Consider the following 55,865-nt stretch of genomic DNA (forward strand, 5'->3'; position numbering starts at 1 on the left):
CGACTTCCTGCGAGGGCCCCTGCAGGCGCCGTTCGAGGAGGTGGAGCCCGCCTATGAGGCGCTGATGACGCTGCAGCGCATGCTGCATGAGCCCGCGTTCACCATCCGCTTCACCTATCGCCCCGGCGACCTGGTGATCTTCGACAACCGCCGCCTGCTGCATGCCCGCGATGCCTTCGAGGGCGCAAGCGGCCACCGCTGGCTGCAGGGCTGCTACATGGAGCGCGACGAGATCCGCTCGCGCTACCGTATGGTGCTGCGCGCACGGCGCCAGCGGCAGGTTACCGCCGAGGCCTGAGCGCCTCATCATGTAGCCCCCTTCGCAGCATTTGACTACCTGCAGGGACCCGAGGACTTGATTACCCCGGGACCTTGCAGATTGGTGGCCCTGAATGACTGATCAGCCGGGTACCTACAATTTCCCGCCTCGGTTGTGATGTTCCTTCAGAAAAGGCACTAGCGCTTCAAGCGGCATGGGCCGTGCAAAGTAGAAGCCCTGGAAAGTATTGCAATGCTGCTGGCACAGATAAGTGTACTGAGACTCGGTCTCGACCCCTTCAACCACCAAATCCAGCCTAAGTTTTCCGGCCATGGTGACCACACCCTCGATAATGGCGGCATCGCGGTGGTCACTGACTACCTCCCGCACGAACGAGCGATCGATCTTGATCTTGTGAATCGGAAGATGTTTGAGATAGCTGAGGCTGGAAAACCCGGTGCCAAAGTCATCTATGGCAATCCTTACACCACTCTCGCGCAACGCCTGAAGGGCCTCAATGACCCGCTCTGTGCTGTCCATCAACACACCCTCAGTAAGTTCTAGCTCGAGCAGGGATGGAGTAAGCCCGCTTTCTTCAAGCGTACCCATGACACCAGAGATGAAACCTGGGCGCTGGAAGTGCATGGGAGAGACATTAACTGCCATGTGCAAGCTGCCCAAGCCCATGTCGTTGAGTCTGGCAGCATCCCGGCAAGCAGTGGCCAGAACCCAGTCACTGATCGGGATGATCTGACCGGTATCCTCGGCTAGGCCGATGAAAGCTCCCGGAGAAATGTACCCCCGCTCGGGGTGATGCCACCGCACAAGCGCTTCCACACCAATCACATGGCCGCTAGGGGCATGAAACTGTGGCTGGTAATGGAGTTCGAACTGCTGCTTCTCAACGGCTAGCTGCAAGTCGTTACGCAGGGTGACCCGTTCACTTACCTTCTTATTGAGATCTAAGGTGTACCACTGCGAGGTGTTGCGACCTTGCCGTTTGGCCTTGTACATGGCCAGGTCGGCCTGTTGGATCAACTGCATGGGTTGTTCGATCTCACCATCACACAGGGTGATACCGATACTCGCAGTAATGCGTAGTTCGTTATTATCAATATGGTAAGGTGCCGAGACTCGATCGAGCAGGCGCTGAACGACCGGCATCACATCGTTCTCACAGGCCAGATCAGGAAGCACGATCACGAATTCGTCGCCGCCGAAGCGAGCCACGGTATCGCCGGGGCGCAGCAACTCTTCAAGGCGGCTTGCGACATCCTTCAGGATGCGGTCACCGGTGTCATGGCCCAAGGTGTCGTTGATAGGCTTGAAGCCATCCAGGTCCAGGAACAGTACCGCCAGGTAGCGCTTATAGCGGTAGGCAATCTGACACCCTTGGGCCAGTCGATCTTCCAGCAGTGCTCGATTGGGTAATCCAGTCAGAGCATCATGGCTGGCGTTATAGGCTAGCCGAGACTGGTACTCCCTCTGAGTGGAGATATCGTTCTGCACACCGATGAAATGCGTCACCTTTCCCCTGTCGTCACGAACCGGTGAGATATAAAGGTCATTCCAGAAGGTTGTCCCATCCTGACGGTAGTTACGGATGACGATATGGACATTTCGCTCAAGGGCGATACCCTCGCGCAGTCTCAGTATGGCGCGCGACTCGGTATTTTCACCCTGGAGGAAGCGACAGTTCCTGCCCATAGCCTGCTCCCTTGAGTAGCCCGTGATCCGTTCGAAAGCGGGATTGACATAGACAATGGGGAGGTCAGGCTGCAGGGCATCACATATCACGACGCCGTTGACGCTTGAAGCGACACTGCTCTCGAGGATACGCAGCTGGCGTTCGGTCGCTTTGCGTTGGTTAATGTCGCGGAAGTAGACCGCCAAGCCCTCTTCAGATGGATAAGCATTGACCTCCACCCACAGGTCCAGCAACGGATTACATTCCTCGAAGTGGGCAGAACGGCCGGATACCATTGCCTGGAGGTACTCGGTCTCAAATCGCGTTCCCACCGCTTCCGGGAAGGCCTCCCATACATTGCGGCCAAGCAGTGTGCCAGGATCGCGTTGAAGCAGGCGCTCGGCTTCCCGATTGACGTAGCTGAAGCACCAGTCGCCATCAAGGGTGAAGAAGCCGTCCGTGATGCTTTCCAGAGTAGTGGTGAGGCGATCGGCCAACCGAGAGACCTCAGCCCCGAGCCGGTGCTGTTCGGTGATATCCTGAGTCGACCCCTGGGCCTGAACGATTCGGCCTTCGTCATCGTAGACGGCTTGGCCAATCACCCGCACTCTAATATGTCGCGGCTGGGCGGTGATGACCTCAAATTCCTCATCGAAGGGAGTCCCTTCATGGCAACAGGCCTCGAACACGGTACGGATGCGCCGACGGTCCTCGGGTGCATAGTAGGCAATAGCCTGATCCAAGGTAGGCTGGAAGCCGGCAGGCTCGTCATGGATGGCACAGACTTCATCGGACCAGATCGGCAGACCAACCGACAGATCGACGTACCAACCCCCTATCAGTGCTGTTTTCCCGACGATATTGAAGAAGTGCTCATGTCGCCGAAGAGCCAACTCGTTTTCCCGACGGGCGGTGATATCTCGGGCAACCACATAGATCACCTGCTCCTGGCCGAGCGCGGCATTGATCTCGACCCAGCGGCGCCGTTCATCACTGTCCCGAATCCGTGCCACCAGTTCCCTGACAGTAAAACCGGCGGCCAACCGCTGAATGGCTTCTGCGATGCGTGGGTGGTCCTCTTCCCATACCAGACAGGTGTAGGGCTGGCCGATGAGGTCCGCCGGAGTAAACCCCAGCTGGTGCTGGAAGGCAGGATTGACCTGAAGGAAACACCCCTCCAGGTCGACGCGGCAGAACAGGTCAGCCGACAGCGTGAAGAACTGGTCACGTTGCTGGAGCGCAGCCTGAGTTGCCTCCTTGGTGGACGCCAGGCGGCTGCGACGCTGTTCCGCTATGCGATACAATTCCTGGCTCACCATCAGGACCAGGGTCAGCACTAGACCAGCCAGCAACAGAAGGGTTGGGAGCAGGTTAAGGTCGCGCAGGTAGCCCGTATCGAGTAATCCGGAGATTCGCCACTCGCCACCACTGGCGAGCGACATCGTGCGGGAGGCGAATACCACTCGTTCTCCGAGATTTCCTACAAGACAAGGGCCATAGAGCAGACCGTCAGCCTCATGCAACTGAACAATGAAATGATCAGAATCCTGGCTTATCTGGTCTTCCAGCATGGTGGCAATGTTCAGTGTAACAACCAGCCACTGGCTGGAAGAGTCGACTATCGATAGCGGCATGGCCAACAACATCAATGGCCTGCCATCAGTTGCGTACATCACTGGACCAGCATGTTCACCAGTGTAGTGGTCTGCATTGTTGATCCATCGGAGGTGTTCAGCTTTGGAGAGGTAGCGCCCAAGCCATTCACGAGCACTCGTGCGTTTCACTGCAAGACGCCTCGGGGTTTGATCACTGTCGAGCACCGCGATCAGCTCGAAAGCGGAAATATCCCGGAGGTAGCTCGTGGACTCCTGTTGCCAAAAAGCATCGGCCAGCTCCGGCAGATTTTCCCAGCGCTCTCCCTGACGCTGCAAATATAACTCGTGGCGCCTCAGTGCGGCTTGTGTGCCACTCTCGGCTCTGGCGAGGGCATGCTCACTCTGGCTGACCAGCGTTTCGAGATTCTGCTGGCTGAGAAGGTACCAGCCACCTGTGGTCAGCAGGCCTCCCGCCAGGGCTGCGGCCAGCGTTGCTGTCGAAATGGGCATGGCCGCTACCGAATGACGGGGACGTTCCTGAGTCAGCAGGACAATGCCAAGACCAAACAACAGCAAGCTCCCCCCTGGCGCCGCAATATGATGCCCAGGCCAGGTTATGGAGATCTGGTTGGTAGTCGGTAGCCAACCAAAGAGGAACGCTATGCCGCCCATGGCCATCAGCGTCATGCCCGCCACCCGCGACAGCGAACGCCAGGTGCCTCCAAATGTACTCACCAGCAACCCGCAAGCCGCTAACCCGAATAGCAGGGTTCCCCAAGGCCCAGTGCGTGGATAGTCTGCGAACTGCCAGCTGCCGCCTGGCAGCAGTCGATAAACCACGAGGCCAAGGAGGATCAGGGAGGCAACACGGCTAGCGACCTGCATGCCTCGTAACCGACATAGCAGAGCCAGGCCGATCAACCCGACAGCGAGAGTACTATCCGGGAGAATCAAAGCACTCAAGGCTTTACTTTTCTCTTCCACGAGAGCGTCAAGCAGGCCAAAGATCGCAGTGCTCAAGCAAGCCAGAGCCATTAACAGTTGGAAGCAAAGTCGTGCGAACAGGGGGCGTATCATGATCTTCTCATCAGGGAAATTTTTGTTTGAATAGACCAAGCATCAGGGTGGTAATAGGATAAGAAAATCCAGGGAATTCTGTGTAACCTCCCTATCCAAAAATCGCAATTTTAACTCGATTAGACATCGGATTCCCGGAGCATGAGCCGCCGGGTCACTGAGCCTCAACACGGGAGGTGCCTCGGCGAAAAATCCTCATGAGAAGCTCGCCATTCTCTGGCTCATGAAATTCAACGTGTATCAACGCGGTTAAGCCTATGCTGCTTGCTGTGTAGCAATACAGCACTAGCTGTCTTATCGACTCCAAGGGCATTTTCTTGAATGTAAGGCGTCCTGGCGATTGATCTACCAGCGGAAGGGGCGTTTGACAACTTGCAAAAGATATTGGCACAGAACTCATTAAGGATCAAACAGGCCCGTCGGAAACACTTCAGGCTGAATTTGTCAAGACGCACCTAGCATTATTCAGACTTCATCAACCGTGGGACGTCTGGCCAATAAGTGATATCTTCAATAGTCTGCTGAAGCATGAAAATGCAGTGATGTACCTAGCAAAACATGCAGGCCTCTACCTTGTGGAGCCATGACGTAAAGAGTGATGTGTTAGCCACCTGCTCAACTTAATTTACCATGCCTCGGTGGTTTTATCCTGTTTCGCCCCACATTCTATCGGCATGGACTATAGCGATTTCCTACGAAGGTACCGGAAGAAGATAGCGCCAAGTTAAAGAAGCTCCTTTACCTTTAAGAGTTGAAATTTTCCATAAATAAATCAACCCAAGACCCCATCCGGGAAAGCTCAGAACCCTACCCCAATCTAATGTGACATGAGCGGCTCAATTAAATCGTATCTCCAGGAACATTGGCACGCTCAGACAGCCAATCCTTGAGTTTCACGGAAGATAATGGAGCGCTAAAATAATTTCCCTGGCCATGACTAATGCCTAACGAACGCACCGCTTCAGCTATCTTGAGGCTTTCAATACCGACTACGATGCTGTTGACCTCTAGAGACGACATGAAGCTATGAAGGGATCTCATAAGCTTTCGACTGCTCACACGACTATCGACGCTGGATACCAGCTCACCATTTATCTTCGCCTTGGAGACCGGAAGCATCGCGAAGATACCCACGTCAACGGCCTCATTCCCGATGCCGTCGACGGCTATGGAAAGCCCCAACTGGGAGAGCCTTCTGAGAAGGTGCGAGTGCTCACGCACCTGCCCCTGAAGGCCATAATTGGCTATTTCAAGGGTCAACCAATTGAGCACCGGTGCCGCATCTCGCAGAAAGCGATCCAGTGGAAGGGCCGACATGACGCCTTGATCAAGCGACTGTTGATCCACATTCACGGAGACCTGAAGCTTGTCCAGGCCAGCTCCCAACGACTGCCAATTCTTCCATTGATTGATTACCTGCATCAGCACCCAGCGATCCAAGCGAGGCAACAACCCCATTTTCTGCGCCTGGGGGAGAAAGCCTCCTGGCGGCAGGATCTCACCACCAGGGTGACGCCAGCGGATCAATGCCTCCACCCCAATACACTTTCCAGTATTAAGTTCAACTTGCGGTTGGTATACCACACTAAAATGCCTATCTGGCTCAAGTATGGCATTCTGAAGTTCAAACTCTAGCTTCTGTTGCTCCCTCATTTTCCTTGAGAGCAGCTTGTCATGATATGCCAACTGCCCAGCACCACGCCGCCTGGCAGACTTTACAGCGGAATAGGAACTTGCCAACAGTTGATCTGGTGTATCACCATCTCGAGGAGAGATTGAAATCCCCAGGCTTGCTGTCAGCAGAGTACGCCCTTGGGACAGTTGAAACGGAGGGTCAAAGCTTTCCTGAACACGTGATGCGACAACCTGCGCCTTATCCGGAATGGCATCATTATCTAGAACAACAACAAACCGACCACTCTCCACCCTGGCCAACGTATCTTCCGCTCTTAGTGCCTGACTGATTCTGTCGTAAACTTGACACTGCAACTCATCGCACCCAGCGCCACCAAGAACCTGTGATAGCTCGTCGAACCTATCAATCTCTATGCAGAGCAACGTCACGGCACTTTCATTCCGACTTGCACGAAGCAGAGCATGCTGAACTCTATCCAGAAGAATGCGTTTCTTAAGATCAAATTCTGTCTCAGCGCCGAGACTTCCCTCATCGCCTGATGACACTATTACAAGCCAAAGCTCCTCTCTTGCTCCATTACTATGGATCTTGTGAGACTTAAATGTAACAGCAACCTTATGGTGATCAGCGTGTCGAAAAAAGCCTTCGCCTTCCAGAGGCATTGAAGGCAACGTTTCAGAGATCTCATTGTCCAGCAAGGCAGTCAAGTCGCTCCCCTCCAATGCTCCGGGAGCATAGCCAAGGAGTCGGTGCAGCGAGGGGTTAGCGCTTTTCACCCGCCCATCCGACCCGACCACCATGATGCCCAGCGGCAGGTGATCCACTATCAAGCTAGCCAAGGAGGCAGGATGAAGGCTAAGGTTGGCACTCCGCGTGCCAGGCTCGAAGTCGGAGCTGTTCATGGTGGGCACTCTGCCTGGGCGGCTACACAGTCATGACAGCCTACGCTACTTTGGCCAGGATTGTGAACCGATTAAGGTCTAACAAGCGACGTTTTTTAATGATTTAGGTCAGCCATGTGTGCTGTATAAGATTCAACAGCGCATATCTTTCTTTCTGAAGCAAGGAGGGCTGCATGAACGAAAAGGAAACTGACCGGGTGGAGCCGGAGAGGGGAGACTCTCACCTTCAAGAGTCCCGTGATGCCATGGTCGAAGCCCTCCATCAGTTGAACCTGATACGCCTTCCTTCCTCGAGCCGCTCAAGCCCACAGGTAGTCGACGTGGTGAAGACCGTGCTGGAGCACCTGCCCGTGGATGTGAGCGCCAAGGACGTCACCGACGCATCCAGGCTCTTTGCACTGGGCCGCACTGTATGGTCGGATACCCTGTTGCAACAGCCAGCTGATCTGCTCTACCGGGAGGATAGGAAGTTATACCAACAATATCCAAAGACGGGTTATGAGATTGTTACCAAGCTCCCAGGGCTGGGGGGCGTGGCTGAACTTGTCCTCCACCATCAGGAGCGATGGAATGGCAGTGGCTTCCCTAACCGAGTAAAGGGGGAAGAAATACCTGTCGGGGCCAGAATAATCAAACTTTCCGTGGACTTCATCGAATACCAGAGAGGAATGATACTGAAGCGGCAAGTTGGCAGGCAGGACGTCTTCAAACTGATCAATAAATTTTCTGGAAGGTTCTACGACCCGGGTCTTGTCGGTCCATTCATTGATATCTGCAAGGAATACTCACCCGACCTCGGGATTGCAGACAAGGATGTCCAGGTCCTTGATACAAAGCGGGTAGAACCAGGCATGAAGCTCGCAAGAGATCTTTTCTCCAGCAGTGGGATCCTGCTGCTGAACGAAGGGAAGGTCTTTGACAGAGGCCTTATCGAGAAACTGAAGCGGTTCGAGAGCATGGAGCCAGACCCTTACACGCTCCTGGTACGCCCCGCATCTGAAGAGAGTGACGAGGCGTAAGCGATAAAAGCAACCAGCGTCACTTATTCTATGCCTTCAAGTTGAGACGGCTCTCACCACGCCCCGCCTCACCGCGGCGATTATAGAGTGCCCTACCCCTGGCTTCGGAAATCATGTTCAACAATCGCTGGTTTTGTTCCATGCGAAGCTGGATCATCCGGCCATTGCCATGATTATGGTTTGAGACTTGCTCTGCCACCTTGAGCAGCTCTTGCCATTCGGCCTCGCAGCCGTCCACTCGTACCACCTCAAGGGCGCGCTCAGGTGACGAAACGGCCTCACCCCCCATCAGCTCACGGCGTTCGGATGACAAGGCCCCGAGGCGTTCAAGCTGCTGTTGCTTGGATTCAGCCAGATGGACCAGCGCATCACCATCCACCTCCGCTTTGGCCAGTTGGTTTGCCTCCTCGTCGAGGAGTTCCATCAGCCGCCGCATTGCGGCCAGCTCGTCCACCAAGCAGTGGGCCAGGGTCATTGGCTAGTCCTTCCTCGAAAGGATGTCCTGAACACTCGCCAGCAGCCCTTCTGCGATCCGGTCTGCGCGAACCTCCAGCTTGCCTTCGCTGATTGCCTGGCGAATTTCATCCACTCGCGCCTGATCCACATCTTGGCCCGCTGAAGCGCCGGAGGCAGCGCCCAGATGAGCTACCGCGGATGGGGTGGAGGAGCCGGTTGGCTGAGGCTGCTGGGCCGACGGCTTGGCAGGCTTGGCGCCCTCGACCGGGCGCTGCGGCGGCTGCGTGTTATCGATTTTCACCAGGAAGACCTCATGAATGCGTGCATGCCAGCGTTATCGGCACAGGCACAAAGAACTTTAGCGCTGCGCCGCTACCATTGCGAACCCGCATCATGGCAGTACCTCCAGGCGAGACGCACCCACCACCCGGGCCTCGATCACCTCGCCGCCCCCCATTCGCACACGTAGCCAATCACCTAGCCCACCGGCATCAAGGGCTACCCCTTCCCGCTCAATCCGGAAGGCCGTACCCGTAGCACTGATGGTAACGGCCTGACGCCGTTCTACCAGCGGCTCTTTCTCAAGGAAAGCGGACCTCAGCTGAGTACCCGGCCTAAGGCTCCGCCTGGCCCGCATGGACTCGAGCTCTGCGGGGTCCCGAAGGACGCCATTAGGCAAGGATGCTAGATCCCCGCGCTCCCACCTCAACTGATCCAAGGTCACCCGCTCGCCTGTCGCAATCGGCTCAGCAACCACCAGGTAGTCGACGGGTAGCGCAACGTCAGCTCTCAGGTAGTGAGTCTCTCCTTGCTCAAGGCAGCGAACTCCCACGACAATTCGACCCCGCCGCATGTCAGCGCTGGGGGGCAGGAATAGCTCTCGTACAGCGCAACTCGCAGCATCCAGGCCTCTGGCAGAAACGCTCACCTCCGCCTGGTAACCGAGCTCGCGGGCTTCTTGCTTCAAGAAGTCGGCGATCTCGGCCTCGAGCGTGGCATCTCCAACAGCACTGAACGGCGCGAGAAGTAGCCACAGCCCGGAAAAACATGCCTTTACAACTTGCCAGCCACAGCGCCTGGCCTGCCTGGCGTATCGGCTATCGGCAGCCACAGACTCTCCCCCCATTGATCGCTCATCTAGATTCTATGCCGGTAAGGCCAGGAGCAAGACAGGAAATGGCACGCAAAAGACCGTCTGTTTCCTGCTTTGTCCTGACGGCGGCCTGTCTATTCTGCAGGCTGTTCGTTTTCCCGGTGGACCACCCGCCGATGGTCACGAGGGTCAATCATGATCGACAAGCTGGAAGGCGCGTTCAGTTTCCATCAAGCAGCGTTGGGGTTACGCCACCAGCGCCATGAGGTGTTGGCCAACAACATCGCCAATGCCGACACACCCAACTTCAAGGCCAGGGACTTCGACTTTGCGGCCGAGCTGGCCAGGGCCGTCAAGACCAGCCCCAAGGGCAACTCGGGCTCCACTCTGACGCTCACATCCTCACGCCATATACCCGGGAGCGCGCTGCAGACACCTCTCCCTGATCTGCTGTACCACACACCTGACCAACCAAGCATGGATGGCAACACGGTGGAAATGGAGCGGGAGAGAGTGAAGTTCGCCGACAACGCCGTGCGCTATCAGGCCAGCCTGACATTCCTCGAGAGCCGGATCCGCGGCCTCAAGAACGCCATGCAGCCAGAGTCTTGACCCTCCTGAACCTCGAGCGAGGAAGTGCCCATGACAATGTTCTCCGCTTTTGACATTGCCGGCTCGGCCATGAGCGCCCAGTCCCAACGCATGAACGTGACCGCCAGCAACCTGGCCAATGCCGACAGCGTGGCTGGCCCCGATGGAGCAGCCTATCGCGCCAAGCAAGTGCTCTTCCAGGCGCGTCAGCAACAGGGCACCGCTGGAGGAGTAGAAGTCCGCGGTGTGATCGAGGATCCCTCCCCCATGCGCCTGGAGTATCGACCCGAGCATCCGCTGGCGAATGAAGAAGGCTATGTGACGATGCCCAACGTCGACCCCGTGAATGAGATGGTCAACATGATTTCTGCCTCACGGTCCTATCAAGCCAACGTGGAGGTCATGAACACCAGCAAGCAGTTGCTGATGAAGACACTGACCCTGATCGAGAGCTAACCATGTCCACGACGATCGACAGTGCCACGCTGGCAAGGGTCAGCAGCACCCCGACGGCCCAGGCCAAACAATCAGCTGAGTTGCGCAACAACTTCATGGAGTTGCTGATCACCCAGCTGAAGAACCAGGACCCTCTCAACCCCCTCGAGAATCACGAGATGACCTCTCAGCTCGCCCAGATCAATACCGTCAATGGTATCGAAGAGCTGAACGAGACTCTGAACGGGATCACGGGGCAGATCGAGGCCAACCGCACGCTTCAGGCTGCCAGCCTGATCGGCCAGGGGGTTCTCGTTCCAGGAGACAGGGTGCTTGTCGAACAGGATGGTGAGGGGCAGAGCCATACAACGCCATTCGGCGTCATGCTGGACCAGCCTGCCAGCAACCTGCGCATCACCATCTCAGCCTCGGACGGCACCACCATCAACCAGTACGACTTGGGCCCGGCCCAGGCCGGGGTGCAATCCTTCAGCTGGGATGGGCGTACCCAGCAAGGCGAGCAGGCGGCTAGCGGTGCTTATCGCGTCCGAATCGAGTCCCTTAAGGGTCAAGAAGCCACCTCAGTACCCACCCTGAACTATGCCCAGGTGGGTGGTGTAACCCCCACCCAGGACGGCAACGTCAAGCTCGATCTGGGCGCCATCTATGGCCAGGTCGATATCCAGGACATCAAGCAGATTCTTTGAGGATATGATCCATGAGCTTTTCTCAAGCACTCAGTGGGCTCAATGCCGCCTCCTCCAGCCTCGGTGTGCTGGGTAACAACATCGCCAACGCCCAGACCGTCGGCTTCAAGGGCAGCAACGCCCAGTTTGCCGACGTATTTGCCAATGCGCAAGTCGGCCTCGGCACACGCGTCTCCGACGTGGTTCAGGACTTCAGCGACGGAAACCTGGAAAGCACCGGCAGGACGCTAGACCTCGCCGTCAGTGGCCAGGGCTTCTTTCGCTTCATGCAGGACAACCAGGTCGTCTACTCACGCAACGGCCAGCTGGGCCTGACGCCGGATGGCTACCTCACCAACAGCAGCGGCGCCCGCGTGATGGGCTACGGGCTGGATGACCCGACCGCGGTTTCCCCCAAGGTTCAACGCGGGGCACAGCCGGAGGTTCTGCAGGTTACTGCGGATGAGATGCCTGCCCAGGCCACCTCTCAGATCGACATGACGCTGAACCTGGACGCCCGCAACGATGCGGCCAATCCCCCCAACCAGGTGACGCTCGCCACTGGAACAGCGCTCGACTACCACTATTCGAACAACATGACGGTCTACGACTCTCTCGGCAACCCGAGGAGCATCACCGTGTATTACCAGAAGGTTGCGGATAACACCTGGACAGGCACTCCGGTCCTCGAAGGCGAGGCAGCCCTCGCGTTCAATCTGGCATTCGACACCAACGGCACCATGACCACGCCAGCTGCGGGGGCCATGCCGCCGGTTACCTTCGCGGGCGGTGGCGACGTCGATGATCTTCAGATCACCTTCAACCTGGCCGGCACCACCCAGTACGGTAACGAGTCCACAACCAGCGCCCTCACTCAGAACGGCTTCACATCCGGTGCCCTCGTCGGGATCTCCATCGAGGAAGACGGCACCATCCTGCGCAACTATACCAACGAGCAGTCCCGGCCTGCCGGCCAGATTGCCCTGGCCAGTTTCCGCAATGAGGAGGGACTCCGCCCCTATGGGGACAACGCCTGGCTGGCCTCGACCGAGTCGGGCGGTGAGCTCCTCGGCTCCCCCACCAGCGGATCACTGGGAAGCATCGCATCCGGCGTGGTGGAGACCTCGAACGTGGACATGGCCAAGCAACTGGTGGAGATGATCGTCGCCCAGCGCGCCTACCAGGCGAACTCGCAGACCATCAAGACCCAGGACGAGCTTCTGCAAACCGCCATCAACCTGCGCTAAGCATCATGGACAAGATCCTCTATACCGCCATGAGTGGCGCTCGTCAGAGCATGGAGCAGCAGGCCGTGGTCAACCACAACCTGGCCAACGCCACCACGTCAGGCTTTAGGGCTCAGCTGCATGCCATGCGAGCGGTGCCAGTCCAGGGAGAGGCGCGTCTGGACACGCGTGCCTCTGTAGTCGCCTCCACACCGGGCAGTGACCTGAGCGCCGGCCCGATCACCGCCACCGGACGCCCCCTTGATGTCGCCCTCGAGGGGGCTGCCTGGATGGCAGTACAGGACGCCCAGGGCAACGAAGCCTATACCCGCCGTGGCGATATCCAGATCGACGGCGACGGCATGCTCCACGTCGCAGGAAGGCCTGTGCTGGGTGCTGACGGCCCTGTTCTCGTTCCGCTGGAATCACAGGTCTCGATTGGTGCCGATGGCACCATCAGCGCGATCGCGCCTGGTCAGACGCCAGACACCATCGCCGAGGTGGGTCGGATCAAGCTCGTCACCACCGATGCACAGACTCTCGAGCGGGGTGATGACGGCCTTTTTCGCTCACGGGCCGGCGATGGCGGCATGGCGGCACTGCCGCGCAGTGAGACGGCCAAGCTTGCCACCGGCTCGCTGGAGGGCAGCAACGTCAGCGCCGTCGAGTCGATGGTATCGATGATCGATATTGCACGCCGTTATGAGATGCAGATGAAGGTCATTAGCTCGGCCGATGAAAACGCTCAGCGGGCCAACAGCCTGCTTTCTCTGCAAGGCTAGACCGCCAGCCCCCAACAGCAGGAAGTGACTCATGATCAAATCGTTGTGGACCGCCAAGACCGGTCTGGAGGCACAGCAGCTCCAGATGGATGTCATCTCCAACAACCTGGCCAACGTTGGCACCAACGGCTTCAAGCGATCGCGCGCGGTCTTCGAGGATCTGCTCTATCAGAACCTTCGCCAGCCCGGGGCGCAGAACGATATCCAGAACCGCCTGCCATCGGGGCTTCAGGTCGGCACCGGGGTAAGGCCTGTCGCCACCGAGCGACTTCATACGCAAGGCAACCTCGAGAACACCGAGAACTCACGTGACCTGGCCATCAACGGCCAGGGGTTCTTCCAGGTCATCCTGCCCGATGGCGAGATTGCCTATACCCGCGATGGCAGCTTCCAGCTGGACGCCAACGGCCAGATGGTGACAGCCAGCGGCTATCCACTCGAGCCCGCCATCTTCATTCCCGACAACGCGCTGAGCATCTCGATAGGAGAGGATGGCATCGTCTCCGTGACGCAACCGGGCGTCGCACAGGCCCTGGAAGTGGGACAGATCACGCTGGCAAAGTTCGTCAACCCTACCGGGCTGGAAAGCATCGGTGGCAACCTCTATCGCGAGACAGGCTCCAGTGGGCCAATGAACGAAGCCATCCCTGGCTCAATCGGCTCCGGAAGGCTCTTCCAAGGCTACGTCGAGACGTCGAACGTCAATGTCGTGGAAGAGATGGTCAGCATGATCCAGACCCAGCGCGCCTACGAGATCAACAGCCGTGCCGTGCAGACCAGCGACGAAATGCTGTCACGCCTCACTCAGCTGTAACCTGAACATGCCAAGGCACGCCATGCATCCGCTGTGGAACCTCGCACTCCCTCTACTGGCAGCCGTCGTACTGGGCGTCGCCATGACGGGCTGCGCCCAGATACCGCGCGCCTCCGTCGTGGGTGAGCAGGAGCAGATCAGCATCCCCGATCGTCCGGCGCCGATAGCCAATGGTTCCATCTATCAGGTACAGCGAGGCTATCAGCCCCTGTTCGAGGATCGCCGGCCGCGAACGGTCGGCGACATCCTGACCATCGTGCTCGATGAGGAGGTGAGTGCCAGCAAGAACTCGCGCTCCAATGCCAACCGCAGTGGTAACGCAGTCCTCGACACCTCTCAGGCGCCGGACGTGCTCGACATGCTGGCGGAGTACGGCTTCGACCTGTCGGGAGAAACGGGCTTCGATGGTGGCGGTGGCTCCCAGGCCAACAACTCCTTCACCGGCACGATCACGGTTTCCGTCGTCGAGGTCATGAACAATGGGAACCTTCGCGTCCGCGGTGAGAAGCAGATCGCCATCAATCAAGGCGTCGAGTTCATTCGGTTTTCAGGCGTCGTCAACCCGAGGGCGATCACCGGTCAGAATACCGTGCCCTCCACCACGGTTGCCGACGCACGCATCGAGTACGTCGGAGACGGCTACATCAACGAGGCACAGCACATGGGCTGGCTGCAGCGTTTCTTCCTGAACGTCTCCCCGTTCTAGTCCTGCCGGAGTATCAAAGCCCATGCCAACCTTGCCACCACCACTCGCAAGAACCTGCCTCCTATGTTGTCTGCTGATGGCGTCGTGGCTGATCGCGCTCCCTGCTCAGGCTGAACGCTTAAAGGAGCTGGCGAGCTTTGCCGGCGTGCGTGACAACCAGCTGGTTGGTTACGGCCTCGTGGTGGGGCTCGACGGTACCGGTGATCAAACCATGCAGGCGCCCTTCACCGGGCAAAGCCTGACCAACATGCTGTCTCAGCTCGGAGTCACCATCCCTCCCGGCACCAATATGCAGCTGCGCAACGTCGCCGCGGTGATGGTCACCGCCGACCTGCCACCTTTTTCCCGCCCCGGTCAGCGGCTCGATATCAATGTCTCCTCGGTCGGCAACGCAGAAAGCCTGAGAGGTGGCACCCTGCTGATGACGCCCCTGAAGGGCGCCGATGGCGACACCTATGCGCTCGCTCAAGGCAATGTCCTGGTCGCGGGAGTCTCTGCCCAGGCTGGCGGGAGCAGCGTACAGGTCAATCAGCAGGCTGGAGGACGCATCGCCGGAGGAGCCCTGGTGGAACGCGAGGTGCCGCTCGACCTGGGAGCCCGCGGAGGCCTGCTGGAGCTGGAGCTTCATGACGCCGACTTTGGTACCGCACAGCGTGTCGTCAGTGCCATCAACAACGATTTCGGGCGCCCCGTTGCCGCCGCACAGAACTCCCGGGTGGTCCGACTCGATGGCCCGACGGATCCCAACAGTCGCGTCAACTTCATGGCACGCATCGAGAACCTCCATGTCACCCCGACTGCCGCCCCGGCCAGGGTCGTGCTCAACTCCAGGACCGGCTCCGTGGTGATGAACGGGGCCGTCACGCTGGGTCGTGCCGCTGTTGCCCATGGCAACCTCTCCATCGTCATCGATACCCAGTATCAGGTCAGCCAGCCCCGGGCATTTGGCGAGGGAAGAACGGTCGTGGTGCCCGACAGCGAGATCGCCATCCAGCAGCAGGATGCCTACCTGCGTGTTGTGGAAGGGGCCGACCTCAGCGAGGTGGTGAATGCCCTCAACGCACTGGGTGCTTCCCCCCAGGACCTGATGGCCATACTCGAGGCTCTCAAGGCCGCTGGTTCCCTGCGTGCCGAGTTGGAGATCATCTGATGAGTCTGCCGGACATCAGCAACCAGTTCGCCCTCGATATGCAGGGAATCCAGCGTCTCAAGCACAGCGCGGGGCGCAACCCCGATGCCGGACTTCCCGAAGCCGCGCGACAGTTCGAAGCTCTGCTGGTGAACAGGATGCTGAAAAGCATGCGCGACGCCATCCCAGAATCGGACCTGACGAACAGTTCCCAGACCCGCTTCTACACCGAGCTGTTCGACCAGCAGCTGGCCCAGCACCTTTCCGGTCGCGGCATCGGCATGGCCGACCAGCTGGTGCAGCAGCTCGGCCGTGGTGACAGCATGCCGCCAGCGAATACCGATGAACTGATCGCCGGCATCCCCCGTGGCAACCCTCTCCCGCTCACACAGGCTACCTTCCACGCGCCCGAGAACTTCCTCGAAGCCTTGGCCACCCAGGTTAATGCTGGTGCCTCTCCTGACAGAGACTCTCCGGCACTCGCCAAGGCATCACCGGCGGACAGCAAGGCCCGCGAGACAGAACTGCCACAGCATAAGCAGGGCTTCATCGATACGCTTGCCGCCCCCGCCCGGCACGCGAGCCGTGCCACCGGCATTCCGGCCGAACTGATTCTGGCCCAGGCGGCGCTGGAAACCGGCTGGGGACGTCACGGCATCCCGCGGCAGGATGGCGGGAACAGCCATAACCTCTTCGGCATCAAGGCAGGCCGACATTGGCAAGGTACCACCACGGATATCGTGACACACGAGTTCATCGATGGCCGCAGGACCCGCCTGGTCGATACCTTCCGCGTGTATGAGAGCTACGAGGATGCCTTCACGGACTATGCCCGGCTGATCAGCGATAACCCTCGCTACGCCAGCGTCCTGGCAGCCGACAGCCCGCCACAGGCCGCGCGAGCCCTCCAGCGAAGTGGCTATGCCACCGACCCGGCCTATGCCGACAAGCTGATCAGCGTGATGGCCTCACTGGGCCCCATCGAGGACACGCCATCGCGACTGGCGATGGCAGAACGCCTGTTCGGTTCAAGCCCTGCTAGCCCTAAAGATCCTGCCGTTGCGGCCGATAAGGGAAGCATTACGCGCGAGGATATAGACGCATGAGCCTCTTTAGCACCGGTATCAGCGGGCTGACCGTCGCCCGCCAGGCGCTGGATACCACTGGCAACAATATCAGCAACGCCTACACCCCCGGCTTTCATCGTGAAACAGCCAAGCTGGCCGAGGGCCAGGGTGACGGTGGCGTGCGCCTGCAGGAGGTGGAGCGCCAGTTCAACCGCTACGTATCGGCTCAGCACAATGCCTCGGTAAGTGCACTGAGCGGGTTGGAGGCATATCAGAGCCAGATCACCCAGCTGGACAACCTGCTGGGCGACCTGGAGAGCGGCCTGTCGCCGCTGATGCAGAATTTCTGCTCCGCCCTCGAGGATCTCAGCGGTGCCCCCTCCGATCCCGCAGCGCGTCAGGGGGTCATCGGCAACGCCACCACCCTGAGCGGGCAGTTCCAGGCCTTCGGCAACTATCTGGAAGAGATGCAGTCAGGCATCGAAGGCATGATTCGCGACGAGGTCAATCAGATCAACACGACAGCCGACAAGCTGGCTACGCTGAATCGCGAGATCTCCCTGGCACGAGCCAGTGCCGGCTCGGCCCCTAACAGTCTGCTCAACCAGCGTGATCAGGCCGTCGCCGAGCTCAGCGAGCACCTGAACGTCACGCTGCAGATCCAGGACGGCAAGAGCTACAACGTTTACCTGCCCACCGGCCAGGCATTGGTGGCGGGCACCCAGGTCTACAAGCTGGACGTGATGAACTCGGGCAGCGACCCCCAGCGCCTCGTCGTGGGGTACCAGGAGTCCCGCGACAACCTCGCGGAGGTCAATGAGCAACGACTGTCAGACGGCAGCCTGGGTGGGCTGCTCGCCTTCCGCCGCGACAGGCTCGATCGGGCACAGAACCAGATCGGCCAGATGGCCGTCGCTTTGGGGGAGAGCTTCAATGCACAGCATCGTAGTGGCATCGACCTGAACGGGAACCAGGGCGGTGACATGTTCACACTCGGGAGCCCCCTCGCCTACGCCCACGAGCGCAATGTCGGTTCTGCCGCACCTAGCGTGACGCTGGGCGAGTTTCACCTGGATCAGGAAGACAAGCCACTCGATGACCTCAGCCGGCTGACAACCTCCGATTACGAAATCCGCGTCGTTGATGGCGAGCCGTCGATCCAGCGTCTGGATAGCGGCACCTCGCTCGCGGGTGAGGAATACCTTTACGACCAGGCCGCCGGCACCCTGACCTTCGACGGCATGACCGTCAGCTTCAACGGCACCCTGGCAGAAGGTGACCGCTTCCTGGTGCAACCCACCAAGCAGGCCGCCCTGGGAATGACCAACCAGATACAGGATACCCGGCAGATTGCCACCGCCCAGGAGGGTGGGCTGAGTGGCGACAACCGTAACGCCCTGGCGCTCCAGCAGCTCCAGTTCGAGCCGCTGGTGGGCAATGAAGCCACCATCAGCCAGAGCTACGCCGCCATGGTGAGCGATGTCGGCAATCAGTCCCATGTGATCGAGGTCAACGCCAAGTCCCAGCAAGCCATGACCCAGCAGCTGCGCGCCATGCAGCAGGCCGAGTCGGGCGTCAACCTGGATGAGGAAGCCGCCAACCTGATCCGTTATCAGCAGTTCTACCAGGCCAACGCCAAGGTGATCGAGACCGGGACCACCATCTTCGACACCCTGCTCAGCCTGCGCACCTGATCACGAATAGAGAGACCATCATGATGCGTGTCAGCAGCGTGGCCATGTTCGAGCAGAACGTCGCCAACCTGAATCGCCAACAAAGCGAATTCCTCAAGGTGGGGGATCAGTTCGCCACCGGGCGTCGCGTCGTCCGGCCCTCGGATGATCCTCAGGCGGCGTCGCGCGCCGTGGGTGTGTCGCAGTCCATGGCCGTGAACGAGCAGTTCAGCGATGCCCGGATCAGTGTCCGCAACAGCCTGGGGCAGACCGAGGGGGCGCTGGAAAGCATGACCAACGCTGTGGTCCGTGCTCGTACCCTGGCCGTTCAGGCGGCAAGCGACACCCTCAGTCCCGCGGATCGCGCCTCGCTGACGAGTGAGCTGAAGGGCATCCTGGAAACCATGCTGGGTCAGGCCAACGCAACAGACGGCAACGGCAGCTACCTGTTTGGTGGCTACCGTGACGACTCGCCCCCCTTTACCCGCGATGCCACCGGCGCCATCGCCTACCAGGGAGATGAGCTCGTGAGGGAGCAGCGCGTCGACAGCTCGCGCCACATGCAGGTGGGCGAATCGGGCGAGGCGCTGTTCGGCCAGATGTTCGACACCATGCAAGGTTTCGTCACTGCCATGGAGGCTCCGCGGGATACCCCTGCTGAGCGCGACGCTGCACGCGGCGCCATCGATGCCACGTTACGCGATCTCGACACCAGCCTGGATACGTTGCTGACCCGCAGGGCGTCGGTAGGCGCGCGCCTCAATGAGCTCGACTCTCTGGATACCATCGGCGGCAACCGTACCTTGAACTACGAGCGGACGCTGTCGGACCTGATCGACCTCGATTACGTCGAGGCTGCCGCCGAGTACAGCCTCCGTCAGGTAGGGCTGCAGGCCGCCCAGCGCTCCTTTGTCGATGTTCAGAAGATGTCGCTCTTCAACTACATGTGACTTTCATCGTTCCGGTCCCTCCCTGTGACCGCTTTGGGCGCCCTGGTGGCGCCCTTTTTTTTGCTGGCATTGCCTGGCTCAACCGGCCAGCGCCATCAGCAGCTGCTCCAGCGTGGCGATGCCTTGACTGAAGACCCGCTGCAGGAAGGCGCCTAGATCGGTCATCAGCACGGTCAGCAGCAGCAGGCCCACCGTCAGAGAGGTGGGAAAGCCAATATTGAAGACGGTCAGTTGAGGGGCGGAGCGGTTCAGCACCCCCAGAGAGAGGCTGATGATGAGCAGGGCACCCACAACCGGTAACGCGAGCAGCATGCCGGCCACGAAGATCGTCCCGCCATAGCGCACCAGAAGCTCGAAGCCATCGGGGTTCAGCCCATGAGCGCCGACCGGCAGCACCTGAAAGCTCTTGGCCAGGACCTCAAGAACCATCAAATGGCCATTGAACGCCAGGAACATGAGCAGCGTCAGCATGTACAGGAAGCGTGACAGCACCATGGTATTGGTGCCCGTGTCCGGCGAGAAGAATGTCGCGAACGCCAGCCCCATCGAGAGTCCGATGAACTCCCCCGCGGCCTGCACCACCACCAGTGTCACTCGCATCACCAGCCCCATGGCTACGCCGATCAGCAGCTGCTCGATCATGATCCCCAGGCCCGCCCAGGAGACGATGGGCACTTCTGGCATGGGAGGAAGGCCGGGCGCGATGACCACGGCAAGCAGGAGGGCAAACAGCACCTTCACCTGGTTCGGCACGCTGGAGTGCCCCCATAGCGGACCAGCCAGCAGCAGGCCGGTGACGCGTACCATTGGCCACAGCAAGGCCACCAGCCAGCCATGCAGCTGGGCGAAGCTTACCTCCACCATGGCACGCTCACATGATCATCGCCGGAAATCCGGTGAAGATCTCTCGGGTGAAGTCCAGGATCCGCTTCAAGAGCCACGGCCCCGTCAGGACCAGCACGGCGAAGACGGCCAGGATCTTGGGAATGAAGGAGAGCGTCATCTCGTTGATCTGGGTGGCCGCCTGAAACAGGCTGACCAGCAACCCCGAGCCGAGGGCGACCAGCAGCAGAGGGCCCGCCAGCCACAGGGATACCTGCATCCCCTGATACGCCAACCCCATCACCATTTCCGGCGTCATGGCCACCTCCTGCTAGACGTAGAAACTCTCGGCCATCGAGCCGATGATCAGCTGCCAGCCATCTACCAGAACGAACAGCATCAGCTTGAACGGCAGGGAAATCGTGGCCGGGGGCACCATCATCATGCCCAGCGCCATCAGCACGCTTGCCACCACCAGGTCGATGATCAGGAACGGGATGAAGAGCATGAAGCCAATCTGGAATGCCGTCTTGAGTTCACTGGTCACGAAGGCCGGCAACAACACACGGAAGGGCACGTCCTCGGGGCCCTGGAAGGGGCCCACGTCGGCAAGACCGGCAAACATGGCAAGATCCGGTTCACGCGTCTGTGCCAGCATGAACTCGCGAAACGGCTGGCTGGCGAGCGGCAGAAACTCGCTGAAGTCGAGCTCGTCGGCACTAAGGGGTACCCAGGCCGTTTCGTAGACCTCCCCCAGGACCGGCGCCATGATGAAGAAGGTCAGGAACAGCGCCAGCCCCAGGAGTACCTGGTTGGGCGGGGTCGACTGAGTTCCGATGGCCGTTCTCAGCAGGCTCAGCACGATGATGATGCGGGTGAAGCTGGTCATCATCAGCACGGCCGCCGGCAGGAAGGCCAATGAGCTCAGGAAGAGCAGCGTCTGCAAGGAGAGCGACCACTGCTGGCCACCGTCCTCCAGCGGTCGCGAGACCAGCCCCGGAATCTCCTGGGCCAGTGCTGGAGACACCATCAGCACGGCAAGACAGAGCCCCAGGAGCAGTCGACTGGATGCCCTCACTGTCGCCCCCCGGGGGCCTGCCGGCCCAAGGCACTCGCCAGGCGCTGCGCAAATCCCGACGGCTCGGACGTTGAGACCGCCGAGCCATCGGCCAGCGGCGGCGAAGGGAGCGACTCGAGGTGGGACACCCGGCCGTTGCCGACGCCCAGCACCAACCAGCGGTCCTGCACCTCCACCACCACCACTCGCTCACGACTCCCCACCGGGGTCGCGGCCACCACCTTGACCGCCCCCTGGGCATTGCGACCGGCGCCAAGCCGTAACAGCACCAGGCGGCAAAGAAAGATGATGCCCACGATCACCGCCAACGCCATGGCAACCTTGCCCAGCGCCGCCATGCCCATCAGCGCATCGCCGCCAGCGAGGGCGGCGTTGGATGCGGGCTCCTCCACAGACGTCATGGCCGTCACCGGTTCAACTTCTGCACGCGTTCCGAGGGCGTGATGATCTCGGTGATACGAATGCCGTACCGGTCATCCACCACCACGACCTCGCCCTGAGCGATCAGGTAGTCGTTGATCAGGATATCCATCGGCTCGCCTGCCAGGCCGTCGAGCTCGATCACGGACCCCTGTGCCAGTTCCAGCAGCTGTTTGATGGTGACCCGGGTCCGACCCAGCTCCACCGTCAGCCTGACCGGAATGTCCATGATCATGTCCAGATCACGGACCGCTCCCTTGGCGGCATCACGCTGCAAGGGACGGAACACCTGCCCTCCCCCAATGCGCGCGCTGGCCGCGTCCTCCTCGGCTACCGCGTCTTCCCAGGGATCGGGCTCCGATGCCCCGGTGGCCTGATCGTCATCGGGCAACGGTTGGGACTCCTGCTCATCCGCTGACTGCTCAGCATCGCGTCGATCTGTCATCAAGATTCCTCGCTCTTGCCATCGGCATCATGATCCAGCAGCCGCAGGACCCTGAGCGCACGTTGTTCATCGAGACTGCCGTAGTCGCACTCCATCACCGGCACTTCATCCACACGCGCCATCACGGTGTCGGGCAACTCCAGCGGCAGTACATCGCCCACCTTGAGTGACAGCACCTCGTCCAGGCGCAGCGGCAGCGAGGCGAAATCCGCAGCCAGCTCGACCTCGGGGCGGTGCAGCTCTCTCGCGAGCCGTTGCGACCAGCTCTTGTCGCTTTCGCCCCGCGAGTCGGCCATGGGGTTGGTCAGGAGGTCATGCAGCGGTTCCAGCATCGAGTAGGGCATCACGATCTGGAAGTTGCTCGACAGACTCCCCACTTCCATATGGAAGGTATTGGCCACCACCACTTCGGTGGGCGAGGTGGTGATGCTGGCAAACTTGACCTGCACCTCCGAGCGCAGATAACCCACCTGGATGGGGTACACGGCTTGCCAGGCCTCCTGATAGGCCTCCATCGCCAGCTTCAGCAGCCGTTGGATGATTCGCTGCTCGGTCGTGGTGAACTCACGCCCATCGGTTCGCGACAGGAAACGACCGTCCCCGCCGAACATGTTCTCGACCACCATGTACACCAGCTCGGGGGGAAACATCACGAGCCCGGTACCGCGCAGCGGCTGCATGGAGATCAGGTTGATATTGGTGGGCACCTGGACCTGGCTGGAAAACTCGCCGTAGCTCAGGTAGCGCGCCGAATCCACCACCCCGATATCGGCAGTCCGCCGAATCAGGTTGAACAAGCTCATCCGGAAGTTGCGCGCAAATCGCTCATTGATGATGTCCAGCGCGTGGAGGCGCTCGCGGATGACACGGTGCTGCGTTGCCGGGTCATAGGGACGTATGCGACTCCGCGGCCGAGGCGGCGGTGCCGGCGAGCTGACGCGCTGCTCCACCACATCGCGCAGCAGAGCATCGATTTCTTCCTGCGACAGCAGATCGTCTTCGGCCATGATTACCCTACTGGCTGCACCATCACTGGATGACAAACTCGGTGAACAGGACTTCTTTCACCTGGGTGGCGGCCAGGCGCTCATTGAAAGGCTCGTCGAACAGTGCCAGGACCTTCTCCGCCAGCGCCTGGCGCCCGCCGCTGGCCAGCAGCGCCTCGTCCTCTTGCTCACCCAGCAGCATCAGCAGGCGACTCCTCAGCAGCGGCCGGTAGTCCTCGATCTGCTGCCTGCTCTGTTCGCCTGCGACCCCCAGGGTGATCACGACATAAAGGAGCCGATCGTCGTACTGCGAGCTCTGGAGGTTCACGGTGAAGGGCTCCAGGGCCACATAGTGCGGCGGTGCCGGTACCTGCTCGGTTGCCGGCCCTTCCTCAGGCTCCGAAGCCTGGGTCTTGCCCGACTGGCTCCACAGCACATAGAGGTTGGCGCCCCCGGCGCCCAGCGCCAGCACCAGCAGCAGGACCACCAGCATCAGCCCCTTGCGGGAGCTTCCCTTGTTCTTTGCCATTCGCTCGTCGACTCGACTCAACAGTGAAGATCAGATGGCTGCCAGTATGTGGTGTGGCGCCCTGGCAGCAAGGCGTGAACAGCGCCGTGTATTGAGGCTTTCTTGCTCCTTTGTCCCGGACCGGGCCCTTCGGCACTGGTCAGGGGCCTGACACAGGATGCGCCCGTCCCGACCCAGCAGATTGGCACTTCCTCCTGCTGGCTATGCGTAGAGGTCAACCTTGCCGTCAAGGCGAACCACTGTGGTGGGCTGGGCTAGCGGCTCCATACCGGACTCAGCGGAGCCGCCTGCCGACCCCGCACTGGCGATACCTGCCCGGCCAGGATGGTGCTCCTGCTGCCCGGCAAACGCCTGGCCCTGCTCACCGACGCTTGCCTCCCCGAGCTGGATGCCCTGCTCGGCCAGGGCCTCTCGCAGCTGGGGCAGCGCCATCTCAAGCGCCTGGCGCACCTGGGCATTGGCCGCCAGGAAATGTGCCTGAGCCCCCTGCTCCGCCACTTTCAAGCTGACGGTGAGAGGGCCGAGCTCGGCCGGATGCAGAGAGAGCTCCATGCTCTGCTGGCCATGCCGCGTCATCTGTACCACCTGCTGTCCCAGCTGCTGCTCCCATTCGGGGCTAGCCACCGTGGCGGACAACCACCCGCCGGCAGGCTGGGGAGCTCCCGCGGCGGGAGACGATGAATGGAGTGCGCTGGACTGGGCACCCATAAGGGGTGAAGCCGATGTCGTCGCCCCTTCCGTCCCGACCCCAGCCGATGACTGTGCCGATACGATCGCTTCGAATGAACGCAGCGGCGATGCCTCAGGCGATACGCCGCTGGCGAGCGACGCCACCGATGATGGTACGGCATCGACACGCTCCCCCCTCGGGACCGACATCCCTTCCGCCATTTGGCGATGCTCGAGCAGCTGGTTCAGCAGCGGAGCGGCATCGGAGCCGGGCGCTTGCAAGCTATTGGGAAGACCACCAGCAGCCGAGGTCTTCTGAGTGTCATGCAGCGCCTTGGTCGCTGAGGCACCACCGAGCTCACCAGCCAGTCCTGAGGCCACAGCTACCTGGAACCCCGCCTGAGCAGCCTCGGTGCCCGCGTTCTGCTCGGCCAGATTCTTCATCGACGCCAGGTGGCGGATATCCTCGGTGACACCGGTCGGCCCCCCCTGTTCGGGAGCCGGGAGCGGCATCAGCGACTCGGGAGCCCAATCGGTTTCCAGGGCCGGCTCATCCAGCGAATCAGCCACTGAACCGGGGTCGAGCATCGGATGTCCCGTCGGGGTCGCCGACATGTCGACGGCGGAAGTGGTCGGCAAGGCGGCGAGCCGCCCCGCGAGTCTCTGCAACGGCGGCTCGGCTGCCTGTTCACCGGCCGCCCCGCCCAGGGGACGCAGCTGCTGGAACACCTCGGCGAAGCTACCCGAGGCCTCGCCTCGGGCGGGCTGGCCCGCCACCTTTCCCGGGTTAGCAGAGAGCATCTGTGCCAGGGGAGTAAGCTTGATCACGGCATTAACCCTCGGAGTGTGCCCCGCGGGCACGCAGCACGGTTTGCATCGCGATCTCGTCGTGCTGACGACGCTCGCGACGCTCCTGTTGGATGGAGAGTTCATTGGCGCGACGTTGCGCCAGGGTGTCGTAGCTGGACAGCTGCCGCTGCTGCTGTTGCCACTGCTCACGACTTGCCTGCACCCGGCCACGCTGTTCGTCCAGCACCCGCTGGGCGCGGCACCAGGCATCGTCCAGCGAGATCATGAACTGCTGATAGTTGTAGAGGCGCGTGGTGGTCATGCCATCGCGCATCGCCTCCTGGAGGCGCCGCGCGTATTCATCTCGGTACTGCGCCAAGGCCTCGACCTGCGCCGCCACCTGCTGTTCGCTGCGCTGGTCGCGCCCCAGCTCGATGGCCGCCTTGTCACGCGCCTCACGGGCGAGCTCGGTCAAGGTATCCAGCGGCGTCTTGGCGGTATGACTCATGCATTCCCCCCGAACAGCTCTGCCAACTGACGACGGGCCCCATCAAGGTCCGACACATCGTTCATGCCCTGCTGAAGGAAGGCCTCGAGGCGCGGATATGCCTGAACGGCCTGATCGAGCAGGGCATCATGTCCCGGGCTGTACGCCCCCACGCTGATCAGGTCCCGATTACGCTGATAGCGCGCGAACAGCTGCTTGAAACGCTGCGCCATCTGCTGCTGACGGTCATCCACCACCGCGTTCATGGCTCGGCTGATCGACGCCTCGATATCGATGGCGGGATAGTGGCCAGACTCGGCCAGCGAGCGGGACAGCACCACATGCCCATCGAGGATCGCGCGCGCCGAGTCGGCGATAGGGTCCTGCTGGTCGTCGCCCTCGGTCAGCACGGTGTAGAACGCCGTGATCGAGCCGCTGCCGTACTCCCCGTTGCCGGCCCGCTCCACCAGGGCCGGCAGCTTGGCGAAGACCGAAGGCGGATACCCCTTGGTGGCCGGCGGCTCGCCGATGGCCAGGGCGATCTCGCGCTGGGCCATGGCGTAACGGGTCAGGGAATCCATGATCAGCAGCACGTTGCGGCCAGCGTCACGGAAGTGCTCGGCCAGCCGTGTGGCATAGGCGGCACCCTGCAGGCGCTGCAGCGGCGAGGTATCCGCGGGGGCCGCCACCACCACGGCACGTCGGCGCCCCTCCTCACCCAGGATATTGTCGATGAAGTCCTGGACCTCTCGCCCACGCTCGCCGATCAACCCCACCACGATGACATCCGCGCGGGTGAAGCGTGCCATCATGCCCAGCAATACCGATTTACCCACGCCGGAACCGGCGAATAGCCCCATGCGCTGCCCGCGACCGACGCTCAGCAGCGCATTGATGGCCCGGATCCCCACATCGATCGGCGCGGCGATCGGCGCCCGCCGCAGCGGATTGACCGGCGGAGAAGCGAGCGGCGCGTGCTGGCCCTCGTCGAGCTCACCAAGCCCATCCAGGGGGCGGCCGTTGCCGTCCACCACGCGCCCAAGCAGCGCCTCGCCCACCGGAAAGCGACGGGCGCTGGCCCGCCCCTCGCCGAGTGGGAAGACCCGCGCTCCGGGCACCAGGCCATGCAGCTGCCCCAGCGGCATCAGGTAGACACGCTCGCCGGAGAACCCCACCACCTCGGCCTCGGCGGTCTCCGTCTGCCCCGGCTCGTTGAGCTCGATACGACAGGCGCTGCCCAGCGGCAACCGCAGCCCCACGGCTTCCAGTACCATGCCGGTCGCCCGCACGATGCGCCCGGAACCCCGGAAGCTGGACAGCCGTTCGACCCGCTCGCCGACACGGTCGAGGGCGAGCTGCCACTGCTCGATGTGCTCAGCCGCGCTCATCGCCCGCTCCGTTACTGGTGTTTACTGCGCTGGAACGCCCGCGGACCTGCGCACGGATCGACTCCCAGCGGGTCTCCAGGGTGGCGTCGAGCTCGCCGCTCCGACTGGTCACCCGGCAGCCACCCCGCGAGATCGCATCATCGGGCTGCAGCGTCCAGCCGGCGGCCTCAAGCTCGGCGCCCAGCACCTCCTCTACCAGCCCCAGGTCTTCGGGGTGCAGCCACAGGCGCGGATGACCCAGCGGCTCGGGCTCGGCATGCAGCAGGGCTCTGACGCTCTCCAGCACCTGCTCCGGTGATGCCTGAAGCGCCTCGCCGGCGAGCTTGCGCCCCACGGTGAGTGCCAGGGTCACCAGACGGTTGGCGACCTCCTCGTCAAGCCGCGCCAGGGCCTGCCGGAAGCTATCTGCCAGGTCGGCCACCGGCGAGAGGGCCTCCCTGAGCTCTCTCTCAAGTTCCTTGTGGGCTGTTTCGCGAGCTTCCGCCAGCCCCTGGGCCATGCCCTCTCGGTGCCCTTCTTCCTGCCCTTGGGCAAAACCGGCCTCGTAGCCGGCCCGGCGTGCCTGCTCCTGCTCCTCCGCCAGGGCCCGCTCCCGCGCCTGGCGCAGATGCTCATCGGCTTGCGCCTGGCGCGCCGCATCGCGAGCCTGGATCTCGGCTTCCGCCTGGGCACGGCGGCGCTCGGGCAGGCTGAGCGCCTCCATCTCCCAGCGTCGCCAGGCGCTGCCATGGGCCCGCTCAGACATAGGTCTCCTCGCTGGTGTTCATCATGATCTCGCCGCCATCCAGCATCCGCCGGGCGATCTGCACGATCGCCTTCTGCTCCGCCTCGACCTGGGAGAGGCGCATCGGCCCCCGCGCATCGATGTCCTCACGCAGCAGCGCGGCAGCTCGCTGCGACATGTTGCGGGTGAACTTGTCCAGCACCGTCTCGGGAGCACCCTTGAGGGCCACCACCAGGGAGTTGTTGTCCACCTCCCGCATCAGCAGTTGGATACCCTGGTCGTCGATGTCGAGCAGGTTCTCGAACAGGAACATCTCGTCGACGATGTCCTGGGCCAGGTCGTCGCTGTGGGCCCGCACCGACTCGATCACCATCTCCTCGAGCGAGGCATTCATCAGGTTGAGGATCTCGGCGGTGGTCTTCACGCCGCCCATCTTGCTGCGCTTGAGGTGCTGGCCGGCCAGCATGCGATTGAGCACCTCGGTCAACTCCTGCAACGCCGCCGGTTGCACGCCGCTGAAGGTCGCGATCCTCAGCACCACGTCATCGCGCAGCTCATCGCTGAACTGCTCCAGCACGCGTGCCGCCTGGGGACGCTCCAGGTGAACCAGGATGGTGGCGATGATCTGGGGATGCTCATCGCGGATCAGCTCGGCCACGGCGGAGGCATCCATCAGGTTCAGGGCATCCAGCCCCGAGCTGGGCCCATGGGAATCCATGATGTCCTCGAGCAGGCTCGAGGCCCGCTCATCGCCCAGCGCCTTGCCGAGCACGTTGCGCAGGTGCTCGGTATCCGCATTGAGGTTGACCGCCCCCAGCGCCTCGGACTCCTTGAAGAAGGTATCCAGCATGGCCTTCATCTCCATGGCATCGATGTGATCCATCTGGGTCATCATCTGGCTGATGCGCTGGATCTCTCCCGGTGAGAGGTGCTTGAAGACCTCGGCCGCCCCATCGTCGGGCAGCGACAGCATGAGCATCGCCGCCCGGCGCGCACCGTCACCTTTGCGGTTGATCGTGATCTGGCTCTTCATGCTCATCCTTCTTCAACCAGCTGCGCAGCACCATTGCCACCAGCCGCGGGTCGTCGGCCACCAGGTGATGCAGTTCCTCGAGCTGTTCGGCATAGGGGGAGGCCCGCCGGCGACGCTCGCGTGCCGCACGGCGCGCTGCCTCCTCTTCACGCCGGGCCTCCTCGCTGGCGGCCTCACGGGCCGCCTCTTGCGACTCGGCATCATCACCAATCTCTGCGTCATCCTCGCCGACAGTCACGTTCACTCGACTACCCCGCTGCACGGGCTCGCTACCCGCCAGATGGCGCTTGAGCAGCGGACGCAGCAGCAGCCAGTACAGCAGTACCGCCGCCAGGATCACCAGCAGATAGCGGGCGAATCTCATCAGCAGGTGATAGACCTCGGCCGTTTCCCACCAGGCCAGCGGCTGGGCGCTTTCGTCCAGCACGAAGGGACTGTTGACCACCTCCAGCTGATCGCCCCGAGTTGGAGAGAACCCCATGGCCTGGCGCACCAGGCGCTGCACCTGATCCAGCTCCTCCGCCGGCAGCGGTACCACCTCGCTGTCGCCGCCTTCTTCTCCCGGCACCTCGCGGTAGTTGACCACCACGGCCACGGAAAGCCGCTCCACCTCGCCGAACTGGTGGGTGACATGGGCGACGGTGCGATCGACCTCATAGTTGACGACACGATTCTGGTTGAAGCGCGTGGGACCGCTTGTCTCTTCCTGCGTCTCGCCCTCCTCGGGCTCCGCTTCATCCTCCTCCGTGCCGGGAAACTCGATGGGCGAGGCGGCCACACCCGGCGGCGTATTGCTCAAGGCCCCGGGCACGCCCCCGACCCAGGCCTCGTCACCGGCGAGGTCCGTACTGTCCTGCAGGCTGCGCACGCTCGCCGAGCCGGGGGCCTGGTTAGGCGCATAGCGCTCGGAGGTTTCCTCCCGGCGCGTGAAGTCCACCTCGGCGGTGACCTGGGCCTTGACGTTTTGCCGCCCGTAGATGGGTACCAGGATGCGTTCGATGCGCTCCTGGTAGGCTCGCTCGATCTCCCGCACATAGCTCAGGCGGGAACCATCCACCACATCGTCACCGGCGCCACCCTGGCGAGAGAGCAGACGGCCTCCCTCGTCGACGACCGTGACATTCTCCGCCGCCAGCTCGGGCACGCTGCTGGCCACCATGTGCACGATGGCATCCACCTGCCCCTCACCCAGCTGCCGGCCCGGTTGCAGGTGGACCACCACCGATGCCTTGGCCGCCTCCCGCTCGCGAACAAACACCGACTGGCGCGCCATGGAGAGATGGACACGCGCCCGCATCACCGGCCCCAACGACTCGATGGAGCGTGTCAACTCCCCCTCCAGGCTGCGCTGGAAGTTCACCTGCTCGGCGAACTGGCTGATCCCGAAGGCCTGGTTGTCCATCAGCTCGAAGCCGAGGTTTCCGCCACGCGGCAGCCCCTGCTCGGCCAACTGCAGACGCAGCTGATGCACCTGGTCACTCGGCACCAGGATGGCGCGACCGCCATCGCTGATCTGGTAGGGCACGCCACGGGTCTGCAGCTCATTGATTACCTGGCCACCGTCGGCCTCCTCCAGGTTGCTGTAGAGAACTCGGTAATCAGGGCTTTGTGCCCACAGCAGCAGGACCACCACCACCGCCAGCACCGCGGCGCCGAGCACCAGCAGCGGCACCAGGGTGCTGCCGCGCAGCTGAGCCTGCACGCGCTGCCACGCCGACTGACCGCTCGACGCCTCCTTGTGTTGCGGCTGACTGGCCGAAGCCCCTTCGCTCATCCACGCCTCGTCTCGAATCTCGATCACTGCCCGAACGACAGGCAAAGCTTTGATGGCTGCCATTATCCCTGGCGTCATCTTGAGCAAAGGGGAAATAACGCCACGATTTATGGCGCATTTGCCGGCATACCCGGTTGCGAGTGGCTGCTAGCCTTGGCTCACATCCAGAGAACCGCGCCCGGCCAACGCCGCCAGGCGCCCCGTGGGGAGAGGAAACGTGAGCACGGAAGGTATCCAGTCGGCGCTGCAGCAGATGCAGAGCCTGGCCACCCAGGCGAGCACCGTACCCCGCCTCGACCGCTCCGATACGGTCCAGGGCGGCTTCGCCAGCGAGCTCCAGGCATCGATTGAGCGCATCAATGCGCTACAGCAGACGGCGCGCACCCAGTCCATGGACTTCCAGGCCGGCAAGCCGGGCGTGGCCCTCAACGATGTCGTGGTCGACATGCAGAAGGCCAGCGTGGCATTCGAGATGGGCGTGCAGGTACGCAACAAGCTGGTCTCGGCCTACCGCGACATCATGAACATGCAGGTGTAGGCATTCAGGCGCTGGAGGAGAAGAGGATGCCGCGCACCTCCTCCAGGCGCTCGGCCAGGCGCAGCGTCTCCTCGGCGGGAATCTGGCGAATCACCTCTCCGGTCTCCTGATCGGTGACCCGCACTACCGGCGGCGAGGATGGCTTCTCGATATGAAACTGGACCCCATACTGGCGCATCACCGAGTTGATGCGTTGCAGGGGCTCCACCAGCGACTCCGCTGCCACCGCGGGGGCACGTTTGGCGGCTTCGGCCTGTGCCGACCCCGCCGCCGGCAGCTGCTTGAGTACCACTTCCATGCGCTGACGCGGCGTCAGCTCGGCCAGGGAGGCCGGTAATGTCGAGGACGACACGTTCGAGAGGGGATGGGACATGGCACAACTTCCTTTCGTAAACCCGAAACGCCCTCCGAGCAGACGCGTGGAAGGCTCCGAATACTCTATCGGCTCCATACACTCCAACTTGAGCGGTACCCAGCGATGAATCCATCCACCCTGATCGGTATCGCCGCCAGCCTGCTGCTGCTGGCCGGCGTCCTCATCCTGAGCGTCGACCCGGCGGCCACCTTCCTCAACCTGCCCGGCCTGGTCATCGTGCTGGTCGGCACCCTGGCCGCTGGCTTCATCAGCTACCCGCTGCGCGAGGTGGTGCGCGTCACCCGCCTGGTCGCGCTGATCTTTCGCCACGAGCACAGCCAGGCGGAGCAAGACATCCAGGACCTCGTCCACCTGGCCCGCCTGTGGTGCTCGGGAGACGTGCGCGGCGTGGAACGCATGCTGGCCTCCGTCCCCAACCCCTTCCTGCGCACCGGGGTGGAGCTGCTGATCGCCAACACCCCCGAGCACGAGATCCTCGACCTGCTCCACTGGCGCATCGCCCGACTCAAGGCACGCGAGCGGGCCGAGGCGCAGATCTTCCGCACCCTGGCCCTCTACGCCCCAGCCTTCGGCATGCTGGGCACCCTGGTCGGGCTGGTGAACATGCTGGCCACTCTGGATACCAGCGATATCGGTGTCATCGGCGGGCACATGGCCACTGCCCTGCTCAGCACCTTCTACGGCATCGTGCTCGCCAACCTGATCCTCAAGCCCATCGCGGTGAAGCTGGAGCGACGCACCGAGGAACGCCTGATCCTGATGAACATGATCCTCGAGGGCATCTCGATGATGTCGCGCCGCCGCCTGCCGGCCTTCATCGAGGAGACGCTGCGGGCGTTCATCGTCGACCATAGCGATGAGCTGAGCGACGCGCCCGACGGACTCTCGCGCCGGCCACTGACCACCAAGCCCGAGCGAGAACCGGCCCATACTCCCGCGGAGTCACCGAATGCCTGAACGGCACGCTCGGGGGCCGCAGCGCCATGCCCAGATCCTCGCCGATGACCCGGGCGGCGAGAGCCCCGTCGGCTGGATGGTGAGCTACCTGGACATGATGACGCTGATGGTGGCGCTCTTCGCGCTGCTGCTGGTCAGCCAGGGAGCCACTCGACTCAGAGCCGAACCTCACGCCTCGGGAGCGGCGACGGTAGAGGCAGCAAGCCTTGCGGACGACGCCATGGCGGCGGCCGTGGCCATCGCCACGCCGCGGGAAGCACCTCCCGAGCCGCCGCGGATTGCCCCCAAGGCAATCGACGCCGCCACGCAGTTGGCGGCACACACGCCCCAGCGCCCCACCGTGCCTCCCACGCTGCTGGCGCAGCCTCGCTGGAAGCCACCGGAGCTGGGGGCCCTGATTGCCCGGCGGATCGTCGCATCTCGCAAGGCCCCTACAGCGACGGAGGCAAAGACCCCGCTGCCGATAGAGCTGCAGAACACCCTGACCCCGCACAGCATGGCCGAGGAGCGGGTCGCCGTGGTGCTTGCCGAGTCGCCGCCCGCCAACAGCCGACGTCTCTCGCCCACCGCCGTCGCGCAGGCGCGGCGAATCGCCGAGATGGTCGAGGCCCGCCGCGACGAGATTCGCCGGCTGCCAAGCCTCGAGGGCATCGAGGTGACCCGTGTGGCCGAGGGTCTCAACCTGCGCATCCAGGACCGCCTGCTGTTTCGCAGCGCCTCCGACGAGCTGACCGAAGCCGGCACCGAGGTGGTGGAGCGCCTGGTGGACATCCTCCAGCGCTACGAGGGCACCGTATCGGTGGAGGGACACACCGACAGCCAGCCCATTCGCACATCGCGCTTCCCCTCCAACTGGGAGCTCTCGACGGCACGCGCGCTGGCGATCGTGCACCAGCTGCGGCAGGCCGGCATCGCCATTGAGCGCCTTCGTGCCATCGGCTATTCAGATACTCGCCCATTGGCCGATAACGCTTCTGCAGAAGGGCGTGCACGCAATCGCAGAGTCGAAGTCGTGGTTCACCTGTAGCACGCCTGAAGAGGACAACCCGGATTCTGACGAGGGAGCATGCATAGCGAATCGGCAACGCGGACAGCAGCGGCAACACCAGGCATCAAGGAGACATCCCTCAGCACTACCATGGAAGAGGCCCTCAGGCAGCTAGTCGCTGGTTTCCAGGAGGCCGGGAGCACACGCAGCTTCACACCAATGCTGAAACGCCTGGCATCCATCCTCGACGTCGACCACGCCCTGATCGCTGAAATAGAGGCAACGACTCGCCAGGCGCTCACTCTCGCCTGCTGGTCAGCGACGGGACCCAAAGACCCCTTCACCTACGCACTGGCAGGAACTGCCTCCGAAAGGGTCCTGAGCCAGGAAGCCTGCCATTATCCCGAAGGGGTGTGCTCGCTGTTTCCCGAGGACCGCCTGCTGGCAAGACTGAATGCACAGGGCTATTACGGCATTCCCATCCTGGCGCCCGGTGGCGGGCTGATAGGCCTGATGGCACTCATGCACAATCGCCCGCTTCAGCTGCCGGCATTAGCCAAAGAGATCATGCCTCTTGTTGCTCTTCAGGCCGGCGCCGAGCTGGCCCGCCAGCGCGCCGACCGGCAGACCCTGTGGGACAGCGTGACCGGACTGCCCAACCGGCGGCACTTCATGACCCTGCTGGAGCAGGCCTGCGACGAGGCACGCCAGGCCAATCAGCCGCTGAGCCTGCTGCACCTGGACATCCAGCGCTTCAAGGAGATCAACGACCTGCACGGCCATGAAATCGGTGATCGACTACTGGCCGCCTGCGCCGAGCGCCTGCGGCATGTGGCCGAAGGCGACGAGCGGATCGCACGCCTGAGCGGTGACGAGTTCAGCGTGCTGCTCCCCGGGCATGCCAATGGCGAGCTTTCCGGCGCCATGCGCCGCTATCAGGCGGCGATGGAGGAGCCGATCGCCCTCGAGGGCCGTCACTTCAAGATGGTGGTGTGCATCGGCGCCGCCAGCTTCCCCTACCACGCCCCCGACGCCAGTCAGCTGCTGCAGGCCAGCGGCATCGCGCTCAACCATGCCAAGCAGGCGCGCCGTCATCGCCGCGTCTTCGATGACGCCATGGCCCGTGCACTGCAGCGCAAGGAAGCCCTCCAGGCCCGCCTGACCCGGGCACTGCGTAACCAGCAACTGACACTACACTTCCAACCCCAGGTGGATCTTGCCAGCGGCACCCTGACCGGCGCCGAGGCGCTGTGTCGCTGGCACGACGAGGAGTGGGGCTGGGTCAGCCCGGGCGAGTTCATCCCCCTGGCCGAGGAGCGTGGCCTGATCAACCAGCTGGGCCATCAGGTGGTGCGCAGCGCCTGTCGCCAGCTGAAGCAGTGGGAGGCCCAGGAGCGCCACTTTCCCGGACGCCTCTCCATCAACCTCTCGGCACAGCAGCTCGACAACCCCCAGCTGACCAACCAGCTGCTGAGGCTTTCCAACGGCATCCTGCCGCGTCAGCTCGGCTTCGAGATCACCGAGACGGCGCTGATGCGCACGCCCCAGCAGGCCATCCGCATCACCCGCGAACTCCAGGGCGTCGGCTTCAGCCTGGCCATCGACGACTTCGGCACCGGCTACTCGTCGCTCAACTACCTCAAGCGCTTCGCCGCCGACACCCTGAAGATCGACATGACCTTCGTCCACGACATGCTCGACAGCAGCCATGACCGGGCGATCGTCTCCACCATCATCGCCATGGCACGCGCCCTGGGGATGAAGACCGTGGCCGAAGGGGTCGAGCGGCGCGAACACGTCGAGCTGCTGTGCGAACTGGGCTGCGATCAGGCCCAGGGCTTCTACTACGGTCGCCCTACAGATGCGGATGACTTTGCCGATAAGTGGTTATAGGCCTCTGGCCACTTTTCGAACCAACCCGACGGCATTGTCACCATGCGCTTTCCCACCCGCTTCCTGCTCCAGCTGCTCGCCCTGCTCATCGTCGCCCCCGCGACAAGCCTCGCCGCCCACCTGCCGGTGCCGCAGGGGCCGACCCTGCTCACCGTCACCGGCGCGGTCACCCACCCCAACGTGGGCAACGAGGTGCACTTCGACCGCCAGATGCTGCGCGAGCTGCCCTGGCACCTCACCGTGACCGACACCCCCTGGCACGACGGCAAGCGGCGCTTCGAGGGCCCGCTGGGCCGGACCCTGCTCGAGGTCGTGGGCGCCCGGGGCGAGGCCCTGCGCGTCACCGCCCTCAACGGCTACGCCGCCACCCTGCCGGTCAGCGACCTCCACCAGCACGACGTGATCTTCGCCATGGCCATCGATGGTGCCCCGCTGCGCATCCGCGATCACGGGCCGCTGTTCATCATCTACCCCTTCGATGACAATCCCGAGCTGCTCAACGAGCGCGTGCTGAATCACTCCGTGTGGCAGGTGAGCCATATCGACGTACGCTGAGCCTGGCCCCAGGGGCCCCGACGGCACGGGACACGCCGCCGGCATCAACCACCGGGACACGAGGTCCTCATCATGAGACTGCGCCTGCCGCGTTCGCTTCGCTTTCGTATCGCCGCCTTCGCGGCAGTGGTGTTTCTGCTCTCAGCACTGTTCACCGGTGGCGCCACCTACCATCGCCAGCAGTCCCTCGAGCACCGCATGCTCGAGAACCTGATCTGGGCCGCCTACCAGTTCGACCGCGAGGTGCGCGAGGTGCGCATCGCCCTCGGCGAGGTCAACGCCGCCGACCCCGCCCCACTGCTCACCCGGCACGAGATCCTGATCAGCCGCAGCCGGCTGTTCGACCGCGGCAACATCGCCGAGGCGATCCGCCACGCCCCGGTGCCCGCCGAGGATCTGGATCGTGTACAGGCCCGCGTGGAGGCGCTGGATCCCCACATTACTGCGCTGCGCGCGGACCCCAGCCTGCTGACCCCGGAGTGGCGCGAGGCGCGCCGCCGCGAGGTGGAGACGCTGCAGCGGCTCACCGAGCAGCTGCTGCTCGATACCAATGCCCACGTCTCGATGATGCGTGCCGAGGAGCGCCAGACCCTCACCCGCCTGTATGCCCTGACCCTGGTGCTGGTGGTGCTGGTGCTCGCCTCCGGCCTGATGCTGGTGGTCACCCTGATCCGCGAGAGCCGCGAGAGTCACCGTCGCGCCGACCAGTTGGCCAGCCGCGGCCAGGAGCTCAAGGCCGCCCTCCAGCAGGCCGAGGCGGCCAGCCGCGCCAAGTCGGAGTTCATGGCGGTGATGAGCCACGAGATCCGTACCCCGCTCAACGGTGTGGTGGGCATCGCCGACCTGCTTACCGACGAGACCATGAGCAACCGCGCCCTGGGTTATGTCGATACCCTCAAGGAGAGCGCCAACGCCCTGCAGGCGGTGATCAACGACGTACTCGACTACTCCAAGATCGAGGCCGGCTCGCTGGACCTCGATCGCCGCCCCTTCGACCTGCACGCCTTCATGGACCAGCTCGGCCGGGGCTACACCCTGCGCAATACCACCCGTATCACCTTCCACTGCCAGCGAACGCCGGATACGCCCCGGCACGTGGTGGGTGACGTGCACCGCCTGCGCCAGATCCTGATGAACCTGCTCAACAACGCCTTCAAGTTCACCAGCGAGGGGGCGATTAGCCTCTCGGTTGCCCCTACCCCGCAGCCCGATGTGCTGCGCTTCGAGGTGGTGGACACCGGGGTGGGCATCGAGCCGGCCGCCCAGGCCAACCTCTTCGCGCCCTTCACCCAGGTGGATAGCTCCATCTCCCGCCGCCACACCGGCACAGGCCTCGGGCTTGCCATCTGCCAGCGCCTGGTGCATGCCATGGGCGGGGAGATCGGTGTACACAGCCGGCCCGGCCATGGCAGCCGCTTCTGGTTCGAGCTGCCGTTGCCAGAGGCCGAGGCGATGGACGACACCCATGGCAACGAAGCGAGCCTGCTGCATGGCCGCGTGCTGGTGGTGGAGGACAACGAGATCAACCAGACCCTGGCGCGCACCATGCTCGAGCGCCTGGGCCAGTCGGTCACCGTCGCGGCCGATGGCGACGAGGCCTTGAAGGCCCTGGCCGGAGGGCGCTACGACCTGGTGCTGATGGACATGCAGATGCCGCAGCTGGACGGCCTGGAGACCACCCGCCGCTGGCGCAGCCGCGAGAGCGGGCCGCGCCTGCCGATCATCGCCATGACCGCCAACGTCATGCCGGAGGATCGCGAGCGCTGCCTGACCGTGGGCATGGACGGTATCATCAGCAAGCCCTTCACCCGCGCCGACCTGCGCCGCATCCTGCTGCAGCACGCCACCCTCGGCGCCGCCTCCGATACCGAGCAGGAGGACTCGCCACCACCGCATGCCGAAGACCACAGCGCCCTGGAGAGCGAGGTGCTGGACCCGGCCACCTGCGAAGAGCTGCGCGAAACCCTGGAGGAGGACGCCCTGGAGGGACTGCTGGAGACCTACCTGCAGCGCCTGCCCGCTCGCCGCGAGCGCCTTCAGGAGCTGCTCGCCGAAGGCGAGCGGGAAGCCCTGGCCCGTGAGGCCCACTCCCTGAAGAGCGCCTCCGCCTCGCTGGGCTGCCGGGCGCTGGCCGATGCCGCCCATGAGCTGGAGCTGGCCAGCCGCGACGAGTCCGAGGAGGAGCTGGGCGCGAGGCTCACGACCCTGGCCACCCTTAGCGAGCACACCGACCGTGCGCTCAGGGCCGCCGGGCTGGTGGCTTGACCGAAGGCAACGATTTTTTCCTGGCGAGGCTAAAGTCCCGGCCGATTCGGCCGTTAAACAGGGTAACGGCCCGGGGCCGTTATGGAGGAGCGGCAGCCACGCATGGCATCGGTGCCGCCCCACCATTCAGAGCCTTCAACGAACCGAAAGGACACCGCCATGTCAGTCATCAACACCAACATCACGTCGCTGATCGGTCAGCAGAACCTGATGAAGTCTCAGAACGCCCTGCAGACTTCCATGGAGCGTCTCTCCTCGGGCCTGCGTATCAACAGCGCCAAGGATGATGCGGCCGGTCAGGCCATCGCCAACCGCATGAGCGCCCAGATCACCGGCCTCGGCCAGGCACAACGCAACGCCAACGACGGCATCTCCGTCGCCCAGACTGCCGAAGGCGCCCTCAACCAGGTCAACGACAACCTCCAGCGTATCCGCGAACTCTCCGTTCAGGCCCAGAACGGTACCAACAGCCAAGAAGATCTGAAGTCTATCCAGGCAGAAATCCAGCAGCGCCTTGGTGAAATCGACCGTATTTCTGAAGAGACCGACTTCAACGGCACGAAGGTTCTCGCCAGCAACCAAGAGCTGAAGATCCAGGTTGGCGCTAATGACGGCGAGACCATCAATGTCAACCTCCAGAAGATCACTTCCGACACACTAAAGCTGGATAGTCTGGATGTGACCAACCGCACCGTCCTTTCAGACAATTTTGGATCTACTGTTTCTGATGGCAGCTCGGCAGATGTAAAATTTAATGTCAGCGATCTCGGCACTTTAACCGAATCTGGTGGCACAACTGGAGCCAGCGCATCAACTTCTGATATTTATGAAAAATCCGACGGAAGTGGTTATGCAGTACTTGCTGACAACGGTAACTACTATTCACTTGTTACCACAGATGCGAGTTCATTAACATTCGACACATCATCTGCCATTGACTCTTCCACCATCGATACTGAGAGCGGCCCTGTAGACAGCGTTGTTGCAACTGTAACTGCACTAGACACTTCTGCTCTTAACGATGCTGACCTTACTGAAATCAACGATGCTGATGGCAACGGCACCGGCGAGTACATGATTGACAACGGTGATGGCACTTATAACTTGGCAACCATCACTACTGGCGGAGCCGCTACTAAGGGCGAAGATCTGACTGTTGACCCGCTGAAATCACTCGATAGTGCTCTCAGTCAGGTCGACAGCCTGCGCTCCGACCTCGGCGCGATCCAGAACCGTTTCGAGTCAGCAATCACCAACCTCAGCACCACCGAGACCAACCTCTCCGCCGCCCGTTCGCGCATCGAGGATGCCGACTACGCAGTGGAAGTGGCCAACATGACCCGCGCCCAGATCCTGCAGCAGGCCGGTACTTCCGTCCTCGCCCAGGCCAACCAGGTGCCGCAGTCCGTACTGTCGCTGCTGGGTTAATCTGAAGCCCTTGCGTCATACCTTGGGGAAGGCTCCCTTACCCTTGGATATCACCGAGCCGGCTCCCTTCGCGGGGCCGGTTTCTTGCTTCATGCGGACATGACATGACCGTTGATGTGCACCAGCGGGTGATTGATGAGCTTCAGGCTGTGCTGGACGACACTCGTGCCATCATGGAGAGCTTTGAAGCCACCGGTATGGATGAGCAGATGCCAGAGGATTACAACAAGTTACTGGCCATTCTCGAGGAAGCCGTGACCCAGCAGCGGGAGCATACGCTGGCGATGCTGAATAAGATAAGGCAAACAGGCAACCCTGCAACTTTTGATGTTAATCAAGGCAACACTCCTGCAAAGAATCTATGACAATTCAGGACTAACCCAAATCTCCCATCGAGATAATTATAGGTTGACATCTTACATCTTGAGACATTGCTAAATAATTTCGGCATGGATTTTTAAAATTGACTGCAGTGCAAGAATGCATAGAGAACCACTCTCGCCGATGGCTGTCAGGCCGCCGCCGGCGGAAGTTATGCAGCATTCCCTAGACATATGGAATTCATCCACGTTGACTTCACATACTTCAACTTCTATCTTAACCTAGGTGATTATTACCCAAACAGACATACTGAGAAAAATATGATAGAGCCAAAAGAAAACCTTGTTACAGAAATTTTCAAAGAAATTGACAACGAGAATTTTAAAGAAGTTCACGACCTACTTCTAGAAGCAGCAAAAGCTATAACTTTGTCTGCCAACTTTGGACAAGAAAAGAATAATGATTCATTAGAGATCTCAGACAGGCTCGCACATATTGCTAAAATTTTTCATGCCTATCATTTCGACAAATGGTTAATTGAAAAGAAAAAGCACAAAAAAAAGATAGCAAACCTAGAAAAAAGAGTTGGAAAAAATTACGAATCCTTGGCAAAGGAAATTCATTGGTTTCTATATTTCTATGAAATAATCGAAGAGATTACAGAGAATAAGCCTGGCAAGTATGAGCGTCACATCAGGCCTTATCTTAAAATAATGGGAAAAATATCAAATAATGATCATGAAAACTTTGACTATTTTACAAAAGAAGCCAGCGAACATATAGACGCTTGCAACCGGTATATCATACACTTAGATTTTGGCTTTGAAAATTTTTTCCAAGCACGAAGAATTAAAAAAGGCTACCTTTTTAAATATTATAAAATAGTTGATCCAGTTAAAAGCAAACTTAAAAAAAGATATAAAAACATAGTTGCGCTGCAAAAATCAATTCTTTCGGACTTAGAAAGTCTCAACTCAATACCTTCGTATGCATACTTTGAAATTCCAGACGAATGCAAGCTAAGGGAGGAGCTTGCTGAGCTATTGGAAGAGCAATCAGCTATTTAACTTGACCCAGCCCGACTCCACGCTGCATGGCAAGGCGAGTAATCGCCTGGCGACGCTCATACTGCGCCAGCTTGGTTGCCTCGAGTCGGCGAGGGAGGAAGGCAAGCTCCGCTATCCCCCAGCCGAGCAGCACACAGAGCAGCCAGGCGGGTAGTGGCAAAGCATTGCCGAAGAGCTGAAACCCCAGATAGACCAGGCTGCCGAGCAGCAGCCCCCACAGCCACTGGGGCAGGCCGAAGAAGCGCGAACCGCGCAGCAGGTCGCGGCGCAGTTCCTCGAGTGTGGGCGCGTTGGGAGGGGGGAGTTCCGACATAGGTGCATCCAGCCAAGATTGACGACTCAGGCTCTATCGGCCGAAGCTGCCGCGACTTTAGCGTTCGTGCAGCATCAGTGCCACCCGAAGATTGGCGGCACGCCCCTCGGGCGTGGCGTTGTCGCCCAGCGGCCGGGTATCGGCGTAGTCGATGGCACGCAGCCGCGCCGCCGGCACGCCCAGTTCCTGCAGGTGGCGAAGCACGGCGATGTCATCGCGGAGCTTGCTCACCGGTGCCGGGGCAAGGAGAGTCCCTGCGCTCCTGGCACTCTCCACATGTCGGCTAATCCCTTGAGAACTTCAGGATAAAAGTGAAATCGCCCCGAAAGGTCGGAACTGAACCACCTGCTCTTTGCGGCAAAGATTAAAGCTGCGGCCGCTCCTGCCGATAGCCTGGGTAACAACAACACTCCAGAGCCACCGGCCGCCGAGGTGACACCATGACCCAGATGGAGACCTTCACCACCGCTTCCCTTGGGGACCTGACCGCGCGGCTGAAACAGGCCGTGGCTACGATGGCGAGGCAAGATGCAGAGCTGCTGGAAGCCGAGGCCAGCGAACGCAGCGTGACCAGCCGGCTGAGCTGGCACCTGCAGCCGCTCTTCCCCGACTGGAACCTGGACTGCGAATTCAACTGCTGGACCGGCCCCTGGCAGCGCAAGGGCCACATGATCGTCAGTACCACCAGCGCCGCCACCGAGGCACGTACCATCTTTCCCGACCTGATGATCCATCGCCGACGCCAGGGTGACCGGCTCGCCGTGATTGAGGTCACGCTCAGCTCTCAGCGCCAAACCCGGCACCAGGTGATCAAGAAGCTACGCCATTGTCAGGCACGCCTCGCCTGCTCTCATGCCCTGTTGCTGGAAGTGGGGGTTGGCGATCAATGCGGCGATTACGAGATCCATACGCTGGAATCGGAACGAGAGCGCCTCCTTAAGACTAATGTATTAGGCGAAAAACGTTCAATTATTACGCGCCCGATACAGTGAGCAATGACTTACTTCTTCATGAATATTGCGCCGCGTGCCCAAGTAACCGGTGGCCGTGTAGAAAAGCGAATGGGCTAATGTAAGAATTACCTCACATTGCCGGCGCATTCTTAGGGCCAGGCAATAAGAATTACGAGTGGAGCCGACAAGAGCACCACCGTTACGCAAGGGAACACAAGATGTCCAAGGAAGGAATGCAGAGCCACTCTCTGCACGCCTTTTGCTCTTGGTGCCTACAGCACACGGAGCATTCATTGGCCGTGCCTGCCCGACTGGGAAGGGACCACTACAAGTGCCATTTCTGCCAGCGCAGAACGGTGCCTTGCCGCCTTTGCGACCACATGGCAAAAGGTCCAGACACCCAGGCATCCCCCCTTTTTCGTCGCTATGCCCGGCAGCTTTGCGCCGAACACGATGGCAGCATAAATGCCTTCGAGCGCCCTGAGCGGCTTCCCGATATCACGAAATGTGAACGGCTCTTTCGACGTCACCGCCCCCACTACCTCCGGCTAGCCAAGTATACCGCCTATGTGGGCAGCGGAAGCCTGGCAGCGGCAGGACTGATGCTGGGCCATGACGGTGGAGCTCCGGCAGTCGCTGCACTGCTGGGCAGCACGGGGCTGCTTGGGCTGACCGACGCCGGTATTGCCATCTCATCGTTGAGTGGTGAAGCCCTGCGCGATGCCTCTCTCGCCGCGATAGGAGGCAGTCAGGCGGCGGGCAAGGCGGTGATCGCATCGGCATCCGGCGTGATCGGTGGGGCCTATGGCGGAAACCTGGCGTACAAGTACCACCACGACGATCCCAGCTTCTGCATTCGGCAACTATCCGAAGTCCCCAGCGGTAAGAGTGCCTGCCTGTTCCTGAACGGTTTCCTGCGGGAGCAGGACAGTGGCTTCAGCGACTGGCAAGAGCAGCATGCCCACACCAATCGCGGAGCCGCGCTGTATGGCGTGACCTGGTCTTCGAAGTCATTACGCAGCCTGGGATTTGCCTTTGGCAAGGGAGTGTCGGGGCATGGGCTGCAAGCGGTGCTCAATCGCGCGGTGCTGCTCGGCCGCCGAGGGTTACTACGACGCCTCGGCCCCATGGCCACCCTGACATCGTGCTACCTGCTCGCCGGTAACCCCTGGCATGTGGCCATGGTCAACGCCAGGACGGCGGGCAGAAAGCTTGCCGACGCCATCGCACACTCCCCCCAACCCTCATTCACCCTGGCAGGCCATTCGCTCGGTTGCCGGGTGATCTACTTCGCGCTACTGGAACTTGCCAATCGCAGGGTCTGCAAGGTCGATGACGTCATCTTCCTCGGTGGCGCCGTGGGTCGGGCTAACGCTGCGGGTTGGGAAAGGGCCGCGGGCAGCGTCAGGGGCACGATTCACAACTGCTTCAGCCGCCAGGACCACGTTCTGAAGTACCTCTACACCTCATCCAACCTGTTCCTCAGCAAGCCCATCGGCTACTCGCCGATCATCCCCCCGATCGACAGGATCAAGAATCACGACCTCACGCATCTCGTTGACTCCCATATGACGTGGAAGTCGCACTATGCCGCCATCTCACGAATCATCGAGGCGGGTTCAAGCCAGACTGACGCAGGAGCACGACACAATGAAGCCACTTGAACCCTGGCGGCAGAGGTGGAGCACGCTGCGCCATAAACTATGGTGTCGCCTCTCCGTCCGATACCTGACGTACCTGGCACTCGGGGCCTGGGCGCTCCTCGCCGACCCCTTCACGCTCTCCTCCACCTCGGATCGCGCGCTGTCCCGCGAATACCACAACTTCTATGTCCGGCTCTCGGGTGTCGAGATGGCGCCGCTGACCGTTGTCACCATCGATGCCGCCAGCATCCGAGATCTCAACGCCGATGGCAGCGGCTGGATGTCCAGCAACGACTGGCCTCTCGACTATGCGGATCATGCGCGGCTTATCAGTGACTTGACCGTCAAGCAGGAGCGCCCACCGGCGTCTCTGTTCTATGACATCTACTTCGAGGAGCAGCGGGATGCCAGCGGTGAGCTTGAACGGCTGGGCAGGCGGCTGTCACTCATCGACAACAGGGGAACCGGCACTGACATCGTGCTCGCTGGCGGAGGCAAACCCATGCCGATGTCACCCGACGCCTATGAACGCCTTGACCAGCCCCGGCTTTCTGCCACGGCATGGTCCGGCCACGGCGAGCTCTATCCCTTGAGCGCCCCCATCCAGTTCCAGGACTCCGAGACCACCGAAACCACTCCCACACCAGCGACGGTGATGTACCAGGCACTCTGCGCTGCCGGCGCCAAGGAGTGCGCATGGCTGGACCCGTCCAGTGCGCCGGCCGTTTCTGTTCACTGGGCAGCGGTGGAATCCAGCGAATGCATACCGGCACGGCCCGGCAGTCACATCTGGATGCTTGCGAAGCGCTTCCTGGAGGGGGTGCTGCAAGGCCTCTACAGCAAGGCGGAGCCCAGCCACCTGCCTGCAAAGTGCATGCCGGTGCATATCGTCAGAGCATCACAACTCTATGGTGACGATCCCGTATCGCTCGTTCCCCCGGGGATCGATGAGGATGCCCCCTATGCCGTCATGGTAGGCGTCGTCATGCCCAGCACCCATGACTATATCCAGACCCCCGTGTACGAAAGGGTGCCCGGAGTACTGCTCCATGCCATGGCCTTCGAGAACCTCTGGCGACTCGATGATGGCTACTTCCACTACCGCAACATGACGTACTGGGGACTGCTCTTCTGGGCAGCCGCCGTACTGCTTTTCATGGGCCAGGCTGAGCGACGCCACAACAGCCCGCCACGAAGAAAGCTCCCCTGGGTGCTTCTCTGGTGGGCTGCCATCGCCGGAGCCGTGGTCCTGGTACAGCTCGTCTTCCATAACATCCTCCGTATCGTGCCGGAAGGATGGCTTTCCTTGATCGCCGTCGTTCCGCTGCTGCGCGAAATCGTGCTTCGCAACGAAGCCGCCATCATGAAAATAAAGGAGAACCTGAATGAAAGTCGCTAAAGGACTTTGCGCTGCCGCCCTCATCAGCCTGGCATCAAGTGCCTGGGCTGAAAACCTGGTGATCTCCGACATCCCCAGCCCGGACTTCACCGAAGCCCAAAAGGTATCCAGCGACGAGTGGGTACTGGTAACGGAGATCTCGTCACTGGCCCTGCCCACCGCCGCCACCTTTGCGTCGGGCACCCAGCGAGAGCTGGTGTTCTCTGCTGGGGGGCAGGAGTACCGCATCGCACGCGCCGATGTCGTACTCGAGAACGAAACCCTGGTAACAAGTGCCTGCGACACGCTGGCCCTGTCCATCTCCTCGGACACGCGTTCCGCCAGCGTCAAGGGGGCCGGTGAATCATGCGAATGATCCGTAGAATCTGCGCCATTTCCTTTCTCGCGCTTTCCCTGACCGGGTGTGCTGCCATCTCGCTGGAAGACAAGCAGCTTAAGGGGGTCGAGGGGTATGCCGTCGATAACTCTGACCTTCAACAAGTACACCGCATGGGCCGTGTGCTGGTCAGTGACCAGGCCCTTCTGGACTATGTGAATGGCATCAAGGATCGCCTCGATGCCGGCAACAGCGAGCCCTGCAACTGCCAAGTCCTGGTCGACACCGTCAATGGCTATGAGGCCTATAATCCCTCTCCCAGGACGATCGTGCTTTCTGCAGGCGTGATCGCGCAGGCTGAATCCGAGGACGAGATTGCCGCCCTGATCGCCCACGAAATGTCCCATGCGATCAATGAAGACACCACCGTGTCGAAGTTTCAGGACGCCGCCGTCACTGCTGTCCGAGCCGGCGGCATCGCCGCTGGAAACGGCTACAGCATTCTTCTTGGCGATGCGTTAAAGGAGTCGGCACAAGGGCTGATCTACCATCGCTGGGACCGTGAAGACGAGATCGAGGCCGACCTTTATGCCGTGAAACTACTGGCTAAGGCTGGCTATTCCCAGAATGGCCTGAAAATGGCGATTCGGCGACTGGGGCAGTATTCCGCCAGCGCGCTGGATAGCCGCGACGACGAGGACCTGAAGTGCCTCGTCAATCAGGGCGACAACAAGTTCAACATTGATTTCAAGAGCTGTGCCGCTAAGGCCACTGGCTCTCGCGATAGCGTTTATGAGCCACAGGAGAGCCGCCTGGAGGCCGTCAACGAGGCCGCCTGGGAACTACCGCCAGAGCAGCGTCGACAGCGGGCGGAGTCTGACGTCCCCCATTTCGCCTCCATCGACTACCTGATGGGCCTCAACTCGCTTGTCGCCAGCAGCCGAGAAGAGCTGATGAAAGCACTCTCCAAGGTGGAGTCGCGGAAGATCCCACCCTCACTTGAGCGGAACGCCTATATCTACAATTATCTTGCCACGACTCATGCCAAGCTGGGCAATGAACCACAATCACAGGCCTACTTCCTCAAGGCAATCGATGGCGACTACCGCACCACCTTCAACTATCAACATCTCCTCCAGTTCGCCCACGAGCAGAACAACCCGCAGCTTGTCAGCACGCTTATCAATGTCATGCACCAGGACATCGGGCTGTCACCCGAGATGCTGCCCTACGAGTATTACCTGGCAAAGCGGCATGGTCTAAAGATGGTTGAGGTAGCGGCATACACGCGCTGCATGGCCTCCCTTGCCAATGACACTGAAATCGCCAAGATGTGTTCGGACTTTGAGGATGCCGCCGAGAGCGGCAGAGAGGTCCAGTGGCATTAACACCGTCAGGCCGGCAAGCCGCCAATCTCGGCCCAACGCCGGCCCGCAACGACACACTGTAGCGACCCGGCCCCGGGGCGTGTTGAGCCGACGCCCCGGGGCATTCAATATCCGAGTTGACCAGCTACCACCTCGATGGCCCACCTCGATATCCCTCTGGACCTCAGCTGTGAACAGTGCCTCGCCTACTACCGCGGCAGCGCAAGGCAGGTCCACGCCCGTAGCCTGACCGGGCAGCGCGTCGTCTTTCCCGCCAGCGCCCTCTCCCGGAACATGGCGCTCACCGGTGTGCACGGCGTCTACCGCCTCACTTTCGATGACGACGGCCGCTTCCTGTCGTTGGCGTGGCAGTGCCCACTCCCGCCAGGGCATTCCGGTTAAAGACTGCACTGCTTCGGCCGATATTATCGCCAAGGACCCCTGCGCCATCAGCTGCGGGGAAGGTGAAGAAGGGGCAAGCGTGACCGAGAGCAGTGACCAAACCAGCGGAGCCGACACATCCAACGCCGGCACCGACAGCCCGATCGAGCGCCTGGAGAGCCCGGCGGAGATGCAGGGGCTGCTGCAGGCCATGCAGGAACCCGGCACCACTGAGGTGCTGTGGGACGATGACTCGGAGACCCCCACGACCGTGCTGGAGGTGCAACAGGCCTCCAGCCTGACGCTGGACATGACCTTGGCGGACTCCCGCCTGCCCTCGCTGCAGCCCGGCCTGACGCTACGCCTGCGTGGCCAGGTACGCGGCAAGCTGGTCACCTCCCCACCTGTCGAGGTGATGAGCTGCGACGAGGAAAACGACCAGTGGCGCTGCCGCCTGGCGTGGCCGACCTTCCTGGAGGTGCTGCACCGGCGCGACACCTACCGCGCCGAGCTGCGGCTCGGCATGCAGGTCGGGGTACTGGTGGAACCGCTCCGCGAGAACCTTGCCCACCTGCAGATCCAGGCTGACCTGCGCGACCTCTCCGTCGATGGGTGCCGACTGGAGTTGCCAATCAGCGCCAGCCACCTGCTCGGCGACGGAGCCCCCCGCTTCGGCCTGACGCTCTGCTTTGCCAGCGAGGCACGCTTCCAGATCGATGCCGAGGTGCGCCATGTGCAGCCCGAGCCACAGCGCCACCTGGTCACCGCCGGCTTCCAGTTTCCCCGGCGCACCCCAGAACAGGAGCGACAGCTGTGGTACTACGTGCGCGAGATAGAGCGCGAGAGCGCGCGCTACTTCAACCAGGCCACCACGCTGTCCGCCTCCTCGCTGTTTCGCAAGAAGCCCGGCGTGGACCTTATCGGTAGACGCCAGGGGAATGCCTACCCCACTCCAATGGCACGGCGACTGTCGGAAGTGGCTGGCTATCTCGATGCGCAGTGGGTCGCCTTGCAGCAAGGTGAGCCTCTTGACCTCGCCGCGCTGTCACAGCACAGCGAGGCGCTGCTGGAGATGCTGGCCGAGGATCGCGAGGGCCTGCTGTTCGCCCTGGTCTGCATGCGCCTGGAGTCGCCCCATGTGCAACATGGCCTGGCCGTGGCCACACGCCTGCTGGACCTGGTGGGAGAGGCCAGCATGCCCAGTGTCCTTCGCAAGGCCATCGCCGCCGTGGCGCTGGTGCACGACCTGGGCAAGGCGCTACTGCGTCCCGAGCTTCTGCAGACCCCAACACTGAGCGAGGACCAGTATCGCCAGATGCAGCGCCATGCCCCGCTGCTGATCGCCCAGCTGGAGGGGTGTGACTGGCTGCCCCGCAGCGTGGTACGCGACATCGTGGAGGGCAGCAACGAGCGCCTTGACGGCAGCGGCTACCCGCGCGGGCTGAGGGACAACCAGCTCCATCAGCTCGCCCGCATCGCCATGATCGTGGACGTCGCCGACGCCATGGGGCGTGGCCGTGCCGACCGCCCCGCCTGGACCATCGGCGGCATCCACCGCTACCTGCTCGGCCACCCTCATCGGTTCGATCCCCACTGGGTCAAGCGCTACATCCTGCACTTCGGGCGCATGCCGGTCGGCACCCTGGTCCGCTTCGCCGACGACACCCTGGGCTGGGTGGCCCGCCTGGACCGCCAGGGCAATCCCAGCCAGGTCTACCTGGCCAAGGAGCCCGCTCGCCCCGAGCAACGGCTCGGCCGGCTGCTCCACGACGGCGCCCTGCTGGCCAAGGGAGAACCCGTCGAGGCCCTGCCCCTGCCTGACTGAGTGGTGCTGGGCTCCTGCACCACGGCCAGGCCTAAAGCCGGGACCGCTTCGGCCGATAAGCAGAGAGACAACGGCTCATTGGCGTTTATTGCCGCATGGCGCACGGCCCGAATCGGTCACACTGTGCGCCACGCCCAAGAGGACTTCACATGGCTACGATCACGGCCCTCGGTATCGGCTCCGGCATGGACCTCAATGGTCTCGTCGACCAGCTCGCCGCCGCCGAACGTCAGAAGCTCACCCCCATCGCCCAGCAGCGCCAGGGCGTGGAGAGCAAGATTTCCGCCTATGGGCGCCTGGAGGGCGCGCTGTCGGCCTTTCAGGTGGCTACCAGCCAGCTCAACGATGCCAAGCTCTATCAAGGGGTCGGCAGCGAGGTGACCGGCTCGGCCCTGAAGGCCGCTGCCGCCAACACCGCCGCTCCCGGGCGCTACCAGGTCGAGGTCACCGACCTGGCCAGCGCCTATAGCGTCGCCACCGCCGGCGTCGCGGACCAGGAAGCCGAGCTGGGAGCCGGCAGCCTCACTTTCACGTTGGGCAGCGGCGAGACCTTTAGCGCCGACATCGCCGCCGGACAGAGCTCCCTGCAGGAGGTTCGCGACGCCATCAACGCCCAGGATGCCGGCGTACAGGCCACCATCGTCAATGATGGCGACCCGAATGCGCCGTGGCGCCTGGTCCTCGCCTCCACCGAGGCCGGCACCGAGGCCGCCATCAGTGACCTGCAGGTAGGAGGCGACCTGGCCACCCAGCTGCAGCTGGACGCCACTACCGAGGTGGCCGCCACCAACGCCTCGCTCAAGGTCAATGGCGTGACCATCACCAGCCAGAGCAACCGCGTCGAGGATGCCATCCAGGGCGTGACGCTGGACCTGGCCGAGACCGGCAGCGCCACCGTGGATGTGAGCCTGGACACCGAGTCCATCAAGAAGGCCGTGCAGGGCTTCGTCGATGCCTACAACACCCTGCAATCCAGCATGGCCAAGATGACCCGCTTCAACGCCGAAACCGGCGATGCCGGCGCCCTGCTCGGGGATGGCGTGCTGCGGCGCGTGCAGACTCAGCTGCGCAGCGAGCTGACCGGTGGCGTGGGCGAGGGGGAGTTCCGCATGCTCTCCCAGGTTGGCATCAGCGTGGAGCTCGATGGCTCATTGAAGCTGGATGGCGACCGCCTGGATGAGGTGATGGCCAGCAACCTCGATGGCCTGCAGGCCTTCTTTGCCGGCAGCAGCGAGGAAGGTGGCATGGCCGGCAAGCTGAATACCACCCTGGACCAGATGCTGGGTAACGACGGCGCGCTGAGTATCGCCACCGACGGTCTCAAGAGTACCGTGAGCAGCCTCGAGAACCGCTACGAGCGCATGGAGGCCAGCATCGACTCCACCGTGGCGCGCTATCGCAGCCAGTTCGCCAAGCTCGACTCGATGATCTCCGAGATGAACTCGATGAGCGGCTATCTGAGCCAGCAGTTCGACGTCATGAACGCCCAGCTCGGGCGCAAGAAATAACCCAGGAGAGCCACAACGATGATCATTGCCAGGCAGAAAGGGGCCTATGGCCGAGGTGCCAGCGCCTACGCCCGGGTCGGCGTGGAGAGCGGCGCCCTCTCGGCAAGCCCGCATCAGCTGATCGTGATGCTTTTCGATGGAGCCCTGGCGGCCATTCGCAAGGCGCGTATCCACCTCGAGCAGGGCCACCTGGCCGACAAGGGCCTTGCCATCTCCAAGGCGCTGGATATCGTCAACCAGGGGCTGGTGGCCGCCCTTGACCAGGAAAAGGGGGGCGAAGTGGCCGAGCGCCTGGCATCCCTGTACGACTACATCGCACGCCAGCTGGTGGCGGCCAACCTGCATAACGACGGGCAGCGACTCGACGAGGCCGAGCGACTGCTGAAAGAGCTGGCCGGTGCCTGGCGTGAGATCGGCACCCAGACGCAAGGAGGCGTATCGTGACATCCCTGAATCGTGGCGAGCGCACGGTCACTCCCATCGATGTGCTGCGACGCTACGAACGGCTGTGCGAGCTGACCCGCGTGATGCGCACCCGGGCGCAAGAGAGAGCGTGGGATGAGCTGATCGACCTGCAGGTCCACTACGTGGAGAGTGTCGAGAAGTTGGCGAAAAGCGAGAAGGGGCTCTCGTTCGACATCGCGCAGGCCGAGCGCAAGGTCGAGTTGCTCGAAGAGATCCTGGAGAATGACCTGGAAGTGCGTCAGCATCTGGTGGAACGCCGCGAGGTGCTGGATCGTCAAATGCAGGGCACCCGCAACCGACAGAGCCTGGAGCAGGCCTATGGCGCCTCCGGGCGTCAGCGATCACCGATCCACGAACTCTAGGCCCATGATGCATGAGCGGGATCAACCCCATCATCGACACGCTTCTGCACCAGGTACTGGGGAAGCGGGTGGATATTCCGCCACCCCGCGACCTCAACGAACCGGTGCGCCCGCTCAACCCGGCTGAAGCGCCGCGCGCCTTGCACAGTGACTCCCGACTGGATGGTCGCCCTCTTCCGCTTCCCTTGACCCAGGCAGGCACCGCTAGCAAGTCGCTCAAGGAGCCTAACCTCAAGCCTGCCCCGGAGCCATCGGGGCGGCCCGTGACCTCGGCGCAGTCCCACCTGAGCGACGCCGCCCGCACCATCGCCGACACCCTGCTGCGCTTTCCCTCGCCGCCGCCGGCCATCCGATCACCGACTCCCCTGCTGCCGACCTCCTCGCTGCCGCAGGCGGCGCCTCCCGCTCAGCTGGCCAACGCACTCCAAAACCATGTTCAGCAAAGCGGGCTGTTCTACGAGGCGCACGTCAACCGCTGGTTTCATGGTGACTACCCTCGTGACGCCTTGCTCCGCGAACCGCAGATGCAGGCGGCCCCAAGACTGACCGCGGTGACGCTCGCCCCACCGGCGCAAGGCACTGCTCCCACCTCACCCGGCGACGCACCGCTTCGCCACCTGACATCACCGCTGGCCCCGCCCGCCGGAGCAACCAACCAGGCCGAGGCACTGCGCCAGTTCGCCGAGCAGGCCTGGGAGGCCAATTCCCGTGGTGGTTCCACTACCCCCGCCGGCATGACGCAGAATGAGCAACTACAGGGCCTGGTGCGTCAACAGCTGGAGATGCTGGCCCAGCCTGTCCTGCGCTGGGAAGGCGATATCTGGACCGGGATCTTCATGGCGCTGGTGATCCAGCCGCCGTTCCACCATGGGCAGAGGCAAGGCCAGCAAGATGGGAAGGGGCGCGCACAGGACGAGTCTACCTGGCAGTCGGAGCTGACCCTGGAGCTTCCCCACCTGGGCAACCTTGGCGTGCGCCTGAGTCTCAGAGGCACACAGCGCCTGACCATGGCCATCGCCAGTGACACCGCCGAGACCCGCGATACGCTCAACGCCGAGCTGCCGCATCTGCAGCAGAGGCTGGCGGGACTGGGGTTCAGCGAAGTGCTGCTGAGCGTCGCGGAGCGTGAGGAGAAGCCCGATGCCCGAACAGACACCTGACCGGGACTCACGCCGCCATGCGGTGGCCCTCTCCTATCGCGAAGGCAACACGGCCCCCCGGGTCGTCGCCAAGGGCTATGGGGAGCTGGCCGAGCGCATCATCGAGGCAGCGAAACAGCACGACATCTTCATTCATGACTCACCCGAGCTCGTTAGCCTGTTAATGCAGGTTCGACTGGATGAGCAGATACCGGAAACACTCTACCAAGTCGTGGCAGAGCTTCTCGCCTGGGTGATTGATATAGATCAACGCAAATAGTGTCTCCATCTGAAGCTAATTAAAATTAGCCTTTTTCAATTTGTTGCATTCCACTCTCCAGGCGGGGCAAAATCCCCTCGCATTACTGGCGGGCACACGCTACCGGTTCGGTAAATGAATGCATGCTTGCCGCCTACAAAAATGAAAACGCCTGACGAGAACTAGGGTTTTGCCATGACGGCCGATAACTTCCTGACGGAGCTGCGGGACCTCAACCTGTCGTATCTGCTGTTCGCTCAGCGGCTGTTACATGCCGACCCTGAGCTGGCTCGCTTTCGCCTCAAGCTCGATGAGGAGATGGCCAACATGATTGCCTCCCTGAGCAGCCGCCAGATACATGAGCTTGCCAGCACGAACCAGTTACTGTTCCGCTTCAATGTCGAGGACAGCGAGGCACTGCGCCAGCTGGTGGACAACCCTCGCAACCAGGGGCTGGGATCCTTGCACGCCTCATTGCTGCTCTCTGGTGTTGGCAAATAAGAATGATGATTAACTACGCAGGGCGTCGCCATGCCTGAGAAGAGCCTCATCCACGAAATGCAGCAGGTGCAGATGGCCATAGAGCTCATCGAGCTCGGGGCTCGCTTGCAGCTGCTGGAAACCGAAGTCGACCTGTCACGCAGCCGCCTCGTAAGGCTCTACAAGGAAGTGCGCGGCATGTCCCCCCCCAAGGGCATGCTGCCGTTTTCCACCGACTGGTTCATCACCTGGATGCCCAACATCCACTCCTCCCTGTTCTACGGCTTCTATCGCCAGCTTCACCATGAACAGGGCCTGGAGCGCATCCCTGCCTTCATTCGCGCCTACCGGCTCTACCTGGAGCAGGCCGCCCAGGATGGAGAAGAACCGGTGCTTGGCCTGACACGGGCCTGGACCCTGATCCGCTTCTTCGAGAGCGACATGCTGGAACTCGCAGAGTGCGGTCGCTGCTCGGGCCACTTCGTGACTCATGCCCAGTCCCTGCATCGAGATTACGTCTGCGGCATCTGCCAGCCCCCTTCACGCGCAGGCAAGACCCGCAAGCGCCGCGAGGCCGAAGCCGAGCCGCCGGTGCAACGTCCCGGCCTGGGCGAGCGCCGCCAGGCCTGACCCATACCTCAGCCGATCTTCCTTGGTATGCCTGCCGCCTTCGCGGCAGGTTTTTTTGCTTCTGCACACCTCAAGTTGCCGGCCCCGCTGCCGATAGGCTTCTTGACGCTGACGCCCACACATCGCCTCCACGAGGGACCCGACACCGTGCTGATACCCATTGGCTTCCTCATCGTCGCCTTCTCGGTCTTCGGCGGCTTCGTTCTGGCCGGCGGCAACCTGGGGCCTCTCTATCAGCCAACCGAGATCCTGATGATCTGCGGTGCGGCCGTAGGCGCCTTCATCGCCTCAAACAACGGCAAGGCCATCAAGGCCACACTGCGTACGGCATCACGCCTCAAGCGCACCACTCGCTATGACAAGTCCACCTACATGGAACTCATGGCGCTGCAGTACAAGATCCTCAGCAAGATGCGCCGTGAGGGCATGTTGGGTATCGAGCGCGACATCGACGAACCCGAGAGCAGCCCCCTGTTCATGGAGCATCCCAAGATCCTCAATGATCCGATGATCATGGGCTTTTTGACGGACTACCTGCGCCTGATCGTCAGCGGCAGCATGGACCCGATGGAGCTGGACGAGCTGATGCTGCATGAGATCGAGGCCTTCGAGCACGAGGCCCACATTCCGGCTGACGCGCTCGGCAAGGTCGGCGACGGCCTGCCCGCCTTCGGCATCGTGGCCGCGGTGATGGGTGTCGTGAAAGCCCTCAGCGCCGCCGATGCCGGCCCCGACGAGATGGGGGTCATGATCGCCCACGCTCTCGTTGGCACCTTCCTGGGCATCCTGTTGGCCTACGGCTTCGTCAACCCGCTGTCGAGCCGAATCGAGCGACAGGTCAGCGAGGCGGTGAAGATGCTGCAGTGCATCCGCGTCACGCTGCTGGCCAGTCTCAACGGCTGTGCACCACAGGTGGCTGTCGAGTTCGGGCGCAAGGCGCTGCACAGCAGTGAGCGCCCCAGCTTCAACGAGCTCGAGGACCATGTACGTGATGCCAAGAGCGGGCTGAACGAGCTATGAGCAAGCAGCGGCCCATCATCATTCGCCGCAAGAAGGTCATTCACAAGCACCATGGCGGCGCGTGGAAGATCGCCCTGGCAGACTTCATGACCGCACTGATGGCGCTGTTCCTGGTTCTGTGGATCGTCGGCACGGCCAGCAACGAGCAGCGTGAGTCCATCGCCGAGTACTTCCGGACACCACTTTCCGCAGCCATTACCGGCGACGGCGCCTCGAGCGAGAAGGTCATCCCGGGCGGCGGGCCGGACCCCACACACGCCGAAGGCGAGCGCGCCCGCATCGACCTCAAGCGCCAGACGCGTCCCAGCGAGGAGCGGCGGCGCCTGCGGCGACTCCAGCGGCGCATCGAAACGGCGATCCAGGGCGATAGCTCGCTGCGTGAGCTGCGCCAGCAGCTGCTGATCGATGAGACCCGCGAGGGCTTGCGCATTCAGCTGGTCGACAGCGAGCGCCGTCCCATGTTCGAGCTCGGCAGTGACCGGGTCGCGCC

The 55,865-nt window shown here is 62.0% G+C and carries 59 protein-coding genes (1 of these 59 running past the window's edge); 38 read left to right on the plus strand and 21 right to left on the minus strand.

The features are described from left to right. On the plus strand, positions 1–298 hold a 298-nt coding region (locus DFP85_RS04055), incomplete at its 5' end, for a TauD/TfdA family dioxygenase (RefSeq protein WP_208108445.1). A gap of 114 nt (positions 299–412) precedes the next feature. Here DFP85_RS04055 and DFP85_RS04060 read toward each other — a convergent pair. After that, on the minus strand, positions 413–4,618 hold the full coding sequence (locus DFP85_RS04060) for a sensor domain-containing protein (protein WP_243737198.1): 4,206 nt from the start codon (positions 4,616–4,618) through the stop codon (positions 413–415). 840 nt (positions 4,619–5,458) lie between these two features. Continuing rightward, positions 5,459–7,156, minus strand: a complete 1,698-nt coding sequence (locus DFP85_RS04065) for an EAL domain-containing protein (protein ID WP_133635046.1) — start codon at positions 7,154–7,156, stop codon at positions 5,459–5,461. Positions 7,157–7,329: 173 nt separating this feature from the next. Here DFP85_RS04065 and DFP85_RS04070 point away from each other — a divergent pair, with 173 nt between their 5' ends. Next, positions 7,330–8,175: an HD-GYP domain-containing protein gene (locus DFP85_RS04070; protein WP_133635047.1), complete on the plus strand. Its 846-nt coding sequence runs from the start codon at positions 7,330–7,332 to the stop codon at positions 8,173–8,175. Positions 8,176–8,203: 28 nt separating this feature from the next. Here DFP85_RS04070 and DFP85_RS04075 read toward each other — a convergent pair whose 3' ends face one another. From DFP85_RS04075 to flgA, 3 genes are all read right to left on the minus strand, one after another. Beyond that, a complete protein-coding gene (locus DFP85_RS04075) occupies positions 8,204–8,650 on the minus strand; it encodes a flagella synthesis protein FlgN (protein ID WP_133635048.1) in 447 nt (148 codons plus the stop codon). Positions 8,651–8,653: 3 nt separating this feature from the next. After that, positions 8,654–8,932: a flagellar biosynthesis anti-sigma factor FlgM gene (gene flgM / locus DFP85_RS04080; RefSeq protein WP_243737199.1), complete on the minus strand. Its 279-nt coding sequence runs from the start codon at positions 8,930–8,932 to the stop codon at positions 8,654–8,656. Between the two features lie 90 nt (positions 8,933–9,022). Beyond that, positions 9,023–9,757 carry a flagellar basal body P-ring formation chaperone FlgA gene (gene flgA / locus DFP85_RS19275; RefSeq protein WP_133635050.1) on the minus strand — a complete coding sequence of 245 codons (735 nt, stop codon included), beginning with the start codon at positions 9,755–9,757 and terminating at the stop codon, positions 9,023–9,025. A gap of 162 nt (positions 9,758–9,919) precedes the next feature. On the opposite strand from flgA, the gene flgB reads away from it, so the two are divergent. From flgB to flgL, 11 genes are all read left to right on the plus strand, one after another. Beyond that, positions 9,920–10,336, plus strand: coding sequence for a flagellar basal body rod protein FlgB (flgB, locus tag DFP85_RS04090; RefSeq protein ID WP_133635051.1), 417 nt, complete (start codon positions 9,920–9,922; stop codon positions 10,334–10,336). Positions 10,337–10,366: 30 nt separating this feature from the next. Next, positions 10,367–10,771: a flagellar basal body rod protein FlgC gene (gene flgC / locus DFP85_RS04095; protein ID WP_133635052.1), complete on the plus strand. Its 405-nt coding sequence runs from the start codon at positions 10,367–10,369 to the stop codon at positions 10,769–10,771. Between the two features lie 2 nt (positions 10,772–10,773). Continuing rightward, positions 10,774–11,457, plus strand: coding sequence for a flagellar hook assembly protein FlgD (locus DFP85_RS04100; RefSeq protein WP_133635053.1), 684 nt, complete (start codon positions 10,774–10,776; stop codon positions 11,455–11,457). 11 nt (positions 11,458–11,468) lie between these two features. Further along, entirely contained in the window at positions 11,469–12,683 is a 1,215-nt protein-coding gene (gene flgE, locus DFP85_RS04105; protein WP_133635054.1) for a flagellar hook protein FlgE, read from the plus strand. 5 nt (positions 12,684–12,688) lie between these two features. Beyond that, complete coding sequence (locus tag DFP85_RS04110; RefSeq protein WP_133635055.1) at positions 12,689–13,444, plus strand: flagellar basal body rod protein FlgF; 756 nt, start codon at positions 12,689–12,691, stop codon at positions 13,442–13,444. Positions 13,445–13,475: 31 nt separating this feature from the next. Continuing rightward, positions 13,476–14,258 (plus strand): flagellar basal-body rod protein FlgG, encoded by a 783-nt coding sequence (flgG, locus tag DFP85_RS04115; protein ID WP_133635056.1) that lies wholly within the window; start codon positions 13,476–13,478, stop codon positions 14,256–14,258. 82 nt (positions 14,259–14,340) lie between these two features. Then, the gene (locus DFP85_RS04120) at positions 14,341–14,964 is read left to right on the plus strand and encodes a flagellar basal body L-ring protein FlgH (RefSeq protein WP_424955077.1); all 624 of its coding nucleotides are present in this window, start codon (positions 14,341–14,343) and stop codon (positions 14,962–14,964) included. Between the two features lie 76 nt (positions 14,965–15,040). Then, positions 15,041–16,114 (plus strand): flagellar basal body P-ring protein FlgI, encoded by a 1,074-nt coding sequence (locus tag DFP85_RS04125; protein WP_243737200.1) that lies wholly within the window; start codon positions 15,041–15,043, stop codon positions 16,112–16,114. Beyond that, entirely contained in the window at positions 16,114–17,199 is a 1,086-nt protein-coding gene (gene flgJ, locus DFP85_RS04130; RefSeq protein ID WP_133635059.1) for a flagellar assembly peptidoglycan hydrolase FlgJ, read from the plus strand. The genes DFP85_RS04125 and flgJ overlap by 1 nt, the downstream gene beginning before the upstream one ends. Next, complete coding sequence (gene flgK, locus DFP85_RS04135) at positions 17,196–18,854, plus strand: flagellar hook-associated protein FlgK (protein WP_133635060.1); 1,659 nt, start codon at positions 17,196–17,198, stop codon at positions 18,852–18,854. The genes flgJ and flgK overlap by 4 nt, the downstream gene beginning before the upstream one ends. Positions 18,855–18,874: 20 nt before the next feature. Further along, positions 18,875–19,783, plus strand: a complete 909-nt coding sequence (gene flgL / locus DFP85_RS04140; protein ID WP_424955076.1) for a flagellar hook-associated protein FlgL — start codon at positions 18,875–18,877, stop codon at positions 19,781–19,783. Between the two features lie 78 nt (positions 19,784–19,861). Here the strand turns inward: flgL and fliR are convergent, their stop codons facing one another. The 13 genes from fliR to fliF form a co-directional block, all read right to left on the minus strand. Then, positions 19,862–20,647: a flagellar biosynthetic protein FliR gene (gene fliR / locus DFP85_RS04145; protein ID WP_133635061.1), complete on the minus strand. Its 786-nt coding sequence runs from the start codon at positions 20,645–20,647 to the stop codon at positions 19,862–19,864. A 7-nt stretch (positions 20,648–20,654) separates the two neighbouring features. After that, on the minus strand, positions 20,655–20,924 hold the full coding sequence (gene fliQ / locus DFP85_RS04150; RefSeq protein WP_132043779.1) for a flagellar biosynthesis protein FliQ: 270 nt from the start codon (positions 20,922–20,924) through the stop codon (positions 20,655–20,657). 12 nt (positions 20,925–20,936) lie between these two features. Next, positions 20,937–21,635, minus strand: a complete 699-nt coding sequence (gene fliP, locus DFP85_RS04155) for a flagellar type III secretion system pore protein FliP (RefSeq protein ID WP_133635252.1) — start codon at positions 21,633–21,635, stop codon at positions 20,937–20,939. Positions 21,636–21,679: 44 nt separating this feature from the next. Beyond that, a complete protein-coding gene (gene fliO / locus DFP85_RS04160) occupies positions 21,680–22,084 on the minus strand; it encodes a flagellar biosynthetic protein FliO (protein WP_133635062.1) in 405 nt (134 codons plus the stop codon). 5 nt (positions 22,085–22,089) lie between these two features. Further along, entirely contained in the window at positions 22,090–22,548 is a 459-nt protein-coding gene (fliN, locus tag DFP85_RS04165; RefSeq protein WP_133635063.1) for a flagellar motor switch protein FliN, read from the minus strand. Then, the gene (gene fliM, locus DFP85_RS04170) at positions 22,548–23,555 is read right to left on the minus strand and encodes a flagellar motor switch protein FliM (RefSeq protein WP_133635064.1); all 1,008 of its coding nucleotides are present in this window, start codon (positions 23,553–23,555) and stop codon (positions 22,548–22,550) included. The genes fliN and fliM overlap by 1 nt, the downstream gene beginning before the upstream one ends. A 22-nt stretch (positions 23,556–23,577) precedes the next feature. Further along, on the minus strand, positions 23,578–24,063 hold the full coding sequence (gene fliL, locus DFP85_RS04175; RefSeq protein ID WP_133635065.1) for a flagellar basal body-associated protein FliL: 486 nt from the start codon (positions 24,061–24,063) through the stop codon (positions 23,578–23,580). Between the two features lie 201 nt (positions 24,064–24,264). Next, a complete protein-coding gene (locus DFP85_RS04180) occupies positions 24,265–25,560 on the minus strand; it encodes a flagellar hook-length control protein FliK (protein ID WP_208108446.1) in 1,296 nt (431 codons plus the stop codon). Positions 25,561–25,564: 4 nt separating this feature from the next. After that, complete coding sequence (fliJ, locus tag DFP85_RS04185; RefSeq protein WP_133635066.1) at positions 25,565–26,029, minus strand: flagellar export protein FliJ; 465 nt, start codon at positions 26,027–26,029, stop codon at positions 25,565–25,567. Continuing rightward, positions 26,026–27,396 carry a flagellar protein export ATPase FliI gene (fliI, locus tag DFP85_RS04190; protein WP_133635067.1) on the minus strand — a complete coding sequence of 457 codons (1,371 nt, stop codon included), beginning with the start codon at positions 27,394–27,396 and terminating at the stop codon, positions 26,026–26,028. The genes fliJ and fliI overlap by 4 nt, the downstream gene beginning before the upstream one ends. Next, the gene (gene fliH, locus DFP85_RS04195) at positions 27,383–28,141 is read right to left on the minus strand and encodes a flagellar assembly protein FliH (RefSeq protein WP_133635068.1); all 759 of its coding nucleotides are present in this window, start codon (positions 28,139–28,141) and stop codon (positions 27,383–27,385) included. The genes fliI and fliH overlap by 14 nt, the downstream gene beginning before the upstream one ends. Then, the gene (gene fliG / locus DFP85_RS04200) at positions 28,134–29,153 is read right to left on the minus strand and encodes a flagellar motor switch protein FliG (protein WP_133635069.1); all 1,020 of its coding nucleotides are present in this window, start codon (positions 29,151–29,153) and stop codon (positions 28,134–28,136) included. Before fliG ends, fliH begins: the two co-directional genes overlap by 8 nt. Continuing rightward, a complete protein-coding gene (fliF, locus tag DFP85_RS04205; RefSeq protein ID WP_133635070.1) occupies positions 29,119–30,927 on the minus strand; it encodes a flagellar basal-body MS-ring/collar protein FliF in 1,809 nt (602 codons plus the stop codon). The genes fliG and fliF overlap by 35 nt, the downstream gene beginning before the upstream one ends. A 217-nt stretch (positions 30,928–31,144) precedes the next feature. On the opposite strand from fliF, the gene fliE reads away from it, so the two are divergent. Further along, complete coding sequence (fliE, locus tag DFP85_RS04210) at positions 31,145–31,465, plus strand: flagellar hook-basal body complex protein FliE (protein WP_133635071.1); 321 nt, start codon at positions 31,145–31,147, stop codon at positions 31,463–31,465. Between the two features lie 4 nt (positions 31,466–31,469). Here fliE and DFP85_RS04215 read toward each other — a convergent pair whose 3' ends face one another. Then, positions 31,470–31,838 (minus strand): flagellar protein FlaG, encoded by a 369-nt coding sequence (locus DFP85_RS04215; protein ID WP_133635072.1) that lies wholly within the window; start codon positions 31,836–31,838, stop codon positions 31,470–31,472. A gap of 105 nt (positions 31,839–31,943) precedes the next feature. Here DFP85_RS04215 and DFP85_RS04220 point away from each other — a divergent pair, with 105 nt between their 5' ends. From DFP85_RS04220 to DFP85_RS04255, 8 genes are all read left to right on the plus strand, one after another. Continuing rightward, positions 31,944–32,798 carry a motility protein A gene (locus DFP85_RS04220; RefSeq protein WP_133635073.1) on the plus strand — a complete coding sequence of 285 codons (855 nt, stop codon included), beginning with the start codon at positions 31,944–31,946 and terminating at the stop codon, positions 32,796–32,798. Next, entirely contained in the window at positions 32,791–33,825 is a 1,035-nt protein-coding gene (locus DFP85_RS04225; protein WP_133635074.1) for an OmpA family protein, read from the plus strand. Before DFP85_RS04220 ends, DFP85_RS04225 begins: the two co-directional genes overlap by 8 nt. A 528-nt stretch (positions 33,826–34,353) precedes the next feature. Further along, positions 34,354–35,679 (plus strand): putative bifunctional diguanylate cyclase/phosphodiesterase, encoded by a 1,326-nt coding sequence (locus tag DFP85_RS04230; RefSeq protein ID WP_166644595.1) that lies wholly within the window; start codon positions 34,354–34,356, stop codon positions 35,677–35,679. A gap of 42 nt (positions 35,680–35,721) precedes the next feature. Further along, positions 35,722–36,234, plus strand: a complete 513-nt coding sequence (locus tag DFP85_RS04235; RefSeq protein ID WP_243737201.1) for a putative pterin-binding protein — start codon at positions 35,722–35,724, stop codon at positions 36,232–36,234. A 72-nt stretch (positions 36,235–36,306) separates the two neighbouring features. Next, a complete protein-coding gene (locus DFP85_RS04240) occupies positions 36,307–38,499 on the plus strand; it encodes an ATP-binding protein (protein WP_133635076.1) in 2,193 nt (730 codons plus the stop codon). Between the two features lie 159 nt (positions 38,500–38,658). After that, on the plus strand, positions 38,659–39,927 hold the full coding sequence (locus DFP85_RS04245; protein WP_133635077.1) for a FliC/FljB family flagellin: 1,269 nt from the start codon (positions 38,659–38,661) through the stop codon (positions 39,925–39,927). A 104-nt stretch (positions 39,928–40,031) separates the two neighbouring features. Next, a complete protein-coding gene (locus DFP85_RS04250; protein ID WP_208108447.1) occupies positions 40,032–40,292 on the plus strand; it encodes a hypothetical protein in 261 nt (86 codons plus the stop codon). Between the two features lie 276 nt (positions 40,293–40,568). Continuing rightward, a complete protein-coding gene (locus DFP85_RS04255; RefSeq protein WP_133635078.1) occupies positions 40,569–41,315 on the plus strand; it encodes a hypothetical protein in 747 nt (248 codons plus the stop codon). Here DFP85_RS04255 and DFP85_RS04260 read toward each other — a convergent pair. Further along, positions 41,308–41,628: a hypothetical protein gene (locus DFP85_RS04260; protein ID WP_133635079.1), complete on the minus strand. Its 321-nt coding sequence runs from the start codon at positions 41,626–41,628 to the stop codon at positions 41,308–41,310. The two genes, DFP85_RS04255 and DFP85_RS04260, sit on opposite strands and share 8 nt — an antisense overlap. A gap of 57 nt (positions 41,629–41,685) precedes the next feature. Continuing rightward, positions 41,686–41,859, minus strand: coding sequence for an OmpA family protein (locus DFP85_RS18865; protein WP_166644596.1), 174 nt, complete (start codon positions 41,857–41,859; stop codon positions 41,686–41,688). Positions 41,860–42,068: 209 nt separating this feature from the next. On the opposite strand from DFP85_RS18865, the gene DFP85_RS04265 reads away from it, so the two are divergent. The 16 genes from DFP85_RS04265 to motB all read left to right on the plus strand — a co-directional run. Next, entirely contained in the window at positions 42,069–42,620 is a 552-nt protein-coding gene (locus tag DFP85_RS04265; RefSeq protein ID WP_133635080.1) for a hypothetical protein, read from the plus strand. Positions 42,621–42,799: 179 nt separating this feature from the next. Then, entirely contained in the window at positions 42,800–44,245 is a 1,446-nt protein-coding gene (locus DFP85_RS04270; RefSeq protein WP_133635081.1) for a DUF726 domain-containing protein, read from the plus strand. Beyond that, positions 44,232–45,623, plus strand: coding sequence for a CHASE2 domain-containing protein (locus DFP85_RS04275; protein ID WP_166644597.1), 1,392 nt, complete (start codon positions 44,232–44,234; stop codon positions 45,621–45,623). Before DFP85_RS04270 ends, DFP85_RS04275 begins: the two co-directional genes overlap by 14 nt. Next, positions 45,610–45,978, plus strand: coding sequence for a hypothetical protein (locus tag DFP85_RS04280; RefSeq protein ID WP_133635083.1), 369 nt, complete (start codon positions 45,610–45,612; stop codon positions 45,976–45,978). Before DFP85_RS04275 ends, DFP85_RS04280 begins: the two co-directional genes overlap by 14 nt. Continuing rightward, positions 45,975–47,327, plus strand: coding sequence for a M48 family metalloprotease (locus DFP85_RS04285; RefSeq protein WP_166644598.1), 1,353 nt, complete (start codon positions 45,975–45,977; stop codon positions 47,325–47,327). The genes DFP85_RS04280 and DFP85_RS04285 overlap by 4 nt, the downstream gene beginning before the upstream one ends. A 135-nt stretch (positions 47,328–47,462) precedes the next feature. After that, entirely contained in the window at positions 47,463–47,708 is a 246-nt protein-coding gene (locus DFP85_RS04290) for a DUF2835 family protein (RefSeq protein ID WP_133635085.1), read from the plus strand. Between the two features lie 79 nt (positions 47,709–47,787). Further along, positions 47,788–49,512, plus strand: coding sequence for an HD domain-containing phosphohydrolase (locus tag DFP85_RS04295; protein WP_166644599.1), 1,725 nt, complete (start codon positions 47,788–47,790; stop codon positions 49,510–49,512). A gap of 149 nt (positions 49,513–49,661) precedes the next feature. Then, positions 49,662–51,020, plus strand: a complete 1,359-nt coding sequence (gene fliD, locus DFP85_RS04300) for a flagellar filament capping protein FliD (protein WP_133635087.1) — start codon at positions 49,662–49,664, stop codon at positions 51,018–51,020. A gap of 18 nt (positions 51,021–51,038) precedes the next feature. Continuing rightward, complete coding sequence (fliS, locus tag DFP85_RS04305) at positions 51,039–51,464, plus strand: flagellar export chaperone FliS (RefSeq protein ID WP_133635088.1); 426 nt, start codon at positions 51,039–51,041, stop codon at positions 51,462–51,464. Further along, positions 51,461–51,847: a flagellar protein FliT gene (fliT, locus tag DFP85_RS04310; protein ID WP_133635089.1), complete on the plus strand. Its 387-nt coding sequence runs from the start codon at positions 51,461–51,463 to the stop codon at positions 51,845–51,847. Before fliS ends, fliT begins: the two co-directional genes overlap by 4 nt. Positions 51,848–51,858: 11 nt before the next feature. Further along, positions 51,859–53,007, plus strand: coding sequence for a flagellar hook-length control protein FliK (gene fliK / locus DFP85_RS04315; RefSeq protein WP_133635090.1), 1,149 nt, complete (start codon positions 51,859–51,861; stop codon positions 53,005–53,007). Beyond that, entirely contained in the window at positions 52,988–53,266 is a 279-nt protein-coding gene (locus tag DFP85_RS04320) for an EscU/YscU/HrcU family type III secretion system export apparatus switch protein (protein WP_133635091.1), read from the plus strand. The genes fliK and DFP85_RS04320 overlap by 20 nt, the downstream gene beginning before the upstream one ends. 174 nt (positions 53,267–53,440) lie before the next feature. Further along, a complete protein-coding gene (gene flhD, locus DFP85_RS04325; protein WP_133635092.1) occupies positions 53,441–53,746 on the plus strand; it encodes a flagellar transcriptional regulator FlhD in 306 nt (101 codons plus the stop codon). Between the two features lie 30 nt (positions 53,747–53,776). Beyond that, positions 53,777–54,355: a flagellar transcriptional regulator FlhC gene (flhC, locus tag DFP85_RS04330; RefSeq protein WP_133635093.1), complete on the plus strand. Its 579-nt coding sequence runs from the start codon at positions 53,777–53,779 to the stop codon at positions 54,353–54,355. 147 nt (positions 54,356–54,502) lie between these two features. Then, the gene (motA, locus tag DFP85_RS04335; RefSeq protein ID WP_133635255.1) at positions 54,503–55,375 is read left to right on the plus strand and encodes a flagellar motor stator protein MotA; all 873 of its coding nucleotides are present in this window, start codon (positions 54,503–54,505) and stop codon (positions 55,373–55,375) included. Next, positions 55,372–55,865 carry the 5' portion of a flagellar motor protein MotB gene (gene motB, locus DFP85_RS04340; protein WP_133635094.1) on the plus strand. The gene runs 370 nt beyond the window's last position, so only the first 494 of its 864 coding nucleotides appear in the window; it begins with the start codon at positions 55,372–55,374; the stop codon falls past the right edge of the window. The genes motA and motB overlap by 4 nt, the downstream gene beginning before the upstream one ends.

Source organism: Halomonas ventosae, assembly GCF_004363555.1.
Classification (GTDB): Bacteria; Pseudomonadota; Gammaproteobacteria; order Pseudomonadales; family Halomonadaceae; genus Halomonas; species Halomonas ventosae.

What these genes read in the sequence shown, in the direction of transcription:
- DFP85_RS04075 (WP_133635048.1), bottom strand. Translation starts at nt 8,650, where the DNA reads ATGACCCTGGCCCACTGCTTGGTGGACGAGCTGGCCGCAATGCGGCGG.
- fliO (WP_133635062.1), bottom strand. Translation starts at nt 22,084, where the DNA reads ATGACGTCTGTGGAGGAGCCCGCATCCAACGCCGCCCTCGCTGGCGGC.
- DFP85_RS04275 (WP_166644597.1), top strand. Translation starts at nt 44,232, where the DNA reads ATGAAGCCACTTGAACCCTGGCGGCAGAGGTGGAGCACGCTGCGCCAT.
- DFP85_RS04215 (WP_133635072.1), bottom strand. Translation starts at nt 31,838, where the DNA reads ATGTCCCATCCCCTCTCGAACGTGTCGTCCTCGACATTACCGGCCTCC.
- flgA (WP_133635050.1), bottom strand. Translation starts at nt 9,757, where the DNA reads ATGGGGGGAGAGTCTGTGGCTGCCGATAGCCGATACGCCAGGCAGGCC.
- DFP85_RS04065 (WP_133635046.1), bottom strand. Translation starts at nt 7,156, where the DNA reads ATGAACAGCTCCGACTTCGAGCCTGGCACGCGGAGTGCCAACCTTAGC.
- flgJ (WP_133635059.1), top strand. Translation starts at nt 16,114, where the DNA reads ATGAGTCTGCCGGACATCAGCAACCAGTTCGCCCTCGATATGCAGGGA.
- fliJ (WP_133635066.1), bottom strand. Translation starts at nt 26,029, where the DNA reads ATGAGTCATACCGCCAAGACGCCGCTGGATACCTTGACCGAGCTCGCC.
- DFP85_RS04125 (WP_243737200.1), top strand. Translation starts at nt 15,041, where the DNA reads ATGGCGTCGTGGCTGATCGCGCTCCCTGCTCAGGCTGAACGCTTAAAG.
- fliL (WP_133635065.1), bottom strand. Translation starts at nt 24,063, where the DNA reads ATGGCAAAGAACAAGGGAAGCTCCCGCAAGGGGCTGATGCTGGTGGTC.
- fliK (WP_133635090.1), top strand. Translation starts at nt 51,859, where the DNA reads ATGAGCGGGATCAACCCCATCATCGACACGCTTCTGCACCAGGTACTG.
- fliR (WP_133635061.1), bottom strand. Translation starts at nt 20,647, where the DNA reads ATGGTGGAGGTAAGCTTCGCCCAGCTGCATGGCTGGCTGGTGGCCTTG.
- DFP85_RS04230 (WP_166644595.1), top strand. Translation starts at nt 34,354, where the DNA reads ATGCCTCTTGTTGCTCTTCAGGCCGGCGCCGAGCTGGCCCGCCAGCGC.
- fliQ (WP_132043779.1), bottom strand. Translation starts at nt 20,924, where the DNA reads ATGACGCCGGAAATGGTGATGGGGTTGGCGTATCAGGGGATGCAGGTA.
- DFP85_RS04070 (WP_133635047.1), top strand. Translation starts at nt 7,330, where the DNA reads ATGAACGAAAAGGAAACTGACCGGGTGGAGCCGGAGAGGGGAGACTCT.
- DFP85_RS04265 (WP_133635080.1), top strand. Translation starts at nt 42,069, where the DNA reads ATGACCCAGATGGAGACCTTCACCACCGCTTCCCTTGGGGACCTGACC.
- flgG (WP_133635056.1), top strand. Translation starts at nt 13,476, where the DNA reads ATGATCAAATCGTTGTGGACCGCCAAGACCGGTCTGGAGGCACAGCAG.
- DFP85_RS04270 (WP_133635081.1), top strand. Translation starts at nt 42,800, where the DNA reads ATGTCCAAGGAAGGAATGCAGAGCCACTCTCTGCACGCCTTTTGCTCT.
- DFP85_RS04120 (WP_424955077.1), top strand. Translation starts at nt 14,341, where the DNA reads ATGACGGGCTGCGCCCAGATACCGCGCGCCTCCGTCGTGGGTGAGCAG.
- fliD (WP_133635087.1), top strand. Translation starts at nt 49,662, where the DNA reads ATGGCTACGATCACGGCCCTCGGTATCGGCTCCGGCATGGACCTCAAT.
- flhC (WP_133635093.1), top strand. Translation starts at nt 53,777, where the DNA reads ATGCCTGAGAAGAGCCTCATCCACGAAATGCAGCAGGTGCAGATGGCC.
- fliI (WP_133635067.1), bottom strand. Translation starts at nt 27,396, where the DNA reads ATGAGCGCGGCTGAGCACATCGAGCAGTGGCAGCTCGCCCTCGACCGT.
- DFP85_RS04285 (WP_166644598.1), top strand. Translation starts at nt 45,975, where the DNA reads ATGATCCGTAGAATCTGCGCCATTTCCTTTCTCGCGCTTTCCCTGACC.
- DFP85_RS04290 (WP_133635085.1), top strand. Translation starts at nt 47,463, where the DNA reads ATGGCCCACCTCGATATCCCTCTGGACCTCAGCTGTGAACAGTGCCTC.
- flgL (WP_424955076.1), top strand. Translation starts at nt 18,875, where the DNA reads ATGATGCGTGTCAGCAGCGTGGCCATGTTCGAGCAGAACGTCGCCAAC.
- DFP85_RS04100 (WP_133635053.1), top strand. Translation starts at nt 10,774, where the DNA reads ATGTCCACGACGATCGACAGTGCCACGCTGGCAAGGGTCAGCAGCACC.
- DFP85_RS04225 (WP_133635074.1), top strand. Translation starts at nt 32,791, where the DNA reads ATGCCTGAACGGCACGCTCGGGGGCCGCAGCGCCATGCCCAGATCCTC.
- flgK (WP_133635060.1), top strand. Translation starts at nt 17,196, where the DNA reads ATGAGCCTCTTTAGCACCGGTATCAGCGGGCTGACCGTCGCCCGCCAG.
- flhD (WP_133635092.1), top strand. Translation starts at nt 53,441, where the DNA reads ATGACGGCCGATAACTTCCTGACGGAGCTGCGGGACCTCAACCTGTCG.
- fliS (WP_133635088.1), top strand. Translation starts at nt 51,039, where the DNA reads ATGATCATTGCCAGGCAGAAAGGGGCCTATGGCCGAGGTGCCAGCGCC.
- DFP85_RS04060 (WP_243737198.1), bottom strand. Translation starts at nt 4,618, where the DNA reads ATGATACGCCCCCTGTTCGCACGACTTTGCTTCCAACTGTTAATGGCT.
- DFP85_RS04320 (WP_133635091.1), top strand. Translation starts at nt 52,988, where the DNA reads ATGCCCGAACAGACACCTGACCGGGACTCACGCCGCCATGCGGTGGCC.
- flgB (WP_133635051.1), top strand. Translation starts at nt 9,920, where the DNA reads ATGATCGACAAGCTGGAAGGCGCGTTCAGTTTCCATCAAGCAGCGTTG.
- DFP85_RS04235 (WP_243737201.1), top strand. Translation starts at nt 35,722, where the DNA reads ATGCGCTTTCCCACCCGCTTCCTGCTCCAGCTGCTCGCCCTGCTCATC.
- DFP85_RS04220 (WP_133635073.1), top strand. Translation starts at nt 31,944, where the DNA reads ATGAATCCATCCACCCTGATCGGTATCGCCGCCAGCCTGCTGCTGCTG.
- DFP85_RS04110 (WP_133635055.1), top strand. Translation starts at nt 12,689, where the DNA reads ATGGACAAGATCCTCTATACCGCCATGAGTGGCGCTCGTCAGAGCATG.
- flgE (WP_133635054.1), top strand. Translation starts at nt 11,469, where the DNA reads ATGAGCTTTTCTCAAGCACTCAGTGGGCTCAATGCCGCCTCCTCCAGC.
- fliM (WP_133635064.1), bottom strand. Translation starts at nt 23,555, where the DNA reads ATGGCCGAAGACGATCTGCTGTCGCAGGAAGAAATCGATGCTCTGCTG.
- fliP (WP_133635252.1), bottom strand. Translation starts at nt 21,635, where the DNA reads ATGGTGTCTCCAGCACTGGCCCAGGAGATTCCGGGGCTGGTCTCGCGA.
- DFP85_RS04260 (WP_133635079.1), bottom strand. Translation starts at nt 41,628, where the DNA reads ATGTCGGAACTCCCCCCTCCCAACGCGCCCACACTCGAGGAACTGCGC.
- fliN (WP_133635063.1), bottom strand. Translation starts at nt 22,548, where the DNA reads ATGACAGATCGACGCGATGCTGAGCAGTCAGCGGATGAGCAGGAGTCC.
- DFP85_RS04250 (WP_208108447.1), top strand. Translation starts at nt 40,032, where the DNA reads ATGACCGTTGATGTGCACCAGCGGGTGATTGATGAGCTTCAGGCTGTG.
- fliG (WP_133635069.1), bottom strand. Translation starts at nt 29,153, where the DNA reads ATGAAGAGCCAGATCACGATCAACCGCAAAGGTGACGGTGCGCGCCGG.
- DFP85_RS04240 (WP_133635076.1), top strand. Translation starts at nt 36,307, where the DNA reads ATGAGACTGCGCCTGCCGCGTTCGCTTCGCTTTCGTATCGCCGCCTTC.
- DFP85_RS04245 (WP_133635077.1), top strand. Translation starts at nt 38,659, where the DNA reads ATGTCAGTCATCAACACCAACATCACGTCGCTGATCGGTCAGCAGAAC.
- DFP85_RS04280 (WP_133635083.1), top strand. Translation starts at nt 45,610, where the DNA reads ATGAAAGTCGCTAAAGGACTTTGCGCTGCCGCCCTCATCAGCCTGGCA.
- flgC (WP_133635052.1), top strand. Translation starts at nt 10,367, where the DNA reads ATGACAATGTTCTCCGCTTTTGACATTGCCGGCTCGGCCATGAGCGCC.
- fliH (WP_133635068.1), bottom strand. Translation starts at nt 28,141, where the DNA reads ATGTCTGAGCGGGCCCATGGCAGCGCCTGGCGACGCTGGGAGATGGAG.
- fliF (WP_133635070.1), bottom strand. Translation starts at nt 30,927, where the DNA reads ATGAGCGAAGGGGCTTCGGCCAGTCAGCCGCAACACAAGGAGGCGTCG.
- DFP85_RS04255 (WP_133635078.1), top strand. Translation starts at nt 40,569, where the DNA reads ATGATAGAGCCAAAAGAAAACCTTGTTACAGAAATTTTCAAAGAAATT.